The 57,671-nt window shown below is 72.2% G+C and carries 43 protein-coding genes and 1 pseudogene (2 of these 44 only partly in view); 26 read left to right on the top strand and 18 right to left on the bottom strand.

What is annotated here, in order from left to right; translation table 11 throughout:
* From ACIQVL_RS27295 to ACIQVL_RS27265, 7 genes are all read left to right on the top strand, one after another.
* Positions 1-2,523: the 3' portion of a serine hydrolase gene (locus ACIQVL_RS27295; protein ID WP_403476593.1), read on the top strand. Its footprint begins 333 nt before the window's first position; 2,523 of the gene's 2,856 nt are visible here — the last part of the coding sequence; its start codon lies off the left edge, out of view; its stop codon occupies positions 2,521-2,523.
* 197 nt (positions 2,524-2,720) lie between these two features.
* Positions 2,721-4,565, top strand: a complete 1,845-nt coding sequence (locus ACIQVL_RS27290) for an MFS transporter (protein WP_403427048.1) — start codon at positions 2,721-2,723, stop codon at positions 4,563-4,565.
* Between the two features lie 215 nt (positions 4,566-4,780).
* Positions 4,781-6,115: a sugar phosphate nucleotidyltransferase gene (locus ACIQVL_RS27285; RefSeq protein ID WP_403476592.1), complete on the top strand. Its 1,335-nt coding sequence runs from the start codon at positions 4,781-4,783 to the stop codon at positions 6,113-6,115.
* 108 nt (positions 6,116-6,223) lie between these two features.
* On the top strand, positions 6,224-6,934 hold the full coding sequence (locus ACIQVL_RS27280; RefSeq protein ID WP_403427043.1) for an SDR family oxidoreductase: 711 nt from the start codon (positions 6,224-6,226) through the stop codon (positions 6,932-6,934).
* The gene (gene glgX / locus ACIQVL_RS27275; RefSeq protein ID WP_403476591.1) at positions 6,931-9,153 is read left to right on the top strand and encodes a glycogen debranching protein GlgX; all 2,223 of its coding nucleotides are present in this window, start codon (positions 6,931-6,933) and stop codon (positions 9,151-9,153) included. The genes ACIQVL_RS27280 and glgX overlap by 4 nt, the downstream gene beginning before the upstream one ends.
* A complete protein-coding gene (locus ACIQVL_RS27270) occupies positions 9,150-11,309 on the top strand; it encodes an AGE family epimerase/isomerase (RefSeq protein WP_403427040.1) in 2,160 nt (719 codons plus the stop codon). Before glgX ends, ACIQVL_RS27270 begins: the two co-directional genes overlap by 4 nt.
* Positions 11,302-12,522 carry an IS701 family transposase gene (locus tag ACIQVL_RS27265; RefSeq protein WP_403427038.1) on the top strand — a complete coding sequence of 407 codons (1,221 nt, stop codon included), beginning with the start codon at positions 11,302-11,304 and terminating at the stop codon, positions 12,520-12,522. The genes ACIQVL_RS27270 and ACIQVL_RS27265 overlap by 8 nt, the downstream gene beginning before the upstream one ends.
* Positions 12,523-12,733: 211 nt before the next feature.
* On the opposite strand, the gene ACIQVL_RS27260 is transcribed toward ACIQVL_RS27265, so the two are convergent.
* Positions 12,734-14,428, bottom strand: a complete 1,695-nt coding sequence (locus tag ACIQVL_RS27260) for an ABC transporter family substrate-binding protein (RefSeq protein WP_403476590.1) — start codon at positions 14,426-14,428, stop codon at positions 12,734-12,736.
* Between the two features lie 130 nt (positions 14,429-14,558).
* Here ACIQVL_RS27260 and ACIQVL_RS27255 point away from each other — a divergent pair, with 130 nt between their 5' ends.
* From ACIQVL_RS27255 to ACIQVL_RS27240, 4 genes are all read left to right on the top strand, one after another.
* Entirely contained in the window at positions 14,559-15,542 is a 984-nt protein-coding gene (locus tag ACIQVL_RS27255; RefSeq protein WP_403427034.1) for an ABC transporter permease, read from the top strand.
* Positions 15,539-16,429 carry an ABC transporter permease gene (locus ACIQVL_RS27250; RefSeq protein WP_403476589.1) on the top strand — a complete coding sequence of 297 codons (891 nt, stop codon included), beginning with the start codon at positions 15,539-15,541 and terminating at the stop codon, positions 16,427-16,429. Before ACIQVL_RS27255 ends, ACIQVL_RS27250 begins: the two co-directional genes overlap by 4 nt.
* A complete protein-coding gene (locus ACIQVL_RS27245; RefSeq protein ID WP_403476588.1) occupies positions 16,429-18,624 on the top strand; it encodes a dipeptide ABC transporter ATP-binding protein in 2,196 nt (731 codons plus the stop codon). The genes ACIQVL_RS27250 and ACIQVL_RS27245 overlap by 1 nt, the downstream gene beginning before the upstream one ends.
* Before the next feature lie 476 nt (positions 18,625-19,100).
* The gene (locus ACIQVL_RS27240) at positions 19,101-20,459 is read left to right on the top strand and encodes a helix-turn-helix domain-containing protein (protein WP_403427029.1); all 1,359 of its coding nucleotides are present in this window, start codon (positions 19,101-19,103) and stop codon (positions 20,457-20,459) included.
* Between the two features lie 637 nt (positions 20,460-21,096).
* On the opposite strand, the gene ACIQVL_RS27235 is transcribed toward ACIQVL_RS27240, so the two are convergent.
* From ACIQVL_RS27235 to ACIQVL_RS27215, 5 genes are read right to left on the bottom strand one after another with little or no spacing between them, the layout of a single operon-like run.
* On the bottom strand, positions 21,097-22,563 hold the full coding sequence (locus ACIQVL_RS27235; RefSeq protein ID WP_403427027.1) for a hypothetical protein: 1,467 nt from the start codon (positions 22,561-22,563) through the stop codon (positions 21,097-21,099).
* Entirely contained in the window at positions 22,560-24,557 is a 1,998-nt protein-coding gene (locus ACIQVL_RS27230) for a maltotransferase domain-containing protein (protein ID WP_403427025.1), read from the bottom strand. The genes ACIQVL_RS27235 and ACIQVL_RS27230 overlap by 4 nt, the downstream gene beginning before the upstream one ends.
* Positions 24,558-24,587: 30 nt before the next feature.
* Complete coding sequence (locus tag ACIQVL_RS27225) at positions 24,588-25,208, bottom strand: DJ-1/PfpI family protein (protein ID WP_403427022.1); 621 nt, start codon at positions 25,206-25,208, stop codon at positions 24,588-24,590.
* 5 nt (positions 25,209-25,213) lie between these two features.
* Positions 25,214-26,890, bottom strand: coding sequence for a thiamine pyrophosphate-binding protein (locus ACIQVL_RS27220; protein WP_403427020.1), 1,677 nt, complete (start codon positions 26,888-26,890; stop codon positions 25,214-25,216).
* Between the two features lie 35 nt (positions 26,891-26,925).
* Positions 26,926-27,762, bottom strand: coding sequence for a type 1 glutamine amidotransferase domain-containing protein (locus ACIQVL_RS27215; protein WP_361296529.1), 837 nt, complete (start codon positions 27,760-27,762; stop codon positions 26,926-26,928).
* A 333-nt stretch (positions 27,763-28,095) separates the two neighbouring features.
* On the opposite strand from ACIQVL_RS27215, the gene ACIQVL_RS27210 reads away from it, so the two are divergent.
* From ACIQVL_RS27210 to ACIQVL_RS27185, 6 genes are read left to right on the top strand one after another with little or no spacing between them, the layout of a single operon-like run.
* The gene (locus tag ACIQVL_RS27210; RefSeq protein ID WP_403476587.1) at positions 28,096-28,509 is read left to right on the top strand and encodes a hypothetical protein; all 414 of its coding nucleotides are present in this window, start codon (positions 28,096-28,098) and stop codon (positions 28,507-28,509) included.
* A gap of 24 nt (positions 28,510-28,533) precedes the next feature.
* Entirely contained in the window at positions 28,534-30,183 is a 1,650-nt protein-coding gene (locus ACIQVL_RS27205; protein ID WP_403476586.1) for a GMC family oxidoreductase, read from the top strand.
* On the top strand, positions 30,170-30,982 hold the full coding sequence (locus ACIQVL_RS27200; protein ID WP_403427014.1) for an ester cyclase: 813 nt from the start codon (positions 30,170-30,172) through the stop codon (positions 30,980-30,982). Before ACIQVL_RS27205 ends, ACIQVL_RS27200 begins: the two co-directional genes overlap by 14 nt.
* Positions 30,983-31,022: 40 nt before the next feature.
* Positions 31,023-31,394: a nuclear transport factor 2 family protein gene (locus tag ACIQVL_RS27195; protein WP_362599838.1), complete on the top strand. Its 372-nt coding sequence runs from the start codon at positions 31,023-31,025 to the stop codon at positions 31,392-31,394.
* Between the two features lie 5 nt (positions 31,395-31,399).
* Positions 31,400-31,849, top strand: a complete 450-nt coding sequence (locus tag ACIQVL_RS27190) for a VOC family protein (protein ID WP_403427012.1) — start codon at positions 31,400-31,402, stop codon at positions 31,847-31,849.
* A gap of 17 nt (positions 31,850-31,866) precedes the next feature.
* Positions 31,867-32,700 carry an SDR family NAD(P)-dependent oxidoreductase gene (locus ACIQVL_RS27185; protein WP_403476585.1) on the top strand — a complete coding sequence of 278 codons (834 nt, stop codon included), beginning with the start codon at positions 31,867-31,869 and terminating at the stop codon, positions 32,698-32,700.
* A 136-nt stretch (positions 32,701-32,836) separates the two neighbouring features.
* Here ACIQVL_RS27185 and ACIQVL_RS27180 read toward each other — a convergent pair whose 3' ends face one another.
* From ACIQVL_RS27180 to ACIQVL_RS27165, 4 genes are all read right to left on the bottom strand, one after another.
* Positions 32,837-34,480 carry an FAD-binding protein gene (locus ACIQVL_RS27180; protein ID WP_403476584.1) on the bottom strand — a complete coding sequence of 548 codons (1,644 nt, stop codon included), beginning with the start codon at positions 34,478-34,480 and terminating at the stop codon, positions 32,837-32,839.
* Positions 34,481-34,568: 88 nt separating this feature from the next.
* Positions 34,569-34,943 carry a nuclear transport factor 2 family protein gene (locus ACIQVL_RS27175; protein ID WP_089102071.1) on the bottom strand — a complete coding sequence of 125 codons (375 nt, stop codon included), beginning with the start codon at positions 34,941-34,943 and terminating at the stop codon, positions 34,569-34,571.
* Positions 34,944-35,077: 134 nt separating this feature from the next.
* Positions 35,078-36,274, bottom strand: coding sequence for an MFS transporter (locus ACIQVL_RS27170; protein WP_403427006.1), 1,197 nt, complete (start codon positions 36,272-36,274; stop codon positions 35,078-35,080).
* 191 nt (positions 36,275-36,465) lie between these two features.
* Positions 36,466-37,638 carry a low temperature requirement protein A gene (locus ACIQVL_RS27165; protein WP_403427004.1) on the bottom strand — a complete coding sequence of 391 codons (1,173 nt, stop codon included), beginning with the start codon at positions 37,636-37,638 and terminating at the stop codon, positions 36,466-36,468.
* Between the two features lie 194 nt (positions 37,639-37,832).
* Between ACIQVL_RS27165 and ACIQVL_RS27160 the strand changes: the two genes are divergently transcribed.
* Complete coding sequence (locus ACIQVL_RS27160) at positions 37,833-38,690, top strand: hypothetical protein (RefSeq protein WP_403427002.1); 858 nt, start codon at positions 37,833-37,835, stop codon at positions 38,688-38,690.
* Between the two features lie 4 nt (positions 38,691-38,694).
* Here ACIQVL_RS27160 and ACIQVL_RS27155 read toward each other — a convergent pair whose 3' ends face one another.
* Positions 38,695-41,145, bottom strand: a complete 2,451-nt coding sequence (locus tag ACIQVL_RS27155) for a SpoIIE family protein phosphatase (RefSeq protein ID WP_403476583.1) — start codon at positions 41,143-41,145, stop codon at positions 38,695-38,697.
* A 325-nt stretch (positions 41,146-41,470) separates the two neighbouring features.
* Between ACIQVL_RS27155 and ACIQVL_RS27150 the strand changes: the two genes are divergently transcribed.
* Positions 41,471-42,712, top strand: coding sequence for a PucR family transcriptional regulator (locus ACIQVL_RS27150; RefSeq protein ID WP_403476582.1), 1,242 nt, complete (start codon positions 41,471-41,473; stop codon positions 42,710-42,712).
* A gap of 51 nt (positions 42,713-42,763) precedes the next feature.
* On the opposite strand, the gene ACIQVL_RS27145 is transcribed toward ACIQVL_RS27150, so the two are convergent.
* Positions 42,764-44,731, bottom strand: a complete 1,968-nt coding sequence (locus ACIQVL_RS27145; protein WP_403426997.1) for a SpoIIE family protein phosphatase — start codon at positions 44,729-44,731, stop codon at positions 42,764-42,766.
* 393 nt (positions 44,732-45,124) lie between these two features.
* Between ACIQVL_RS27145 and ACIQVL_RS27140 the strand changes: the two genes are divergently transcribed.
* Positions 45,125-45,913, top strand: a complete 789-nt coding sequence (locus tag ACIQVL_RS27140) for an SDR family oxidoreductase (protein WP_403476581.1) — start codon at positions 45,125-45,127, stop codon at positions 45,911-45,913.
* Positions 45,914-46,131: 218 nt separating this feature from the next.
* Positions 46,132-47,706 carry a sodium:solute symporter family protein gene (locus tag ACIQVL_RS27135; RefSeq protein ID WP_403426993.1) on the top strand — a complete coding sequence of 525 codons (1,575 nt, stop codon included), beginning with the start codon at positions 46,132-46,134 and terminating at the stop codon, positions 47,704-47,706.
* 28 nt (positions 47,707-47,734) lie between these two features.
* Here ACIQVL_RS27135 and ACIQVL_RS27130 read toward each other — a convergent pair whose 3' ends face one another.
* Complete coding sequence (locus tag ACIQVL_RS27130) at positions 47,735-48,298, bottom strand: hypothetical protein (RefSeq protein WP_403476580.1); 564 nt, start codon at positions 48,296-48,298, stop codon at positions 47,735-47,737.
* 451 nt (positions 48,299-48,749) lie between these two features.
* On the opposite strand from ACIQVL_RS27130, the gene ACIQVL_RS27125 reads away from it, so the two are divergent.
* A complete protein-coding gene (locus tag ACIQVL_RS27125) occupies positions 48,750-49,538 on the top strand; it encodes a hypothetical protein (protein ID WP_403476579.1) in 789 nt (262 codons plus the stop codon).
* Between the two features lie 33 nt (positions 49,539-49,571).
* Here the strand turns inward: ACIQVL_RS27125 and ACIQVL_RS27120 are convergent, their stop codons facing one another.
* Positions 49,572-50,684, bottom strand: a complete 1,113-nt coding sequence (locus ACIQVL_RS27120; RefSeq protein WP_403426980.1) for an ADP-ribosylglycohydrolase family protein — start codon at positions 50,682-50,684, stop codon at positions 49,572-49,574.
* Positions 50,685-50,866: 182 nt separating this feature from the next.
* Positions 50,867-53,104: an MMPL family transporter gene (locus tag ACIQVL_RS27115; RefSeq protein WP_403476578.1), complete on the bottom strand. Its 2,238-nt coding sequence runs from the start codon at positions 53,102-53,104 to the stop codon at positions 50,867-50,869.
* A gap of 113 nt (positions 53,105-53,217) precedes the next feature.
* Here ACIQVL_RS27115 and ACIQVL_RS27110 point away from each other — a divergent pair, with 113 nt between their 5' ends.
* Entirely contained in the window at positions 53,218-53,820 is a 603-nt protein-coding gene (locus ACIQVL_RS27110) for a TetR/AcrR family transcriptional regulator (protein WP_403426977.1), read from the top strand.
* A gap of 35 nt (positions 53,821-53,855) precedes the next feature.
* On the opposite strand, the gene ACIQVL_RS27105 is transcribed toward ACIQVL_RS27110, so the two are convergent.
* Complete coding sequence (locus ACIQVL_RS27105) at positions 53,856-54,464, bottom strand: TetR/AcrR family transcriptional regulator (RefSeq protein ID WP_403426975.1); 609 nt, start codon at positions 54,462-54,464, stop codon at positions 53,856-53,858.
* 101 nt (positions 54,465-54,565) lie between these two features.
* On the opposite strand from ACIQVL_RS27105, the gene ACIQVL_RS27100 reads away from it, so the two are divergent.
* Positions 54,566-55,495, top strand: coding sequence for an oxidoreductase (locus ACIQVL_RS27100; RefSeq protein WP_403476577.1), 930 nt, complete (start codon positions 54,566-54,568; stop codon positions 55,493-55,495).
* 19 nt (positions 55,496-55,514) lie between these two features.
* Here the strand turns inward: ACIQVL_RS27100 and ACIQVL_RS27095 are convergent, their stop codons facing one another.
* The gene (locus ACIQVL_RS27095; RefSeq protein WP_403427253.1) at positions 55,515-55,922 is read right to left on the bottom strand and encodes a winged helix-turn-helix transcriptional regulator; all 408 of its coding nucleotides are present in this window, start codon (positions 55,920-55,922) and stop codon (positions 55,515-55,517) included.
* A 120-nt stretch (positions 55,923-56,042) separates the two neighbouring features.
* Between ACIQVL_RS27095 and ACIQVL_RS27090 the strand changes: the two genes are divergently transcribed.
* The gene (locus ACIQVL_RS27090) at positions 56,043-56,894 is read left to right on the top strand and encodes an alpha/beta fold hydrolase (protein WP_403476576.1); all 852 of its coding nucleotides are present in this window, start codon (positions 56,043-56,045) and stop codon (positions 56,892-56,894) included.
* A gap of 24 nt (positions 56,895-56,918) precedes the next feature.
* Here the strand turns inward: ACIQVL_RS27090 and ACIQVL_RS27085 are convergent.
* Positions 56,919-57,332: pseudogene (locus ACIQVL_RS27085) on the bottom strand (ATP-binding protein); the annotation flags it as partial.
* Between the two features lie 113 nt (positions 57,333-57,445).
* Here ACIQVL_RS27085 and ACIQVL_RS27080 point away from each other — a divergent pair.
* Positions 57,446-57,671, top strand: the 5' portion of a protein-coding gene (locus tag ACIQVL_RS27080; protein WP_403476575.1) for a helix-turn-helix domain-containing protein. It continues 590 nt past the right edge of the window; 226 of the gene's 816 nt are visible here — the first part of the coding sequence; its start codon is at positions 57,446-57,448; its stop codon lies off the right edge, out of view.

The raw sequence follows: 57,671 nt of genomic DNA, 5'->3' as shown, positions 1-57,671 counted from the left end.
CCGGCAAAGGACGCCGAGGCCGCGGAGGACGCGACGGCCCCTGAGGCGGCCACGGAGGCCGAGGAGGACCCTGAGGCCGCCGCGGACACCGAGCGGGCGCAGAGGGCGCAGGAGCCCCCGGAGAACGCCGACAGGACCACTACGGCGCCCGAGGCAACGACCCAGGACACCCCGGCGGAGCCCGAGGACGCCGTCGGGCCCCAAGACGCCGGGCCCGAGGGCAAGTCGGCGGCCACCGAGGACACCGGGACCCCCGAGGACACCGCCCCCGAGGACAAGCCGAAGACGACGGCCGAACCCGAGGACGCCAAGCCCGCCGGTCGGCCGGAGGCAACCGCCGAACCCGAGGACGCCAAGCCCGCCGACCAGGCGAAGGCAACCGGCGAACCCGCGGACGCCGCTCCCCAGGACGCGCCGACGACCACCGCCGAGCCCCAGGACGCGGAGCCCGAGGGCGAGTTGGCAACCGCCGGCGACCCCGAGGACACCGCCCCCGAGGACAAGCCGAAGACGACGGCCGCACCCGAGGACGCCAAGCCCGCCGACCGGCCGGAGGCAACCGCCGCACCCGAGGACGCCAAGCCCGCCGACCAGGCGAAGGCAACCGCCGAACCCGCGGACGCCGCTCCCCAGGACGCGCCGACGACCACCGCCGAGCCCCAGGACGCGGAGCCCGAGGGCGAGTTGGCAACCGCCGACGACCCCGAAGACACCGCCCCCGAGGACAAGCCGAAGACGACGGCCGCACCCGAGGACGCCAAGCCCGCCGACCGGCCGGAGGCAACCGCCGAACCCGAGGACGCCAAGCCCACCGACCAGGCGAAGGCAACCGCCGAACCCGCGGACGCCGACGGCGAGGAGGCGCCGCAGGGGCCGCCCGCGCCCGGCGGCGATGGCCGCACGGGTGGTGCGGGTGGGAAGACCGGTGGTGGCGAAGGCGAGGCCAAGGCCGAGGCCGCCGTCGATCAGCCCACCACCATGCTCAAGGCCCCCCGCCCCCCGCAGGTCGACCAGCCCACCACCACCCTCAAGTTGGGCGGCGGCACGGCCGACGCCGAGCGCACCAGTAGGTTCGTCGCCCTCAAGTCGGACATAAAGCAGGGCCCGAAGCCGGAGGCCAAACCGGAGGCCGAACCGGAGGCCGAACCGGAGGCCAGGCCCGAGCCGGCCTCCACCACCCGTACCACCGTCCTCCCCCAGGTCGGCCCCGAGCGCACCACCCAGCAGCCGCTTCCCCCGAAGCCCCCGCTGGACCTGCTCGCCGAGCTGACCAACACCCCGCCGCCGCCGGAGACCCCGGTCCGGACCCTCTTCCGCCGGGTCAAGATCTGGACGCCGCTCGCCATCGTCCTGCTGATCGTCTTTGCGGTCGTACAGACTCTGCGTCCGCTCCCGCAGCCCACCCTCGACCTCACCGCGAAGGACACGTACACCTTCGACGGCAGCAAGGCGGACATCCCCTGGCCGGCCGACGGCCAGGGCGCCCTCGACGTCCAGGGCATCGGCACGTTCGGCTCCTCCGGCGACCAGAAGCCGGTGCCGATCGCGAGTGTCGCCAAGGTGATGACCGCGTACATCGTGCTGCGCGACCACCCCCTGAAGAGCGGCGCCGCCGGGCCGAAGATAAAGATCGACCAGGCGGCCCAGGACCAGGCGAACGCCGGCCAGGAGTCGACCGTCGACGTGACGGCCGGCGACTCGATCACCCAGCGCGAGGCCCTGGAGTCCATCCTGATCGCCTCGGCCAACAACGTGGCCCGCCTGCTGGCCCGTTGGGACGCCGGCTCCGAGAAGTCGTTCGTGGCGAAGATGAACGCCACGGCGAAGCAGCTCGGCATGACGAACACGACGTACACCGACCCGTCGGGGCTCACGGACTCCACGGTGTCCACGGCCGTGGACCAGGTGAAGCTGGCGAAGGCCGCGATGGCGAGCGAGCCGTCCTTCCGCGAGGTCGCCGCGATGATGTCGTACAACGACTACAAGGGCGTCAACCACGGCAACTGGAACCAGCTGGTCGGCCAGAACGGCGTCGTCGGCATCAAGACCGGCACCACCACCTCCGCCCTCGGCAACCTGGTCTTCGCCGCGAAGAAGGACGTGAACGGCGAGACCCGCACGGTCATCGGCGCGGTGCTCCGGCAGCCGGCCAACGCCAGCAACGGCAACAGCATCCTCAAGGCCGCCCTCAACGCGGGCGACCAGCTGATCCGGGCGGCCCAGGGCGCGCTGAAGTCGGCGACCGTCTACAAGAAGGGCGACGTCGTCGGCTACGTGGACGACGGCCTCGGCGGCCGTACCCCGGTCGTGGCGACGGAGGACGTCACCGCCGTCGGCTGGTCGGGGCTGAAGGTGAAGCTGTCGTTCGCCGCCGACGACGTGCCGCACACCGCGAAGGCCGGCACCAAGGTCGGCACCCTCACCGTGGGTGACGGCTCCGGCTCCGCCGTCCAGATCCCGGTCGCCCTGGCGAAGGACCTTGCCGAGCCCGGGTTCACGAGCAAGCTGACCCGCATCGGCTGACCCATAACCGGCATTCCGTCACCGCACCCCGCCGATGGCGGCCCACCCCAGGGCCCCGCGGCGGGGTGCGTGCTAGCGTCACGAATCGGGGCAGGTCGCCGGTCGCCGGGACACGGCCGCGAACTGGACGGAAAGCGGCCGCCAACACCGTGGAACACGGCCGGGAACAGAAGACGGGACACGGGGAGTGCCTTCAGGTGGCCACAGCGGAGCCGACACGTGCCGACGACGCCGATCCGGGCCCGGTAGCCGGCCCGCGAATAGCCCTGCCGTCGGCAGCCGCGCACGACACGGAGCGTAAGGCCGGCAGTCGGCTGCTGCGGGCCGCCGAGCCGCTGCGCAGACGGCTGCTGAGCCACCCGGTGCTGTCGGTCACCGCCCTCGCCGGCATCCTGCACGTGATCTGGCTGTTCACGTTCGCGAACAGCGGTGGGGATCTCGCGGCCCAGGACGCGTGGGCCGAGTTCGTCGGCCGGCACCCGGACTCGGCGTACAACCTCGCCTGGTACGGCGGCATGCACCCGGTGTCGTACAGCGTGGTCTCGCCGTACCTGATGTCGCTGATCGGCGTCCGTACGACGATGATGCTCGCCGGCACGGTCTCGGCCGGGCTGCTGACCCTGCTGCTCATCCGCAGCCGCGCGGTGAAGAACCCGCTGTGGGCGGCGCTCGCCGGGGTGTTCGCGCTGATCTGCAACGCGCTGTCCGGGCGGGTCACCTTCGGGCTCGGCACGGTGTTCGCGCTGGCCTCGGTGGGGGCGGTGTTCTGCTGGCCGTACCGCTGGCGGCACAGACGGTGGGCGAAGGCGCTCGTCGCCGCGCCGTTCGCCGCGCTCGCCACCATGGCCTCGCCCGTGGCCGGGCTCTTCGTCGGCCTGGTCGCGGTCGCGCTGTTCCTGCAGAAGCGGCGGCCGGGCGCGTGGGCGCTGGGCCTGGCGCCCGCGGTCGTGGTGGCGGTCTCCGCCTGGCTGTTCCCGTTCTCCGGCACCCAGCCGATGGGCTTCGGCTCGGTGATCATGCCGCTGGCGTACGGGCTGCTCTGCTTCTTCCTGGTGCCGAAGGAGTGGCGGACGGTCCGGCTGACGGCGGCCGTGTACAGCCTCGGCGTGGTGCTGGTGTGGCTGGTCAGCTCGCAGATCGGCTCCAACATCTCGCGGCTGCCGATGCTGTTCGCGGGCGCGACGCTGATCGCGGCCCTGCCGTTCACGGTCCCCCGCTCGCGCAAGTACTACACGGTCGTCCTCGCCTTCCTCGGCGCCTGCGGCTGGATCGGCTTCAAGTCGGTCGACGACATCCTCCACACGACCCCGGCCGCGTCCTGGGCCCGCGAACTCGCCCCGCTCGTCCACCAGCTCCAGCAGGTCGGCGCCGAGAAGGGCCGCGTCGAGGTGGTCCCGGCCCGCTCGCACCGCGAGGCCTCCGCGCTCGCGCCGTACGTCAACCTGGCCCGCGGCTGGAACCGCCAGGCCGACATGGAGCGCAACCCGCTCTTCTACGACGACACCCTCAACTCGGCGAACTACCACGAGTGGCTGCAGCGCTGGGCCGTGCACTTCGTCGTGCTGCCGAAGGACGAGCCGGACGGCGACGGCGGGGAACGGGAACGGGCCCTGGTGCGGCGCGGGATGCCGTACCTGAAGCAGATCTGGGGCGACGCCAACTGGCAGCTGTTCCGGGTGACGGACCCGGCGCCGCTCGCCGAGCCCGACGCGGTGGTGGACAGCGCGGAGCAGGGCGAGCTGACCATCGAGGTCGGCAAGGCCGGGCGGATCCTGATCCGGATCCCGTACTCGCCCTGGCTGAGCATCGTCGACGCGGACGGCAAGAGCCTCAAGGCGCCCCAGGAGACCGAGGCGTCCAAGCACCGGGCCGACGGCGAACCGAAGACGTACACCAACGTCAACGGCTGCCTGACGGAGACGCCGGAGGACGCCAAGGGGGACCGGTGGACGATGCTGCTGGCCCCGCGGGCCGGGACGTACCGGCTGGCGTCGCCGTACCAGCTGCCGCGGGGCACGCCCTGCCCCGACGAGCTGAAGTGACGCACGCTGGATGACAGATGGATGAGGGTGGATTGACTCTTCGGGTCAATCCACCCTCGCTCTTTATATCCCCAGCTCGATGCGGTGATCCGGGCCGCCGTCAAGACTTCTCATGACTCCCGTTCGGGCATTTTCTTTACTTTTTACTTGACTCTCAATGACGGGCTCAGTTGACTGAATGGCGTTGATTCGTCAGCCGAGGAGGCAGCGCAGTCATGGGGGACGAGACGTTAGGGATAATCCTGGCGGGAGGCCGGGGCGAACGCGCCAAGCCGCTCACCCTCGCCTCCTCGGACTACATCCGCAGCAAGGCGCTCATCCCGTTCGCCGGCCGGCCCGTCGTCGAGTGGCTGGTCGAGAACTGCCGGGACCAGGGCATCCGCCGCTTCCACGTGGTCGCCCAGGGCGCCGAGAACCACAGCCAGATCAAGCTCGTGCTGGGCCGCGGCGAGCGGTTCGGCGTCGAGATCCACTACTCCCGGGCCCGGCTCGACCGCTACAACGTCGGCTCGGGCGCCGCCACCCTGCACAACCTCGAACGCTGGGACCTGACCGGCCGCGCCCTGGTCATGCCGGTCGACTCCGTCTTCGAGTTCTCGCTCCCCCGGCTGACCGACGCGCACGCCGCCGCCGACGCCGTCGTGACCGTCGCCTCCGTCGCCCGCACCGCCGAGGAGATCGCCGGCAAGTACGGCGTGATGCAGACCTCCGCGGACGGCACCGTCTCGGGCTTCCTGGAGAAGCCCGACCTCGACCGCATCCACCGCCTCTTCCCCGAGACATCGTTGCCAGGCAACGCCTTCACCCTGCCCACCAACGCCGGCATGTACCTCGTCGACTGCGGCCGCCTGCGGCTGGCGGCCCGCACCCCCGAGATGATCCGGCTCGCCCAGCAGCGCCTCGACTGGGGCGGCGACCTGCTGCCCTGGCTGGTCCGGCGGGGCCTGCCGGTGGCGGCCGCGCGCATCGAGCGGCTCGGCGACCTGGGCAGCATCCCGGACTACCTGGCCACCCTCGGCGACGTGCTGCGCGGCCGCTACCGGTGGATGAGCCGGGCCATGGGCGCGCCGGTGAGCACCGACCCGCCCTACTGGATCCACGAGTCGAGCCTGCGCACCAAGGACAGCGTGCAGGGCACGACCCTCGCCCAGAAGATCTCCGAGGGCAGCGTGGTGCTCGGCCCCGCCGTGCGCATCGGGCGGAACGCCGAGATCGGCCCCGGGGTGAAGCTGCGGTACACGGACGTCGGCGACGACGTCGACATCGACGAAGGGGCCCGGCTCAGCCGGTCGGCGATCGGCGACGGCGCCGTCGTCGGACCGCACGCCCGCATCACCGACTCGTACGTCGGGCCCATGGCGCAGGTGCACTCCGTCCGCGACAACCCCGTCCGGCTCGTCCACTCGGCGATCGGCGAGGCCGCCGACCTGCGTCCCGGCACCCGGCTCTCGGGGGTGAGCGTCTACCCGCGGCTGCGGGTCCCCGCCGTCACCGGGCTGCCCTCCGGCACCCATCTGACCAGCTCCGACGACATCCTGCGCTGGATCTGACCCGATCCGGCCGGACCCGAACGGACCAATCACGCACCCCGACGCATCCACCTGCTCCTTCCCGCACCCCAATCGTCCGGCTCGTCTACAGCCTGGGGAGTTTTCTCGATGGACAGCCCGATCGCAGTCATAGGAGGGACCGGCCGGGTCGGCCGGCTCGTCACCCGCCGGTTGCTGGCCCGGGGCGAGACCGTCCGGGTCATCGGCCGCAGCACCCAGCGCGCCCGCCGGCACATGCCCGCGCAGGCGCAGTACTTCACGGCCGACGTCCGCGACCCCGGCACGCTCCGCACCCCGCTGCACGGGTGCGCCGCGGTCGTCTACGCGGTGGAGCCGGGCACCGACGCCGCCGGCCCGGACAGCCCGGAGTCGACCCTGCACGGCGGGGTCCGGCACGTCCTCGACGTGCTGGGCGCGGCCCCGGCCGACCGGCACTTCGTGCTCGTCAGCCAGCGGCACGTCACCCGTCGCGACCACCCCATGAACGCCTACGGCCGGATGCTGGACTGGCGGCTGGCCGGCGAGGACGCGGTCCGCTCCTCGGGCCTGCCCTACACCGTGATCCGGCCGGGCTGGCTGACCGACGAGCCCGGCCACGGCACGCTCCACCTGGAGCAGGGCGACGTCGGCGACGGGTACGTGGCCCGCGAGCACGTCGCCGAGGCCTGCGTCCGGGCGATCGACTCGCCCACTGCGCACGGCGTGACGTTCGAGATGCGCAGCGAGGCGGGCCCGGCCTCCGGTCCGGTGCCCTGGGACGAGCTCTTCACCGGGCTGCGCGCCGACGCCCCGGCCGGCACGAGGGCGGTGTTCGCATGAGCGCCCCGACCGAGGCCCAGGACCAGCCGGTCGCCACCACGACGACCGCCACGACCACGGATGCCACGAGCGCGTACATGACCCTGCCTGCCGACCAGGCCCCCGACACCCTCGACGTGGAACAGCCCGGGGTCACCCCGGGCCACCCGCAGCCACTGGGCAGCACCGTCGACGCCGAAGGGGTCAACTTCTCCGTCTTCTCCGAACACGCCACCCGCGTCGACCTGCTGCTGTTCGACCACTGCGACAGCCCGCAGCCCTACCGGACCGTCCGGCTGCACCCCGAGCGGCACCGCAGCTTCCACTTCTGGCACTGCCATGTGCAGGGGCTGGGCGCCGGCCAGGTCTACGCGTACCGCATGGACGGACCGCGCGACCCGGCCGCCGGAGGCAGCCGCTTCGACCACCGCAAGGTGCTGGTCGACCCCTACGCCCGCGCCAACGTCAACAGCCGCTGGGAGCGGACCCGCGCGATCGGCCCCGGGGACAACGTCGAGCACTCCATGCGCAGCCTGGTGGTCGACCTGGACGACTACGACTGGGAGGGCGACACCCCGCTGCGCACCCCGATGGCGGACACCGTCGTCTACGAGATGCACGTCCGCGGCTTCACCGCCTCGCCGACCTCCGGCGCGGAGCGCCCTGGGACCTTCTCGGCCGTCATCGACAAGATCCCGCACCTGAAGGAACTCGGCGTGACCGCGGTGGAGCTGCTGCCGGTCTTCGACTTCGACGAGACCCAGGTGCTGCGCACCGGACCGGACGGGACGGCGCTGCGCAACTACTGGGGCTACGACCCGTACGGGTTCTTCGCCCCGCACACCGGCTACTGCTCCAGCCCCCATCTCGCCACCCACATCACCGAGTTCCGCGACATGGTGAAGGCGTTCCACAAGGCGGGCATCGAGGTCATCCTCGACGTGGTCTTCAACCACACCAGCGAGGGCAACGAGTTCGGGCCGACGATCAGCTTCCGGGGCGCGGCGAACGAGGCGTACTACCACCTGTGGCCGCAGGACCGCTCCCACTACATGGACTTCACCGGGTGCGGCAACGCGATCAACGCCAACCACCCGATCGTCACCAAGTTCATCGTGGAGTCCCTGGAGTACTGGGTCTCCGAGCACCACGTCGACGGCTTCCGCTTCGACCTCGCCTCGGAGCTGTCCCGCGGCCCGATGGGCTACGAGATGGCGGTGCCGCCCGCGCTGTGGGCGATCGAGCTGTCGCAGATCCTGGCCGAGACGAAGATCATCGCGGAGCCCTGGGACGGCGGCGGGCTCTACCAGGTGGGCCGCTTCCCCGGGAAGCGCTGGGCGCAGTGGAACGGCCCGTTCCGGGACGACGTACGGCGGTTCGTGCGCGGTGACGCGGGCATCGCCGGCGAGGTCGCCTCCCGGCTCGGCGGCTCGGCCGACCTGTTCGCGCCGCAGGAGGAGCTGCCCACCAACAGCATCAACTTCGTGACCTGCCACGACGGCTTCACCCTCAACGACCTGGTCAGCTACAACACCAAGCACAACCACGCCAACGGTGAGGCCGACGCCGACGGGACCAACGAGAACTACAGCTGGAACTGCGGCGCCGAGGGCCCCGCGGACGACCCCGAGGTCGAGGGGCTGCGGGTGCGGCAGGTCAAGAACCTGCTGTCGCTCCTCATGCTCAGCCGGGGCGTGCCGATGCTGCTGGCCGGGGACGAGTTCCGCAACAGCCAGGCCGGCAACAACAACGGCTACTGCCAGGACGGGCCGCTCTCCTGGCTCGACTGGGACCAGGCCGACAAGGAGCGGGAGACCACCGGGTTCACCCGCGACGTCATCGGGCTGCGCAAGCGCTACCGCACCTTCCGGGAGCCGCAGTTCTTCTCCGAGCGGCTCAACCCCCGGCTCCTGCCGGACATCACCTGGCACGGCACGCGCCTCAACCAGCCGGGCTGGGAGAACCCCGACGCCCACGTGCTGGCGTGCACGTACGGCGGTTTCGACGGCGACCCGGACCTGCACCTGATCCTCAACATGTACCACCTGGGCCTCGAGTTCGAGCTGCCCGACATCCCCGGCCACCACTGGCACCGCGTCCTGGACACGGCCCGGCCAGCCCCGTACGAGATCCTCCCGCCCGGAGCGGAGGAGCCGGTCGACGGTCCCACCTATCACGCTCAGGGCCGCAGCGTCGTGCTGCTGGCGGCCCTGCCCGACGAGAAGGGCACGCGACGATGAGCGCACTCTCCCAACGACGTATCACCTCCGACACCCTGGCGGGCTACGTCACCCACTACAGCCCCACGAGGCGCATGTTCGGCCTGCGCAGCCCGGACGGGCGGGAGTTCACGGTCCACCTGACCCACAACGCCGTCTCCCGCATCGTCCGCAACCTCGGCGACTCCTACCACGACACCACGGCCCAGACCGTCGACATGCTGGCCGAGGGCCGGTTCCTGTTCGCGTACGGGATCCTCTACGAGTGGGAGGGCGGCGCCCGCTTCGACGCGAAGGAGATCACCTTCCCGGAGGAGAGCCGCGGCCAGTACGTCTTCGAGCACCCGAACTGGTGGGTGCAGCAGGCCGCCGCGATCGCCGACTTCTACCTGCGCGGCCAGTTCCCGGACGGGAACTACGACTGGCGGAACTTCCGCACCCACCTCACCCTCAGCGGCACCCACTTACCGGACTTCCACGGGCAGGACGTGCGCCAGGAGACCGACACCATCTCCCGGCTGGTCTACGGGCTGGCCACGGCGTACCTGCTGACCGGCGAGGACCGCTTCCTGGAGGCGGCGCAGTCCGGCACCGAGTACCTGCGCGAGCACATGCGGGTGGACGACCAGGCGGACGGGATCACCTACTGGTACCACGGCATCGACATCACGCCGAGCGGCCACCGGCCGGTCTTCGCCTCGGAGTTCGGGGACGACTACGACGCGATCCCGATGTACGAGCAGATCTATGCGCTGGCCGGCCCCACCCAGACCTTCCGGATCACCGGCGACCCGAAGATCCTGAACGACATCGACCGCACGGTGGCCCTGTTCCAGAAGTACTTCCGGGACCCGGTCGAGGGCGGGTTCTTCTCGCACCTGGACCCGATCTCCCTGGACCCGGGCGACGACTCGCTGGGCCGCAACCGGTCCCGCAAGAACTGGAACTCGGTCGGCGACCACGCCCCGGCCTACCTGATCAACGCCTACCTGGCGACCGGCCGCCCGGACTTCGCCGCGCTCCTGGAGGAGACCGCGGACACGATCGTCAGGCGGTTCCCGGACGAGCCCAACTCCCCGTTCGTGCAGGAACGGTTCCACGCCGACTGGAGCCCGGACCGCACCTGGGGCTGGCAGCAGGACCGCGCGGTGGTCGGCCACAACCTGAAGATCACCTGGAACCTGACCCGCATCAAGGCCCTGCACGACAAGCCCGAGTACGGCACCACGGCGGAGCGGATCGCCGAGCTGATGCCCTCGGTGGGCAGCGACGGCCTGCGCAGCGGCTGGTACGACGTGGTGGAGCGGCAGCCCGACCCGGACAGCGGCATCCACCGCATGGTCTGGCACGACCGCAAGGCCTGGTGGCAGCAGGAGCAGGCGATCCTCGCCTACCTGATCCTGGCCGGCACCACCGACGACCCCGAGCACCTGCGGCTGGCCCGGGAGGCGGCGTCGTTCTACAACGCCTACTTCCTCGACTACGAGGACGGCGGCGTCTACTTCAACGTCCTCGCCAACGGCATCCCGTACCTGCTGGGCACCGAGCGGCTCAAGGGCAGCCACGCGATGGCCGGCTACCACGCGCTGGAGCTGTGCTACCTGTCGGCGACCTACACCGGTCTGCTGCTCGGCAACGACCCGGTGACCCTGCACTTCCGGCCGCGCCCCGACGACCTCCCGGAGCGGGTGCTGCGGGTGGCGCCGGACCTGCTGCCGGCCGGCTCGGCGGAGCTGACCCGGGTGTGGGTGGACGGGCAGCCGTACCAGAACTTCGACGCCAAGGACCTGACCGTGCGGCTGCCCGAGGGCACCGAGCCGGTGCGGGTGCGGGTGGAGCTGGAACCCGCGCAGATGCGGCTGCGGATGCGCAGCGAGTTCGACGGCGGCACCGCGCACATCAGCTGCCGCGGCGTGATCGACGCCGCCGAACTGGGCAAGTTCCGCCGGATCCTCGGCGAGGTCATGGCGGCCACCCCCGGGCGGGTGGAGTTCCACCTGTGCGAGACCAGCGAGATGTGCCGGTCCGCCATCAACGAGCTGCTGTTCCAGCGCACCAAGGCGGGGCTCGACGTCGACTTCGTGATCGTGGGCTGCGCCCTGCCGGAGGTCGCCGACGCGCTGCTCGCCACGGACGCCTTCCTGCTGGAGGGTGGTGACGACTGCAACCATGAGTGATCTCGCGACCCTCGCACTCCCGTTACCGTCCGTGCGGACCCCGGGTGCCCCGCCCGGTGCCCGCGACCTGCCGGCCTACTGCGGCGAGCTGTTCGGCCAGTTCACCCGGGCCGACCAGCGGCGCTGGGGGGAGGTCTACCTGCGCGGCCTGCTGGCCGTGCCCGGCCGCAAGACGCCGGCCCGGATCACCGAAGAGGTGCTGGGGCGGCGGGCGGTGCAGCAGATCCAGCAGTTCGTGAACCAGAGTCCGTGGGCGTCCGCGCCGGTGCGCGGGCGGCTGGCCGGGCGGATGGTCCGGTCCTTCCGGGCCGAGGCCTGGTCGGTCGACGAGGTCGTCTTCGCCAAGAACGGCGACCGTTCGGTGGGCGTGGCCCGCCAGTACGCGGCCTCCCAGGAACGCACCGTCAACTGCCAGCTGGCGCTGGCGACCTCGCTGGTGGGGCACGCCGGCGGGGTCCCGGTGAACTGGCGCCTTGTGCTGCCGACCCGCTGGGACCGCGACGAGGGGCTGCGCGGCCAGGCCCACCTGCCGGAGCACGAGCGCTGCCGTCCGCGGTGGAGCTACGTCCTTGAGGCGCTCGACGAGATGCTCGACGAGTGGTCCCTGGAACCGCTGCCGGTGCTGGCCGACTGGCGCGGCGACGGGGACCCCGACCCCCTGCTGCGGGGTCTTGAGGCCCGCGGTCTCGGCTATGTGGTCCAGGCATCGCCGCACACCCCGGTCCTCCTGCCCCGCGGCCGGGCCGGCGGCACCGGCGGTGCCCTGGCCGACCTCGCCGCGCACGCCGTCCGGCACACCGAGCGGACGTCGGTGACCTGGCACGACCCGGTGACCGAACGCATGTGGCACTCGGAGTTCCTGACCGTTCCGGTGCTGCTGCGGGCCGAGCGCTCTCCGGAGGGCTGCCCGAGCGGTTCGCCCCGGGCGCGGATGCTGCTCGCGGACTGGCCCTACGGCCGGCCGCAGCCGCGGGCCTACTGGCTGACCAACCTGCCGGTCCGGCGGCTCGCGGAGATCGTGCTGCTGGCCCGGCTGCGCAGGTTCGCCGGTGAGGCGCTGGGCCGGATGCACGACGAGTTCGGCCTCGGCGACTTCGAGGGCCGCTCCTTCCGGGGCTGGCACCACCACGTGACGCTGGCCTCGGCCGCGCTCGGCTTCGACATGGTGCGCCAGCAGGCCGACGAGAGAGCCCTGAGCACACCGCATGCCTGAACAGCGCCACCGGCACAGCCAAGACGGCCCCGTGCGGACACGTCCGCACGGGGCCGCCGCGCGCCCGTCTCCACCAGTGACCACCGCGCGCCCGCTTCCGCCCGGGGCCGCCGCACACGCGCATCCGCCTCCGGCCGCCCCGGAGTCTCCTGCGTCGGCCGGCCCGCCCCGGGCGGTGGCGCGTGCGCTCGCGCTGCCGGCCGGGCCTTGTTCACTTCTGCCAGCCGACCTTCGCGAAGTCGATGTCGCCGAGGCCGGGGACGCCGTAGTTGGCGAGGCCCTTGCGGACGGCGAGGATCTGGGGGCGCTGGTAGAGCTCGATGTCGTGGCCGAGCCGCCAGATCTGCGCGTCCGCCTCGTTGTAGAGGCTCTGCGCGGCCCGTTCGTCGAGGGTGCCGGCGGCTTTGTCGAGGAGTTCGTCCACCTGCGCGGAGCCGACTCGGCCGTAGTTCTCGAAGACCTGCCCGCCGGCCGGGCGCCGGTAGACGGCGTAGGCGGAGCTCGGGTACGTCAGCCCGGTGAACCGGAAGATGGCGAGGTCGAAGTTGCCCTTGTCGAGGTACTGCGGGCCGTAGGCGGTGGCGGGCACCTTCTCGATGTCGACGCGGACCCCGGCCCGCGCCAGCATCTGCTGGACGAGCTGGGCGAGGTCCTCGCCGAGCCGGTTGGTGCCCTCGCTCAGCACCAGGCGCAGGGTGAGGCTGCGGCCGTCCTTCGTCCTGGGCTTCCCGGCGCCCTGGCTGTGCCAGCCCGCACGGTCGAGGGCGCGCTCGGCGGCCGCCAGGTCGAAGCGGCCGTAGCGGCCGGAGTCGTCGGCGTAGCCGGGCTGGTTGGTCATGAAGAAGTGGTTGCCGAGCAACGGCACCTTCACCGGCAGCCCCGAGGCCGCGACCTGGGCCAGCGCCGGGCGGTCGACGGCCTGCTGGAGGGCGTTGCGCACCGCCCGGTCGGCGAGCGGCCCGCTCGCGCCGTTCAGCGTGACGTGCACCTCGTCCCAGGCGGACCCGATCCGGATGTCGCTGTCCTTCGCCTTCGCCAGCTGGGCGTAGGCCTCGCTGGTGGCGGCGTTGACGACGTCTACCTCGCCGTTGAGGAAGGCCTGCAGGGCGGCGTCGGGGTCGAGGACGCGGAAGACGATCCGGTCGAGCCGGGGCCGGGTGCCCCACCAGGCGGGGTCCGGGACCAGGGTGAGGGTCTGTGCGGTGCGGTCGACGGAGGCGAGCCTGAAGGGGCCCGCGGTGACCGGGAGCCGCCCCTGCCAGTCGGAGTCGAAGTGCTGCGGGCTGTCGTAGGCGACGGCCGGGAAGAGCGGCGTGAAGAGCCTGCGCCAGTCGGCGTACGGCTGCTTGAAGGTGACCTCGACCTCGTGCGCGCCGGCGCCCTGGCGGACGTCGGCGATCCGGTCGTAGCCGCTCGGGTCGGCGACCAGGTACCGGTCGGCGCCGCCGCCGACCGCGTGCCACTGGGCGGCGAAGTCCCGCCAGCTCAGGGCCCTGCCGTCGGACCAGCGGGCCTTCGGGTCGAGCCGGTAGGTGACGACCTGGCGTCCGCCGGCGGTGGAGACGGTGGCGGAGGTCAGGTAGTCCCGGACGATCCGGGGGACGCCCTCGGCGTCACGGGTGAAGAGCCGCGGCTCCGTCATCGTGTCGATCGTCCACACGTCGTCCAGGGCGCCGTCGACGTGGTTGAAGTTGAACTGCGTGATCATCTGGGTGATCGGCACGGTCAGGGTCCCACCGGAGCGGAGGTCCCCGGACGGCAGGGCGTTGATGTCGTAGGTGCCGTAGGTCGGCAGCGCCCGGTCCCGGGAGCCGTCCGGCGCGCCGGACGAGGTGCACCCGCTCGCCGTGAGGACGATGAGCGCCCAGACGGCCGGCCACGCGGGCCATCCCCGTAATCGCTCCACCTGTCAGCCTCTCCGGCGCCACGGAGCCGTCAACTGCCCCCATTGCCATGGGAATTGTGACGCCGGAGCTTAACATCACGATGTTTCCCTCAAATGAAGAGAAGGCAGACTCCCCTCCGTCAGGAGCGCCATGTTCTTCCTGATCGCCAGGCGTTCGGCCCGCTGCGTCGTCCTGTTCCTCGTCTCCCTGGCCCTCTCCTACGCACTCGCCTCGACCGCGCTCGATCCCCGCGCGTACTTCGAGGACCGCACGCCGGCCCCGCCGGCCCGGGTCGTCGACCGCGAGCTGTCCCGGCTCGGCATGGACGACCGCGCCCCGCTGCCGGAGCGCTTCGCGCACTGGGCGGACCGCGCCGCCCACGGCGACCTGGGCCGCACCATCGACGGCGACTCGGTGAACGCCGAGTTCGGCCGCCGGATCGGCGTGTCGGTACGGCTGCTGCTGGTGGGCACGGTGGCCGGTACGGCCGTCGGCACGCTGGCCGGGGTGTGGGCGGCGGTCCGGCGCGGCGGGCTCGGCGACCGGGCGCTGGCCGGGTTCTCCTTCGCGGTGCTGTGCGTGCCCACCTTCGTGCTGGCGCTGCTGCTGAAGACCGGGGCGCTCGCGGTCAACCGGGCGGCGGGCGGCACCGTCGTCAGGTACACCGGCGAGCACACCCCCGGACTGCAGGGCGACTGGACCGTCCACCTGCGGGACACCGCGGCCCACCTGGTGCTCCCGGCGCTCTGCGTGGCGCTCGCCGCGATCGCCCTGTACAGCCGCTACCAGCGGGCCGCCACCCTGGACGTGCTCGGCGCGGACCACCTGCGCACCGCCCGCGCCAAGGGGCTCACCCCGGGCCGGGCGCTGCTGCGGCACGGGTTGCGGATCTCGCTGGTGCCGATGACGGTCTTCTTCTCCTTCGGCGTCCTCACCCTGGTCACCGGGGCGGTGTTCACCGAGCGGGTCTTCGGCTGGCCCGGCATGGGCAGCTGGCTGATCGACTCGGTGGAGAAGGGCGACGTGAACTCGGTGGTGGCGGTCGACGGCTTCGCCGCGGCCGTCGTGCTGCTGGCGGGGCTGGTCGCGGACGTCCTGCACGCGCTGCTCGATCCCCGGGTGCGGCAGCCGTGAGAACGGGGCGGCGCGGGCGCGCGGTGCTCGGCCGGCTGGCCCGGCACCCGGGGGCGCTGTGCGGGCTCGCGCTGCTGCTGGCCCTGGTGGCGCTCGCGGTCGGGGGGCCGTACGTGTGCCGGTGGTCCTTCACGGACGTCGACTACGGCGCGCTGCGGCAGCCGCCGGGCGCGCGGCACTGGATGGGCACCAACCGGATCGGGCAGGACGTGTTCGCCCAGGCCGCGCACGGGCTGCGCAAGTCGCTGCTGATCGGGGCGCTGGTGGCCGCGGTGGCCACCGGTCTCGCGGCGGCGGTGGGGACCTGCGCGGGCTACTTCGGCGGCTGGACCGACCGGTTGCTGATGCTCGTGGCGGACCTGCTGCTCGTGCTCCCCGGCTTCCTCGTCCTCGTGGTGCTCGCGCCCCGCCTGCGGCGGTGGGGCTGGCTCGCGCTGGCCGGGCTGCTCGCCCTGCTGGGCTGGATGGTCACCGCGCGGGCGGTGCGCGGCATGACGCGCTCCCTGAAGGAACGGCAGTTCGTGGTGGTGGCGGGGCTGATGGGGGTCGGGCCGGTGCGGGTCATCTGGCGGCACGTGCTGCCGCACCTGGCCTCGTTCCTGATCACCGACGCGACGGTCACGGTAGCCGGGGCGGTGGTCAGCGAGGCCGGGCTGTCCTACTTCGGATTCGGCGTCCAGCCGCCCGACGTCTCCCTCGGCACGCTGATCGCGGACGCCTCCGACGTGGCCCTGGTGTATCCCTGGATGTTCTTCTTCCCGGCCGGCCTGCTCGTCGCCTTCGTCCTGGCGGTCAGCCTCCTCGGCAACGCGCTGCGCGACGCCCTGGACCCCACGACGGTCCGGCCCGCCGGACCGCCGCGCGGTGCCGTGTCGGGGCTCGCCTGATGAGCGCGGCCCCGGCGGCAGTCGGACCGACGGGCCCGGTCCTGGCGGTGCGCGGCCTGACGGTCGCCTTCGGCGGCGGACGGCGGCGGCCGCCGGTGTCCGTGGTGCGCGGGGTGGACCTCCTGCTGCGCCACGGCGAAGTCCTCGGCCTGGTCGGCGAGTCCGGCGCGGGCAAGTCGCTGACCGCCCTGTCCCTGCTCGGCCTGGCCCCGCCCGGCGCCCGGGTGGGCGGTTCGGTACGGCTGCTGGGCGAGGAGCTGCTGGGACGGCCGGAACGGGAGCTGGCCGGTCTCCGGGGCCGCCGGATCGCCATGGTCTTCCAGGACCCGCTGCACGCCTTCACCCCCGTCCTGCGGGTCGGCGACCAGATCGCGGAGGCCCTGCGCATCCACGAACGCCCGCGCCCGCGCCGCGAGACGGCGTTGCGGCGGGCGGTGGAGCTCCTGGACTTCGTGGGGGTGCCGCAGCCGTCCCGGGCCGCCCGCGCCCTCCCCCACCAGCTCTCCGGCGGGATGCTGCAACGCGCCATGATCGCGATGGCGGTGGCGAACCGGCCCGCGGTCCTCGTCGCGGACGAGCCGACCAGCGCGCTGGACGTGACCGTGCAGGCCCAGGTCCTCGAGGCGCTCGCGGCCGCCCGGCGGGAGACGGGGGCGGCGCTGCTCCTGGTCACCCACGACCTCGGCGTGGTCGCGGGCGCCGCGGACCGGGTCGCGGTCCTGTACGCGGGGCGGGTGGTGGAGACGGGCCCGGCGGAGGCGGTGCTGCGCCGCCCCCGGATGCCGTACACCCTCGGCCTCGTCGGCTCCGTGCCCCGCCTCGACGCCCGCGTCCCGCCCACCCCGGTCCCGGGCACCGCCCCCGCCCCGGGCAGCACCGGAGCGGGCTGCCCCTTCGCCCCGCGATGCCCGCTGGCAGAGCCGGAGTGCCGCACGGCCGAACCCCCGCTCACCGGGGTCGACAGCGCGTCCCACGCCGACACCTCGGCACCCGACGCCCACACGGCGGCCTGCCGGAGGATCCCGGAGGTACGACACCGGAGCGCGGCGGAGCTGTTCGGACGGGCGGAGCGGTCCGGGCGGGCGGAGTCGTCCCGGCAGGCGGAGTCGTCCGGGCGGGCGACGGGAACGCCGGACGGGGGCGGGCCGGCGACCGCCGCCGAGGGCGCGACCGCCGACGTCGTGCTCTCGGTGCGCGGGCTCGGCCGGTCGTACCCGGCGCCGGGGTTCCGGCACCGCCGTGCTCCCGCCGTGCGGGCCGTCGAGTGGGTCGATCTGGAGGTGCGGCGCGGGCAGACGCTGGCGCTGGTCGGGGAGTCCGGGGCCGGGAAGAGCACGACGCTGCGGGAGATCGCCGCGCTGGCGGCCCCGCAGGCCGGGCGGGTGGAGGTGCTCGGGCAGGACACCGCGCTGCTCTCCCGGCGGGCGGCGCGCGAGCTGCGGACGGCGGTGCAGCTGGTGCCGCAGGATCCGATGTCGAGCCTCGATCCGCGGATGCCGGTGGGTGACATCGTCGCCGAGCCGCTGCACGCTGCACGGGTACCGCGGGCCGTCGTCGCGGCGCGGGTGCCGCGGCTGCTGTCCCAGGTGGGGCTGCGCCCGGCGGACGCGGACGGCTACCCGCACCAGTTCTCCGGGGGCCAGCGGCAGCGCGTCGCGGTGGCGCGGGCGCTGGCGGTCTCCCCCGCGCTGCTGCTGCTCGACGAACCGGTGTCCGCGCTGGACGTGTCGGTGCAGGCCGGGATCCTGGACCTGCTGCTGCGGCTGAAACGGGAGCTGGGCCCGGCATACCTGCTGGTCTCGCACGACCTCGCGGTGGTCCGGCAGCTCGCCGACCGGGTGTCGGTCATGTACGCGGGCCGCACGGTGGAGACGGGCGGCGTGGCCGAGGTGTTCGGGCGGCCGCGCCATCCCTACACCCGGGCCCTGCTCTCGGCCGTCCCGCTGCCGGATCCGGTCGCCGAGCGCGCCCGGCGCCGGATCGTGCTGCCCGCCGATCCGGGGCCGGGGCCGCGTGCCGCCACCGGGTGCGGTTTCCGGGCCCGGTGCCCCGTCCAGGCCGCGCTCTCCGCAGCCGAGCGGCGGCGCTGCGCGGAGGAGACACCGCGCGGGCGGGCGGCCGGACCGGCGGCCGGCCACACCGTCTCCTGTCATTTCCCGCACGACACGGGACCGGGTCCGGTCCGGCGGCCGTAGGGCGACCGCCGGACCGGACCCGGTCCCGTGCGACGTACGGGTGCGATCAGCAGCAACCACCACTCCCGCCGCTGGACGCGGCCATCCCCTCGTGCTGCGGACGGTTACCCGGGCCGGAATCGCTCAGCCACAGTCCCCCCGACACAAGACCACTGATCAGGACGACGATTGCAAAGAGCGCGATTATTTTATTGCTCACGAAAATCCCCTCCCCTGAACAATAGAAGGTTGCGTCTTGACAATTACAGTCAATCTTATATAACCAGAGCAGTCAAGGAGTTCCTTGCAAAATTAATCATAATCAAACGGAATATCGCGCACCGCACAAGTCGACTTCTCAGGCGATCAGCGAACTGCGCAGCAGAATGCGGTAGAGGACCACTAAAAGATCACCGGAAGCCCATTGGGTCGATATCAACTTACTGGTAACATCGATCTGTCATCCCGACAGTCAAGTACTGCACCGAGGAGTTGGCATGGATCCACTCGGCAGCGCGACGGCCGCAGGACTGGGCGAGCGCATCAGGGTGTTGCGCGGCAAACGTGGACTCAAGCAGCAGGACCTCGCGTCCGGGGAGATTTCGGCGAGCTACATCTCCCTGATCGAGTCGGGGAAGCGCGGCGCGCCGTCGGACTCGGTGCTCGCCGCGCTCGCCGAGCGCCTGGGGTGCTCCGTGGAGTACCTGCGCAGCGGACGCGACGACCACGAGCTGGAGGAGACCCGGCTGCGGCTGGCCTTCGGCGAGATGGCCCTGCGCAACGGCAGCAACGGCGAGGCCCTCCAGACCCTGAGCGACCTCCTGGCGAAGCCGTCCCTGCTGGACCCGTCGATGACCCGGCGCGCCCGCATCGCGCAGGCCTCCGCCCTGGAGAAGCTCGACCGGATCGAGGCCGCCATCACGATCCTGGAGGACCTCCAGCGCGACCCCGAACTGCCGCCCGGCTCCGCCGACTGGTGCACGGTGTCGGTCGCCCTGTGCCGCTGCTACCGCAACGCCGGCGACATCACGACCAGCATCGAGATCGCCGAGCGGGCCATGTCCCGCCTCGACGCCCTCGGCCTGGACGTCACGGTCGACCACGTCCAGCTCGGCGCCACGCTCATGGCGTCGTACCACATGCGCGGTGACCTCACCCGGGCCCAGCTGCTCGGCGTCCGGCTCCTCGACGCGGCCGAGAAGCAGGGGGCACGGGCGGCGCGGGGTGCCGTCTTCTGGAACGCGGGGCTCGTGGCCCGCTCCCGCGGCCAGCTGAACGAGGCGCTGGCCCTGGTGGAGCGGGCGCTGGCGCTGATGTCCGAGGACGACAACATCCGCCATGTCGCCATGCTCAAGATGAACTGCGGCTCGCTGCTCCTCCAGGTCGACCAGCCCGAACCGGCCCGCGCCAAGCAACTCCTGGAGGAGGCCCAGCAGTTGCTGGCGGAGGTCGGCAACGCCCCCGAGCTGGCCCAGTGCGAGATCGGGCTGGCCGACGCGGACGCGATGCTCGGCAACTGGGACGAGGCCGCGGCCCACGCGGAGCGGGCCCTCGGCCTCACCGGCCCGGAGTCCCGCATCCAGGCGGTCGGGGCGCGCGCCACGCTCGCCGAGATCCACCTGCTGCGCGGCGACTACGAGCAGGCGGGCCAGTGCCTGCAGGCCGCCACCCGGCAGCTGCGCCAGTTCCCGCCGTCCCACCAGACCGCGCTCAACTGGCGCTACGTGGGCGACCTGTGGCGCCGCCAGGGCAACAGCACGGCCGCCCTGCAGGCGTACGACCAGGCGCTGTCGTCGGCCGGTCTGGCCCCGAACCGCGACCCGAGCGCCTCCTTCACCGAGCAGGGCCGTTCCTGACCCGCGCCGCCCCGTTCCGCGCACCACCTGAATTCCCCTTCCGGAACCGCCGTGAAATACCCGCACGGCAAAGAGAAATGAAAGCCCGTCGGACACCGATTTCCCGGTACCGGTTCCGGTCCTTTCACCGCCGGATTCGACGCCGGTTCGACGCTGGTTCGACACCGGTTCGAGGCCGGGTCGACGCCGGTCCGCCCCCCCGAGCCGCACGTCCGGTCCGGCCCCGGACCGGACGCCCGGTCGGACGCCAGGCCGGACAACCGGTCACGCACCCGGACCGGACACCGGGCCGCACGCCCGGTCGGTGGCCGGGCCCGATGCCCGGTCGGGCATCCGCGCCGGCACCAGGCCGGACAACCGGTCGCGCACCCGGACCGGACACCGGACCGCACGCCCGGTCGGTAGCCGGGCCCGATGCCCGGTCGGGCATCCGCGCCGGCACCGGGCCGGACAACCGGTCGCGCACCCGGACCGGACACCGGGCCGCACGCCCGGTCGGTGGCCGGGCCTGATGCCCGGTCGGGCATCCGCGCCGGCACCGGGCCGGACGCCGGGTCAGGCACGCGGGCCGGACGCCGGGCCGGTACCGGACCGGGAGCCGGGGCCGGTGCGACGGCCCGCGGGTGGCCGGCCGCCGTCAGTGTGGAGCGGCGGCCAGCCGGTGGATCGCGGCGAGCGGGACCGGCAGCCGGTCGGGGCGCAGCCGGGACTCGTACACCGCCTCGTAGACGGCCTTGTCCGCCTCGAAGGCCCGCAGGAGCACGGGGTGGCAGTCCGGGTCCTCGTGCCCGGCGGCCGCGTACCCGGCGACGAACGCCCGCCGGTTGCGCACCGCCCATGCGGAGGCGCGCCGGCGCCGGCGCAGCCGGGCGGCCGGCGAGGTCTCCGCCGGGTCGTCGTCCTCGACGGCGGCGAGCCCGGTGCGGGCCGCGTAGTCGAAGGAGCGCAGCATGCCGGCGACGTCCTTCAGGACCGGCTGCGGGCGGGCGCGTTCCGCGGCGGGCTGGGCCGGCTCGCCCTCGAAGTCCACGATCCGCCAGCCGTCGTGGGCCCGCAGTGCCTGCCCGAGGTGCAGGTCGCCGTGGGTGCGCTGGACGTAGAGCGGGCAGCCGCGCCCGGCGACCCGGGCGCAGTCGTCGAAGAGGGCGCCGAGCCGGGCGGTGTACCGGGCGAGGGCCGGGACCTCCTCGGCGGCCTCCTTGAGGCGCATGGTCATCCGGGCGGTCTCCTCCGCCACGTCCTCGACGGTCAGCCGGGTCCGCCCGAAGGCCGCGCCGAGCGCGCCGTGCACGTCGGCGACGGCCCGGCCCAGGGCGGTCGCGTCCGCGGTGAAGCCGCCGCCGGCCGGGCCGCCGCGCGCGGTGCCGGCCACCGAGCCGGTGGCCTGCCGTACCGCCTCCGCCCAGCCCTCCCGGGCGTCCGGCAGGAACTCCTCGACGAGGCCGAGCACCAGGCCCTCCGCGCCGGGGGCGTCGCTGTGCACCGCCCCGTAGAGGTGGGGGGTGCGGGGGCAGTCCTGGCCGGTGAGCGCCCGCAGTGCCTCGACCTCGGTGTGCGGTCCCGGCTCCGGGCGGCGGAAGATCTTCAGCAGCACCCGGTCGCCGTAGGCCACGGAGGTGTTGCTCTGCTCCACCTGGAGCGGCCGGGGCACCAGGCCGACGGGCAGCGGGTAGCGGGAGCTGCGCTCCAGGCGCGGCCCGTGCTCGGCGCCGCCGCCCGCCAGGGTGCGCAGCAGCAGGGCGAGCACGGTGCCGTCGGCCAGCGCGTCGTAGACCCGCCAGCCCTGCCAGGGGCCGGCCGGCACGGTGGCGATCGCGGCGGGCGCCAGCCGGTCCGGCAGCTCCGGGCGCAGGCCCAGCAGGAGCTGGACGCGCAGCGGTCCGGCGGCGCCGTCCGCCGCGACCACGGCGTGCAGCAGCAGCGGGGGTTCGTCGCCGATCACCGAGGCCGCCTCGGCGGTCAGCGGGGCCCCGGCGTAGCGGCTGTCGAACCAGCGGCGGCCCGCCATCCACGGCCCGAGCGCGGGCAGCAGCGGCCGCAGGATCTCCGGCCTCGCCGCCGTACCGGCCGCCGTGCTCGCCGCCGTCCTCGTCTCCGTCCTCATGACGCCTCCTCGGTCGTCAGTACGTGCGCGACCTGGTGGGCCGGGTCGAGGCGCACGTAGGTGGACTCGCCCCAGGCGTAGGCGGCTCCGGTGAGTTCGTCGCGGAGCTTGAGCGTGCCGTCGACGGGCAGCCCGAGGGCCGCGAGGTCGCAGGTCACGGTGGCCTCCTGGGCCCGGTGCGGATCCAGGTTGACGACGACCAGCACCACGTCGGTGCCGCCCTCGGGCAGCCGCACGTGCTTCGAGTAGGCGAGGACCTGGTCGTTGTCGGTGTGCTGGAGCCGCAGGTTGCGCAGTTCCTGGAGGGCCGGACGGGTCCGGCGGAGCCGGTTGAGCAGGGTGATCAGCGGGGCGAGGGTGCGCCCCTCGGCCTCGGCGCGGGCCCAGTCCCGGGGCCGCAGCTGGTACTTCTCCGAGCCGAGGTAGTCCTCGGTGCCCTCGGTGAGCGGGGTGTTCTCGCACAGCTCGTACCCGGCGTACACCCCCCAGCTGGGCGCGGCGGTCGCCGCCAGCACGGCGCGGGCCTCGAAGGCGGGCCGGCCGCCGTGCTGGAGGTAGGCGTGCAGGATGTCCGGGGTGTTCACGAACAGGTTCGGGCGCAGGAAGTCGGCGCTGTCCCGGGCGAGTTCGGGCAGGTACTCGGTCAGCTCCTGCTTGGTGTTCTTCCAGGTGAAGTAGGTGTACGACTGCTGGAAGCCGGCCTGGGCCAGGGCGTGCACCATGGCCCGCCGGGTGAACGCCTCGGCCAGGAACAGCACGTCCGGGTCGGTCGCGTTGACCTCGGCGATCAGCCGCTCCCAGAAGTGCACCGGCTTGGTGTGCGGGTTGTCGACGCGGAAGATCCGTACGCCCTGGTCCGTCCAGTGCCGCAGGACGCGCAGCGCCTCCGCGTACAGGCCCTCGAAGTCGGTGTCGAAGTCGAGGGGGTGGATGTCCTCGTAGGTCTTGGGCGGGTTCTCGGCGTAGGCGACCGAGCCGTCCGCCCGGTGGTGGAACCACTCGGGGTGCCCGGTCACCCAGGGGTGGTCCGGGGAGCACTGCAGGGCGAAGTCGATCGCCACCTCCAGGCCGAGGCCCCGGGCGGTGGTGACGAAGTACCGGAAGTCGTCCAGGGTGCCGAGGTCGGGGTGGACGGCGTCGTGGCCGCCCTGCCAGGAGCCGATGGCCCAGGGCGAGCCGACGTCGTCGGGGCCCGCGACGAGCGTGTTGTCCCGGCCCTTGCGGTGGGTGGCGCCGATGGGGTGGACGGGCGGCAGGTACACCACGTCGAAGCCCATCGCGGCGACGGCGGGCAGCCGTTCGGCGGCGGTCCGCAGGGTGCCGCTCACGGTCCGCCCGTCCGCCGTCACGACCGCGCCCTCCGAGCGCGGGAACAGCTCGTACCAGGACCCCACCAGGGCCCGCCGCCGCTCCACGCGCAGCGGCAACGGCCGGGAGGCGGTGACCAGTTCGCGCACCGCGTAGCGGCCGAGGGCGGCCGTCACCCGGGGGTTGGTGACGGCCGCCAGCCGGGCCGAGGCCGGACCCAGGGTGTCGCGGAGCGCGGCGACCGCGGCCCGGACCTCCTCGCGCCGGCCCCAGTCGGTGATGTCGTTGTCGCCGTGTGCCGCCCGCTCGTGCAGCAGCACGCCCTCGCGCAGGGTGAGTTCGGTGTCGACACCGGCCTCGACCTTCAGCGCGGCGTCCCGGCGCCAGGTGGCCAGCGGGTCGGCCCAGGCCTCCACCCGGAAGGTCCACAGGCCCTCGGCGTCGGGGACCACGGTGGCGCTCCAGCGGTCGGCGTCCGCGTCGACGAGGGTCATCGGCACCCGCCGGGCGGGGGCTCCCTCCGGGCCGCGCAGGATCACGTCGGCGGCGATCACGCCGTGGCCCTCGCGGAAGACGGTGGCCGTGATGTCGAGGTGCTCGCCGGTCACGGCCTTGGCGGGCAGTTCCCCGTCCCGCACCCGGGGGCGGACGTCGAGGACGGGGATACGCCCGGTCACCGGTGTCATGAGATCGCTCCTCTCCCCGTTCGCGTCCCGTCAGCCCTGCCCGGCCCGGGCTGCCTGGGCGGCCGGGGCGGACTCGGCGGGCTGACGGTCGGCGAGCAGGTCGATGATGGTGCGGGCGAAGACGTGGCAGTGGTTGCCGGTGCGGCCGGTGACCAGGTCGTCGTGGATCACGACGTCCTCGTCGACGTACTCGCCGCCCATGTTGCGCAGGTCGCCCAGCAGGTTGTTGTGCACGACCGCGCGCCGGCCGCGCATCAGGTTCGGGACGGGCGCGGCGAGCCACATGCCGTGGCAGATGATGCCCTTGACGATCGCCGGGTCGGCGAACGCGCGGCGCAGGAACTGCGACGCGGGCGGCAGCCGGTCGGGGTCGTCGGTGTAGCGGAGGCGGTCGGAGACCATCCCGGAGGGGACGATCACCGCCGAGTACTCCTTGAGCGCGAACTCGTCGACGTCCTCGAAGGACTCGGTGACCTCGAAGGGCATGCGGTGCTCGTGCCCCTGGAAGGTCATGGCCTCGTTGCCCCAGAGCCGGGTCAGGAAGTGGACCTCGGCGCCCTCCTCGGGGAAGCGGTAGCGGTAGTAGAGGATCTCGGGCTCGTAGAAGTCGCTCTCCATCAGGACGGCGATCTTGTGTCCGTTCAGTCGCACGGGGGTCACCCCTTTCCCTTGGCCGTCACCAGGTCGACGAGGAACGGCCCGTGGTGGTCGAGGGCCTGGGCCACGGCGCCCTCGGCCTGGCCGGGCTTCTCCACCCGTACGGCGGCCACGCCGAGGGAGCGGGCGAGGCCGACGAAGTCGATGGGCGGGTGGGAGAGGTCGAACATGCCGGGCTGTTCGTGGGCCGGTATGCCGGTCTCCCGCCAGTACTCCTCGATGTTGTCCTCCAGCAGCCGGTAGCTGCCGTTGTTGCAGATCACGAACTTGGTGGGCAGGCCGTAACGGGCGGCCGTCCACAGGGCCTGGAAGGTGTACATGGAGCCGCCGTCGCCGGTGAAGCCGACCACCGTGCGGTCGGGGTGGGCGAGCTGGGCGCCGAGCGCGCCGGGCAGGCCGACGCCGAGGGAGCCGCCCCGGGTCTGCATCCACTGGCCCGGCACGGTGGGCGGCAGGTGGCGGAAGAGCACCGGGGACGCGGTCAGCGCCTCGTCGAACAGCAGGGCGTCCGGCGGGAGTTGGCGCGCCAGTTCGCGGGCGAAGGCGGCGGTGGGCACGGACTGCGCCTCGCCGTCGGCCAGGTCCTTCTCCCGGGCGCCGGCCAGGGCGTCGGCCCGTTCGGCGGCCCGCACCCGCAGCCGTTCGGCCGCCTCGGCCCGCCGTGTGCCGCCCAGCTCCCCGTGCAGCGCGTCGGCGAGCAGCCCGAGGGTGGCCTTCGGGTCGGCCACGATGCCGAGGTCGACCGGGAAGTTCTTCGCGATGGCGTCGGTGTCGAGGTCCACGTGGACCACCGGGGTGCCCTCGGCGAAGACGTCGTACAGGGCCGGGAACACCTCGGGCAGCGCATAGGTGCCGACGATCAGGACGCCGTCGGCGGCGCCGGTGATCCGCCGGCTCTGCTCGCCGAACATGTGCCCCAGCTGACCCGCGTACGCCGGGTGCTGCACGGAGAGGTTGACCTCCGCCCAGTCGGCGCCGTACACGTCGGCGCCCCACACCTCGGCGAGGCGGGCCAGTTCGGGCTGGGCGCCCGCGAAGTGCACGCCGTCGCCGGCCACGATCAGCGGGCGGCGGGCCCCGGCGAGCAGCGCGGCGGCCTGGGCGACGGTGTCCGGGGCGGGCAGGCTGCGGGTGTCCGGGTAACTGACCGGAACGACCCCCTCCCGGGTGCCGGCGTCCATCACGTCGGCCGGCAGCACCACCAGGACCGGCCCGTACGGCGGGGTTCCGGCCACCTTGAAGGCGCGGCGCAGCACCCGCAGCGTGGAGTCGGGGTCGAGCACCCGGGTCGCCCACTTGGTGACCGGCTCGGCCATGCCGACCAGGTCGGCCGCCATCTGGGCGTCCAGTCCGGCGTACCGCAGCCCGGCCTCGCCGACCAGGGTGACGATCGGGGCGTGACCGCGCATGGCCTGGTAGAGCATGCCGATGCCGTTGCCGAGGCCGACCCCGGAGTGCAGTTGCAGGACCGCCGGGGTGCGGGTGGCGCGGGCGTGGCCGTCCGCCATGCCGACGGCCGTGGCCTCCTGCAGGGCCAGGATGTACCGGATCGAGGGGAAGGAGCGCAGTTCGTCGAGGAACCCCTGCTCGACCGTGCCGGGGTTGCCGAACATGTACCGGACGCCTTCGGCCTCCAGTTGCTCCAGGAGCGCGACGCGCGCGGGCCTGCTGTCCATGCTGGTCACCTCTCGCGGGACGGGATGTCAGGACGTCAGGAGGTCCTGAACCCCCACTGGCGCAGGCCCTGTTCGAGGACCTCGACGGTCTTCTGGCCGGTCAGGTAGGAGTCGGGGGTCGAACGGCCCGTGATGAACGGGTAGTCGACGATGACCGAGGTCTCCTTGCCGAAGTTGCCGTGGTAGGCCCCGCCGGGCGCGGTGGCGTCCCGCAGGATGTACTCCAGCGGGTACGGCGGCGGGCCCATCACGAAGTCGGTGCCGAGGAACCCGGTGCCGTCCTTGTAGTCGTACTCGATGCAGTGCCCGGTGACGTGCTTGCCGCGGATGATGGACGTCCTGGTCTCCTGGTCGCGGGCGAAGGCCAGGCAGGCGACGCCGTAGCACTCGGCGGCGATCGGCCGGTCCAGTTCGCGGAAGGCGAGGATCAGGTCGTGCACCCGCCAGTTGTTGGCGAGGTCGACGATGGGTCCGCTGCCGCCGACGATCAGCAGCGCGTCGTAGCGGTCGGCGATCTGCCGGCGGATCTGCTCCAGGCGGCTGTGGTAGGCCTCCCAGTCGCGCAGGAAGTACGGCCGGGAGCGGTAGGGCCGGTCGGGCAGCCAGGACGCGAGGTCGAGGGGGTTGTCGAGCCGGTCCGACTCCTCGACGGCGCGCACCTTCGCCGCCATCTCGGGCGTGGTGACGGACCGGCCGAGCGGCGGGTCGACGTACTCGGGGTCCATGCTCGGCGGCAGCGCGTTGGGCCGCTTGCCGGTGGGGGTGGCGAAGGTGACGTGGTAGCCGGCCTGGTCGAAGGTCTCCAGGGGGCCGATCAGCTCCTCGCCCCAGTAGCCGTGTTCGGACAGGACGACGAGGATGCGCCTGCTCATGGGATTCCTCCCGGTTTCGGCGGGACGGTGCCAAGTGGCGGATTCCTGTCTACGGCGGGGCACTTCGTCCGGACCATCGCCGCCGCCCGTGCTCACGGCACATGCCCAAGTGGCCGAATGCACTACGGCATGTTGTGGCCAACGCCTGCGGGCCGGTCGCTACCGGGCGGTACGGCCGCCTCGGCAGACGAGTTGCCCGAGCCGGAGCTGCGACTTCGCACAGTGCGGCCGGAGTTCCGGCGCCCGCCGCGCGGGACGTCCCGGCTGTGGGGTCATCGGACGCGTATCGCTCCCGGTTTCCCGGGGGCGGGACCCCGATGAGCGGAGACATCCATGTCCACCGAACAGACCGGCTCCGACCGGGAGATCGAGGAGTTCGTGCAGCGCTGGTTCGGCCTGCTCAACGTGCACGCCCCGGTCACGGAGCTGCTGCCCTACGTCTCCGACGAGGGCCTGGAGATGGCCTTCCCGGAGCGCACCCTGCACAGCCGCGCGGACTTCGTCGACTGGTACGCGGCCGTCGGTGAGGCCTACAGCGAGCAGGACCACACCGTGGAGAAGCTGGTCCACCAGGAGACCGGGGCCCGGATCGGCATCGACCTGACCGTCGTCTGGACGGCGAAGTCCACCGCCGACGGCTCCGTGTCCTCGTTCCGGATCAACCAGCAGTGGCAGCTCGAACGCCCCGCGCCCGGTGCCGCCCCGGTGATCGTCGACTACCAGGTCGGCGAGCCGGCCGCCCTCTGACCCCGTCACCGTTTGGAGGCTGTCATGCCGTCGAATCCGACTCCCCCGGTGCCGCAGGGCGCCGACTACGTGGTGGTCGGCGCGGGTTCCGCCGGCTGTGCCGTCGCCGCCCGGCTCAGCGCGGACCCGTCCGTGACCGTGATCCTGCTGGAGGCCGGCGGCCCGGACGAACGTCCCGAGATCCACCACGCGGACGCCGCCGCGGTCCTCTCCCTGCTCACCGCCGACTGGCGCGGCGAGATCGACTGGGGCTACGTCACCGAGCCCGAGGCCGGCATGGACGGCCGCCGCATCCCGGTGGCCCGCGGCAAGGTCCTCGGCGGGTGCAGTTCCGTGAACGCCCTGATGTGGGTGCGCGGCAGCCGCCACGACTACGACCGCTGGGTCACCGAGGGCGCGACCGGCTGGTCCTACGACGACGTCCTGCCCTACTTCCGGCGCGCCGAGAGCTACTCCGGCGGCGGCTCCGCACTGCGCGGCGCCGACGGACCGGTCCGGGTACGGCAGCTGGACCGCCCGTCCCCGCTGGCCTCCGCCTTCGTGGCGGCGACCGCCGAACTCGGCCACGACGCCGCGAGCGACGGCGACTACAACGGCGCCCGGCAGGACGGCTTCGGCTTCCTGTACCAGACCAACCGCGACGACGCGGGCGGGCGGTGCAGCGCCGCCGACGCCTATCTGCGCCCGGCCCTGGACCGGCCCAACCTGACCGTGCTGACCGGCGCCCGCACCACCCGGCTGCTGCTCGACGCCGGACACGACGGGGCCCGGGTCACCGGCGTCGAGTACGTCCGCGACGGGGCACCGGCACAGATCCGCGCCGACCGCGAGGTCATCGTGTCCGCAGGGGCGTTCGAGTCGCCGAAGCTCCTGATGCTGTCCGGCATCGGCCCCGCCGGGCACCTCGGGGCGCACGGCATCCACTGCGTGCGGGACCTGCCGGGCGTGGGCGCCGGGCTCCAGGACCACCTCTTCACCCCGGTCTGCTACCAGTCCCTCCAGGAGCACCCGTCCGGCGCCCTGCTCTCCGAGGCCGGGCTGTTCACCCACACCCCGGCCGCCGACCCGGACGGCCCGCCCGACCTGCAGTTCACCTTCGGCCCGGTCAAGTTCCTGCCGCCGGACGCGCCCGCCGACCAGTGGGATGGCCCCGGTCTCACCTTCGCCCCGATCGCCGTGCTCCCGCACAGCCGCGGCCGGGTCCGGCTGCGCGACGCCGACCCGGAGTCCAACGCGGTGATCAGCGCCGGCTACCTCACCTCGGCGGCCGACCTGGACGTCCTGGTGTACGGGGTCGAGCTGGCCCGCGAGCTCGCCGCCACCCGGGCCTTCGACGCCTTCCGCGGCGACGAACTGGGCCCCGGCAAGGACGTCACGACCCCGGCCGAGCTGCGCGCCTACGTGGCCGCCAACGCCACCACCCTGTGGCACCCGGCCGGCACCTGCCGGATGGGCACGGGCCCGGACGCCGTCACCGACCCCGAGCTGCGCGTCCACGGCATCGAGGGCCTCCGGGTCGCCGACGCCTCCGTGATGCCGTCCATCGTGGCCGGCAACACCCACGCACCCAGCGTCATGATCGGCGAGCGCGCGGCGGCGTTCGCCCTCGGCACCGACCGGCCGCTTCCGACCGCCGCCCGACCGACCGAGGGGATGCACCATGTCCACCCGTGACCAGCAGGACATCCAGAAGCTCTACGCCCGCTTCCTCGACGCGCTGAACGCCGGCGACCTGCAGGGCGTCCGCGCCGTGCTCAGCCCGGACTTCACCGACCACCACCCCGGCTTCGACATCACCGGCATCGACACCTACCTGGACGCGGTGCGCGGCGCACACGAGGGGCTCGACCTCAAGGGCGAGCTGGAGGAGGCGGCGCCGCTCGGCGAGGACCGGCTCGTCACCCGGGTGAAGCTCACCGGCACCCACCTCGGCGACGTCCTGGGCTTCCCGGCCACCGGCCGCAAGGTCGAGTGGTCCACCACCGAGATCTGGCGGGCCGAGAACGGCCTGTTCGCCGAGCGCTGGGCCCAGGACGACCTGCTCGGCCTGCGTACCCAGCTGTCCTCCGACGACCTGAACTACACCGTGGTCCGGCAGGTCAGCGACGCCGTCAACGAGCGCCGCTACGACGACCTCGACGACCTGTTCGGGCCCACGTTCAGGGACAACAACCCGGCCTGGAGCGTCGAGAGCCTCGACGAACTCAAGGTGATCATCAAGGGCGCGCACGACGCGCTGGACATGCGCGTGCACCTCGACGCCCTGTACCCGGCCGCCCCCGACCGGGTGATCATGCACATCACCTTCCACGGCAAGCACATCGCGCCGTTCATGGGCCAGGAGGCGACCGGCAGGGACGTCTCCTGGACCAGCCTGGAGGTCTACCGCCTGGAGGACGGCAAGGTCGTCGAGCGCTGGGTCCAGGCCGACACCGCGGGCCTGATGCGCCAGCTCGGCGTGGACCTCCCCTGACCTCGCACCCCCTTCCGATCGCACTGGAGAGGACGGGCGCATGAGCACCCGAGAAGTGGTCGACACGTACTACCGGCTCGCCAACGAGGGCGACTGGGACGCCTGGAGCGACCTGTTCGCGATCGACCAGACCATGGACGAACAGCTGGCCGGGCACGTCGAGGGACGCGAGACGCTCCGGGAGATGATGAAGGGCTTCCCGCAGATGTACGCCTCCTTCGCCAACGTGCCCCGTCTCGTCGTCGTGGACGGCGAGCAGGCCGCGGTGGTCTCCGACATCACCGCCCGCACCCCGGACGGCATCGCGGTCGAGGCCGTGGTGTGCAACTACTTCCGGGTCCGCGGCGGGCTGATCACCTACATGACGAACGTCCACGACACCGTGCCGTTCGCCCCGGTCACCGGGAAGTGACGGCCGTGCCGACCGCCGCCCCGAACGGCCTGCGCTGGGCGCACGTGGGCCTCAACTGCCGTGACCAGAAGGCCACCGAGGAGTTCTACACCCGGCACTTCGGCTTCCGCCGGGCCCGGGTCGTGGAGGCCGACGGCACCCGTGTGGTCTTCCTGCGCAACGGCCCGGCCTGCCTGGAGCTGTTCGCGACCGACGCGGAGCCGCTGGTGACCGCCGCGAAGGACGGCCCGGACAGCCCCGGCACCGCCCGGCACCTCGCCTTCCAGGTCGACGACGTGGACGCGTTCCTCGCCGCCGGCCGGGGCGAGCTGGAGCCGACGCTCGGGCCGCTGACGTTCGACGAGTTCATCCCCGGCTGGAAGACGGTCTGGGTCTCCGACCCGGACGGCGTCGTGGTGGAGGTCAGCCAGGGATACACCGACCAGTCCACCGAAGAACTGGCCACGTACGCCTGACAGGAGAGTTCCCCACTATGAAGGCCGTTCCCGAGCAGACCATTCTCATCACCGGCGCGACCGACGGTCTCGGCCGTGCGGTCGCCCGTGAACTCGCCGCGCAGGGCGCGTCGCTGATCCTGCACGGCCGCAGTGCGTCCAAGGGCGCGGACCTGCTGGCCGAGCTGCGCGCGGCCGGCGCCACCGGCCGGCTCAGCTACGAACTGGCCGACTTCTCCTCCCTGGAGGACATCGGCAAGCTCGCCGAGCGGATCCTCACCACGTACGACCGGCTGGACGTACTGGTGAACAACGCGGGCATCGGCGTCGAACTGGCCCGCCAGGAGAGCCAGGACGGCCTGGAACTCACCTTCCAGGTCGACTACCTGGCCGCCTACATCCTCAGCTGCCGGCTCGCCCCGCTGCTGGTGGCCTCGGCCCCGGCCCGCATCATCAACGTCAGCTCCGCGGGCCAGGCGCCGATCGACTTCCGGGACGTGATGCTGGAGCGCAACTGGGACGGCGTACAGGCCTACTGCCAGGCCAAGCTCGCCCAGATCTCGCTCACCTTCGACCTGGCCGACCGGCTGGCGGGCACCGGGGTCACGGCCAACGCGCTGCACCCGGCGTCGTACATGCCGACCAAGATGGTGGTGAACCTGTTCACCCCGCAGAGCACGGTCGCGGACGGCATGCGCAACACCCTGCGGCTGATCACCGACCCGCAGCTGGACGACGTCTCCGGCGTCTACTTCAACCGCTCCACCCGGTCCCGGGCGGGCGCCCAGGCGTACGACGAGGATGCCCGCGCGCAGCTGCGCAGGCTCAGCGAGTCGTTGACCGGCGTGGCGTTCCCGGTCAGCTTCGGCTGACCCCGGCCCGTACGGCACGAGCCCCCGCTTCGCGGGGGCTCGTTCATGTTCCGGTGAGTTCGTCGACTGCGGCGCCGTCGTGGCTGGTCGCGCAGTTCCTCCCCCAGCCTTCGACCGGGGGGACCCCCAGCGCCCCTTACGGGGCGACGGACAACCGGTGGTGGAAGACGTTACGCGGGTCCCAGGCCGCCTTCACGGCCTGCAGCCGGGCCAGGTTGTCCTTGAAGTAGAGGCTCTGCCAGGACACCCCCGAGGTGTTCCAGGCCGGGTCGGCGAGGTCGGTGTCCGGGTAGTTGATGTACGACCCGTCGTTGGTGTCGTCCGGCACGGGCACCCCGCCGGTGGCCGCGTACAGGTCCCGGTAGAGGTTCCGCATCCAGGTGACGTGCCGGTCGTCGGAGGCGGCGTCGGGCCAGTACGTGGTGAAGTTCGCCTTCAGGACCGAGTCCCGCTGGGCCAGCGCGGTGGCCGAGGACGCGACGGTGTTGACCTTGCCGCCGTAGGAGTAGAGCAGGATCCCGGCGTGCCCGTCGTAACCGGCGTCGGAGAGGTGTCCGTAGAGCGTCGAGGCCTGCGCGGCGGACCAGCCCCTGCGCAGGTAGGCGCCCTTGGACTTGGTCCGGTTGTACAGGCCGGTGTCGTAGGGGTCCTTGAGCGTGGTCTTCAGCCACGGCCAGGAGGAGCGGACCTCGGCGTACGGCGCCCCGATGCCGCCGGCCACCGCCTGGACGTACGCGTCGAGCAGCGCGGCCGCGTCCGGAAGGGTGCCGTCGATCTGGGAGTTGAGCACCAGGCTGCCCTGCACCCGGTTGTAGAGGATGAGCACGCTGTGCAGGCTGTCGTAGGCGGACCCGGCGACGCTGTTGCGGGCGTGCCAGGCCCCGTGGTCCACGATGAGCGCGGTGAAGGCGGCCTCGGTCAGATCGCTCCACTTGACGGTGACCGTGGACTTCAGGAGCGTCTTCGGGGGCCTCGGCAGCAGTCCTGCGGGGTCGGTGCCGGTGGCGTCCGGGGAGCGGAACCAGTAGCGGGTGACGATGCCGTAGGTGCCGCCGCCCCCGCCGGTGTGCGCCCACCACAGCTCGCGGTGCGGGTCGTCCGGCTCCCGGGTGGCGACCACCGCGCGGGCGGTGCCGGACGCGTCGACGGTCACCACCTCCACGGCGTACAGGTGGTCCACGACCGCGCCGTGCTGCCGGCACATCGCGCCGTACCCGCCGCCGGTGACGTGCCCGCCGACCCCGACGGTCGGACAGGTGCCACCCGGCAGCGCCACCCCCCACTCCAGGTACAGCGTCCGGTAGACATGGCCGAGCGTGGCGCCGCCCTCGACGAGGAAGGCCCGGCGCGCCGGGTCGTAACGCACCGCGTCCATCTCGGACATGTCGACGAGTATCCGCACGTCCGGGTCGTCGACGAGCCCGTCCAGGCAGTGCCCGCCGCCGCGCACCCCGATCCGTCTGCCGTCCCGCACGGCCTCCTGGACGACGGCCACCACCTGCTCGGTGCTGTGCACGAGCCGCACGGAGTCGGGAGCGGCGGTGAATCTCGCGTTGTAGCCGCGCGAGGTGAGGTCGAGATAGCGCGCGTCGGAGGTGCCGACGGTGACCGCGGCGGGGCTGCCGACCGCGTCCCCCGCGGCATGGGCGGGAGCCGGCACGAGGGCCGCGCCGGCCCCGGCGGCGGCCGCGGTGCCGAGAAGTCCGCGCCGGGTGAGCCCCGCGGCCGTCGGCCGCTGCTCTGACTGCTGCTGTCGTGTCTGTCGTGGCTGTCGTGTCACTGGTGTCTCCTGATTCGTTGGGAAACGGCCACCGCCCGGGAGGCGGGGAGCCTCCCGGGCGGCAAGGGGGAGCCGGCGGACAGGGCGGTCAGACGACCTCGTGTCCGCTGACGGTGGTCTCGGGGATCTCGTCGCGGACGTCCCAGTGCTCGACGATCAGTCCCTCGTCGATCCGGAAGACCTCCACGACGACCATGCCGCGGTCGTCCGGGTCGCCGCGGAACCGGGTGTGCAGGAAGACCAGGTCTCCGGACCCGGCCGCACGGCGGATCTCGAACCGGGCCCGCGGGTACTGCTTGTGGAACCCGTCGACGAACTCCACCAGCGGGGCCCGCCCGTCGGGCAGGTTCGGGTTGTGCTGGATCAGGTCCTCGGCCAGGTACTTGTCGGCCAGCTCGGTCCGCCCCTGGTTCCAGACGGTCTCGATGTACTCCCGAACGAAGTTCACCTGGTGGCTGCTCATGGGTTCTCCTTCACTGATTGGAACTGGCTTTGGTGCAGCGCCCCGTAAGGGGCGCTGGGGGTCCCCCCGGCCGAAGGCTGGGGGAGGAACTGCGCGACCAGCCACAACGGCGCCGCAGACGACCGGCTGAGCGCTCAGCTGGTGTGCACAGGGGTCACGGCCCGGTCGGCGGTTGCCGCAGCGGCGACCTGCCGAACCGAGGACAGATGGGCAAGCCCCGCCAGCACAAGGACACCGAGGGCCGCCCAGGGAATCGGCCCGGCCCCCAGATCCGGCAGGAGGCTGCTGCCGATGAAGCTGCCGAGGCTCATCCCCAGGTACAGCGCCGCGGCGTTCATCGCGAGGATCAGCCCCGGCTGCAACGGCACCAGCTCCACCAGCCGGGCCTGCTGCGGCGCCTGGTACATCTGGCTGAAGAACGCCCAGAACGCGAAGAACACCACCCCGGGCGTGGAGTGCGGCGCGACCAGCAGCAGCGCGAAGCCCAGCGCCAGCCCGAGCACCGCGACGCTCACCGTGCGCCCGCCGCCCAGCCGCTCGGCGATCCGCGGCGCACAGGCGTTGCCCGCGACCCCGATGACGCCGAAGGCGAGCAGGGTGAGCGAGATCAGCCCGGAGGACGCGCCGAAGCGGTCCTTCAGGTAGGCGCCCGCGATGCCGTAGACGGTGAACTGGGCGGCCATGAACAGCAGGGTCGTGGTGACCGTCGCCGCGGTGGCGGGCGTGCGCATCACCTCGCGGTACGCGCCGACCGTCGGCGGTTCGCCGGCCGGGATCTCCGGGACGAAGACCAGGACCGCCACGAAGGAGAGCGCCGACAGCGCGGCCACCCCGAGCAGCGCCGGGCGCCAGCCCAGCGAGCCGCCGAGGAACGAGGCCAGCGGCACGCCGAGCACCGCGGCGGCCGTCATGCCGCCGAACACCGTGGCGAGGGCGCGCTGCCGGCGCTCGGGCGGCACGATCAGCGCGCCGGCCGCCGAGGCGCCGGGCCCGAAGACCGCGGCGCCCATCGCGCCGAGCACCCGGGTGACGGTGAGGAAGCCGTAGTTGGGCGCGAGGGCGCCGAGGGCCGCGCCGACGGTGAGCAGGCCGATGCCCACGAGCAGCACCCGCTTGCGGTTCCACCGGCGCAGCAGGATGGGGGCGGTGGGTGCGCAGACCGCGAAGGTCAGCGCGAAGACGGTGACCAGGATGCCCACCGTGGCCGGCTGGACGTGCAGGTCGTCGCCGATCGGGCCGTTCAGGCCGACGACCGCCAGCGAGATCGTCCCGAGGCTGAAGTAGCCAAGTGACAGGGAGAGCAGGCCGGGTAAGGCGCTGCGGGACGGCATCAAGCCACCTCCTCTTCCTCTTCGTCATCGGTGCCGGAAAGGCGGGAGCCGGAAAGTTCCATACGGCGAACCTAGGAACGCTCCGCGTCCCGCCGAGGCCGCTCCGGAAGGCCCTGCGGCACTCCCCCAGATCCGTCGGCCTACTACGTCAGGTCGTCGCCGGCCGTCGCCCGACCGCCGTCAGGCGGCTGTCACGCTGTCCCGAAGGCCCGGTTGCGCAGGATCAGCGGCACCTGCCGCCCGGAGCTGATCAGCCAGTGCTCGACCGCGTTGACCAGCAGGAGCAGCACGGTGGTGACGGCGAGGGTGGCCACGCCCGGGAGCCGCCAGAACGGCAGGGCGAGGGCGAGCAGGGCGAGGCCGCAGTAGAACCGGGTGGCGGACGCGGCGCCGAACATGCGGCGCCGGGTGTAGCAGAACGCCAGCATGAAGAGGGCGGCGCCGGACGGCAGCAGGGCGGCGCCCAGCCCGTCCGGGGTGTGCAGGGGGTGGCGGACGGTGCGGGTGGCGCCGACGGAGACCAGCAACAGGCCCACGACCAGGACGAGATGGCCGTAGCTGAGCACGTCGCGGACGACGATCGACGGGGTCGGGTGGGTACGCAGGGCGTGCGCGACGGCCGAGGCCACCAGGTGGAAGTAGAGCCACCACAGGGCGCAGCCGACGAGGAAGGCGAGGACGAGGGCGGTCAGTTCGGCCGGGGCGAACGTGCCGGTGGCGGCGCCGGCGCCGACGGCGAAGACGTTCTCCCCGAGGGCGATCATCACGAACAGGCCGAACCGCTCGGGCAGATGGTTGACGCCGAACGCCAACTGGCGCAGGTGGCCGCTGAGTACGACGGGTGCGGCGATCTCCGCGACGACGGCGCAGGCCCAGCAGACCTCGCGCCAGGGCGCCGGCACGGTTGCGCAGGCGAACAGGACCAGGGCGAAGGCGAGTCCGGCCCGGTAGGGGTGGATGGTGTAGAGGGCGCACTCCTTGCGGATCGCCTCCCCGATCAGCAGGCGCAGGGCGAGGTAGCTTCCGGAGTACAGCAGGGCCGCCTCCCGGTCCGCCAGGGCGAGCGGGGCGGCCACCGCCATGCCGTAGACGGCGAGCGCGGTCAGCAGCAGGAACACCCGCTGGAGGTTGGTCTCCAGCACGGCGTTCATCGCCATGACCACGTCCACCCAGGCCCACCAGAGCGGGACCAGTACGAGCAGGCACTCGCCCAGCACCGGCCAGCTCGGGTGCGCGGCCACCGGGTGGGCGACCTGGCTCACGCCGAACGCGAGGACCAGGTCGAAGAAGAGTTCCGCCCAGGTGGTACGGTCACGCGCCGGAACGGCAGGAACGGTCGTCGTCGCTGCGGTTGCGTCGGTCATTTCTGTATGGGGGCACGCCCCCCGTCTGCCGCCACCACGGAGTGGAAGGCCGGTGCGTACTGCGGGAAGTCGCGGCGCCGGATGTCCCAACTCGGCCGCCGGGCCCTGCACCCGGCGCGCCCCGCCGTCGCCCTCCGGACCAAATCGGGTCGCCCCTCTCCCGATCTGACGTCCCGTCAGCTACACCTGACGGTATGACAGACGACGCGACGCACGCAGCCGACACCCGCAGCGACCTGTACGCGGAACTGGCCGCCGTCGGCCCTTACGGAGCCGGCCTCGGGCACGCGCTCATCACCATGGTCGAGCCGCACCCCGGCCACGAGCGCGCGTACAACCGCTGGTACGAGGACGACCACTTCATCGCCGGCGCGATGGCCATGCCGTGGATGTACGCGGGCCGCCGCTGGGTCGCCACCCGGGACCTCCAGCTCCTGCGCTATCCGGAGAAGTCGGCCGTCGCGCAGCCGGTGACGGCCGGGTGCTACATGTCCGTCTACTGGATCACCGCAGGCCGCTACGCCGACCACATGCGGTGGACGGTCGGCATCAACAAGCGCCTCAACCGCGACCACCGGGTCTTCCAGGACCGTACGCACGTCTTCACCGCCTTCCAGGACCACGCCGGGACCGTCTACCGCGACGGCGACCAGGGCCCCCGGGACATCCACGCCCTCGACCACCCCTACGCCGGGCTCGTCGTCCAGGTCGTCGACGCCAGGTCCCCCGGTCAGCGTGCGGAACTGCTCGCCTGGCTGCGCGACGACCACCTGCCGAAGCGGCTGGCCGGCTCCCCGGCGGCCATGGTGACCGTCTTCGCTCCGACACCGCTGCCCCTGGACCGGATGACCTACGTCAAGCAGGTCGAGGGGGTCGGGACCCGGCTGACCCTGCTGTGGTTCCTCCAGCAGGACCCCCGCGAGGGCTGGCGGGAGCACTTCGCGGACCTGGACACGGCGGTGGCCGCTTCCGGCCTCGGTGACGTGCAGTTCGTCGCGCCGTTCGTCCCCACCGTCCCGGGCACCGACCGTTACGCGGACGAGCTGCGGTGAGCCCTCAGATCCCGGGGTCGAGTTCCTGTTCGGCCCACACGGTCTTGCCGCCGCCGGTCACGCACCTGGCTCCGTGGCGCCGGCAGAGCTGGCCGACGATGTAGAGGCCGCGGCCGCCTTCGTCACTGGTGCACGCGTGGCGCAGCCGGGGGAGGGTGTCGCTGGTGTCGGACACCTCGCAGGTCAGGACCTGGTGCCGGATCAGGCGCAGGCGGATCGGGCCGGTGGCGTGGCGGACGGCGTTGGTGACCAGTTCGCTGATGATCAGCTCGGTGGACGCCTCCAGACGTTCCAGTCCCCACCGGGCCAGTCGCCGGGTGACCAGAGTGCGGGCTCGGTGGACGACGGCCGGGTCGCTGGGCAGTTCCCAGCACGTGGTCTGTCCTGGGTCCAGTGCATGGGTCTGCGCGACGAGCAGGGTGACATCGTCGCCCGGCGACTGGGTCGGCATGGTCGTGATCACCGAGGAGCAGAGGTCTTCCAGGGACCGGCCAGGGCATGCCAGGGCGCCGCCCAGGTGCTTCATGCCGACGTCGATGTCGTGGTGGCGGCTCTCGATCAGGCCGTCGGTGTACAGGGCGAGCCTGCTGTTCTCGGGCAGTTCCAGCTCGACGGCTTCGAAAGGGACCCCCAGCCCGACGCCGAGCGGCGTTCCGGAGGGCAGGTCGGGGAAGGAGACCTTTCCGTCGGGGTCGATGACCGCGGGCGGGGGGTGCCCGGCCCGTGCCATGGTGCACGTGCGGGTGACGGGGTCGTAGACGGCGTACAGGCAGGTCGCACCGGTGAGGCGGGTCGGGTCCTGGGAGTCGGCGTCCTCCTCGGCCAGCCGCCGGACCGTGTCGTCGAGGTGGGTGAGGAGTTCGTCGGGGGGCAGGTCGAGATCCGCGAGCGTGTGCACCACGGTGCGGAGCCGGCCCATGGTCGCCGCGGCGTTGATGCCGTGCCCCACCACGTCGCCCACGACGAGCGCCGTCCGGGCGCCGGACAGGGGGATGACGTCGAACCAGTCGCCCCCGACGCCGTTGTCCGCGTCGGCCGGCAGATAGCGTGAGGCCGTCTCGACGGCCGTGCCCTCCGTCAGACGCTGCGGGAGCAGGTTGCGTTGCAGGGTGAGGGCCGCGCTGCGTTCACGTGCGTACCGGCAGGCGTTGTCGAGGGCGAGCGCCGTCCGGCTGACGAGTTCCTCGGCGAGGAGCAGGTCGTCCTCCTGGAACGGCGCGGGTTCCTCCGTGCGGATGAACACCGCCGTACCCAGGAAGGTGTGCCGGGTGCGGATCGGGACGACCAGCAGGGAGTGCATGCCGTTCTCGTGCACGGTCCGGGCCCGGTCGGGGTCCCGGTCGAACCAGGTGCCCGGAGAGCGGTCCAGGACCGGTTCCAGATGGGAACGGCCGGAGGAGAGGACCTTCGTGAAGGGCGAGTCGGGCGGTACGGCGACCAGTTCACCGCGGGCCCACGGCGACTCGGGGACCCCGTGGTGGATCGAGGCGATGCCCGCGCGCCGGAGAGTGCGCCGCCGGTCGTCCGGCGGGCCGATGCGGGCGAAGGGCGCTTCGCCGAACTGGATCGACTCGGCCAGGTCGACGTTGACGTAGTCGGCCAGCAGGGGTACGGCGAGGTCCGCCAGCTCCTGACCGATCTGCATCACGTCCAGGCTGTTCCCGATGCGCGTGCTGGCCTCGCTGAGGATGGCCAGGCGCTCGCGCGCCCGCTGGCTGCCGGTGACGTCCACACTCGTGCAGCACACGCCCGTGGCCCGGCCGTCGGCGCCCTGCAGGCAGAAGTACGAGGCCGCGATCGCATGCTCGCGGCGCGGATCCGCCGGCGGCCACGCACGGTACTCGTGGACCGTGGTGATGCCGCTGTCCAGGACCTCTCGCATCACCCCCTCCAGCCTTTCGGCCTCGATGCCGGGCAGCGCCTCCGGGAGACGGCGTCCCAGCCGCCGATCGCGGGGAATGCCGTCCTGCCGCTCCATCGCGTCGTTGGTCCAGACGCAGTGCAGGTCCCGGTCGTGAACCACGACGCCGATCGGGGTGCGGGTGAGAAGCGAGTCCCGGACCCATCCGGTGGTCGCCACCGGGGAGAGCGAGGCGATGTCGGTGCCGGAGATGAGCCAGTGGATCTCCCGGTCTCTCCCCCACAGCAGCGAGAACCGCAGGCTCGCCTTGAGGGTGTGGCCGTCGCGGTGCCGGACGGTCGCGGTGCCGGACCAGCCGCCCCGGGCCAGGCACTCCTCGGTCGAAGCCCACTCCAGGAGTGTCCGGCGGGTGACGGGCAGGATGGTGGAGACGGCCCGGCCGACCACTTCCGCGGCCGGGTGGCCGACAAGTCGCTGCGCCGTGCTCGTCCATCCGACCACCGTCCCCTCGACGTCGGTCATCGCGATGGCGGCGTCGGGCGTCTCCCGGGGGTCCAGTCGCTCGCAGAGGCCGCCTTGGAATATCTCGGTCACCGGATCTCTCCCTCACGTGGATGTCCAGGAATCGGGCCGGAGACGGCAGGGCGGTCGTTCTCGCACCGGCCGGCCCGGCGGTCGGGCGCCGCCCGCTCCTCGCCGCCCGAGAGGATCGGGGCCCTGCCGTCCTGATCGCGACAGTAAGGACGAGAGTAGGAGCGGGAAACGGGAGAGGCCCCACACGTAAATCACCATCTTCGGGCTGCGGTTTGTGACATAGAAACAAGTCGATCAGCGTCGTAGCCTTTGAGGCGTGGGCATGGAGGGTCCGGAACCTGCGCGAGAACTGTCCGTGAGTGCGGCAAACATAGAGTCACATCTCATGGAGATCTCGCACGACGTATGGGAACACCTGCTCATTGAAGTCCCGCAGGTCAGAGGGGATGACAATGTCGAGAGAATCCTGCTGGCGAGCGTCAAGGAAAATGTCGCCACCCTGCTGCACATCTTCGAGAACGACATCTCTCTGGAAAATCTTGAGGGGCTTTCCGCGGCCGACGAGTACGCGCGGAGACTGGCTCAGCGGGATATCTCCGTCAACGCACTGATCCGGGCCTACAGAATCGGGCACTGGCGTTTCCTGCAATGGTGCCTGGACGAACTCGCCCGCCGGGGCGCCGACGACGTCGTCTCCGCCGCCGCCAACCGGCACATGCTGAAGGTGAGCTTCGGTTACATCGACAGCATCACCGAGCACGTCATCGAGGTGCACCGCCGGGAGAGAGAGCGCTGGCTGCTGAGCCGGCACGCCGTGCGGGCCGCGCGCGTGCGGGCCGTCCTGGCCGAGGAAGAGGTGGACCTCGACGCGGCGGACACCGCTCTCGGCTACCGCCTGCGACAGCACCACCTCGGGCTGGTGGCCTGGCTGCCGGAGCTGACCGACGGCGGCGCCGGACTGGTCCGGCTCGACCGGCTCACCCACAGGATCGCCAAGGAACTCGGCTGTCCCGCCAGTCCGCTGTTCATACCCCGGGACGAAGCACTGGCCTGGGCCTGGCTGCCCTTCGGCGCACACGGCGAGGCCTCCTGGGAACGGCTGTCCGGTGCGGTCGAGAGCGGCGAGCCCGCCGCGCAGGTGTGCGCCGGAAGCGTGCAGAGCGGGGTCGAGGGGTTCCGCGGCACGAACAGGGAGGCGCTACGCGCACAGGAGCTCGCCACGGCGGCGAGTCCAGGCCGGCGGTTCACCGCGTACGCCCAGGTCGCTCCGGTCGCGTTGATGTGCAGGAACCTCCCGGATCTGCGCACCTGGGTGGGGCGGGTCCTCGGGCCGCTGGCCGTCGACGACGACCAGTGCGCACAGCTGCGGCAGACCCTGCACGACTTCCTTGCGACCGGAGGCAACTACACCGCTACGGCAAGCAACGAGATCCTGCACAAGAACACCGTGCACTACCGCATCCGCAAGGCCGAGAGGATCATGGGCCGCCCGGTCCGGGCCGGACATGCCGATCTCGAGGTCGCGCTGCTCGCCGTCGAGTACCTCGGCTCCACGGTCATGCAGCAGCCGTCCGCAGACGGCACGAAGGTGCGCCGGCCCGGTGGGAGTCCTCGGCATCACCGCTGAGGGCGTCGGGTTCGGCTGTCCCGCAGCGAGGTCGTACGCACGCGGCCGCCGTCATGCGCGCCGGACGACCAGCACGGCCACGTCGTCGAGGTGGTCCACCGCGACCGCGGCGTCGAGGATGCGGTCGGCGGTCTCCTCGGCGTTCAGCCCGTCGCGGAGGGCCGCGCCGGCCAGCGTTCCGGCTCGCTCCAGTCCGGCGTCCAGCGTGAGGCCCGGCCCTTCGACCACGCCGTCGGTGACCATCACCAGCACGCTGTCCCCGTCCAGGGTGAAGGTCTCCTCGCGGTACTCGGTGCCGGACACGACTCCCAGGACCGGCCCGCCCGCCAGCTCGTGGACGCTGTGACTGCCGTCCGTGCGCGCGCACAGCAACGGCACGTGGCCGGCGCTCGCGCCGGTGACCTGTCCGTCGCGTGGGTCGACGTGCAGGATGGTGCAGCTGGCGAATCGTGCGGGGGCCATCGTGACCAGCAGCTCGTTGGTGCGGGTCAGCACGGTTCCCGGATCCGGTTCCTGGGCGGCGATCGCGCGCATGGACAGGCGGACCTGTCCCATGAAGGCGGCGGCGTCCACGTCGTGCCCCTGAACGTCGCCGATCTCCAGGGCGACCGCGCCGTCGGGCATCACGAAGGCGTCGTACCAGTCTCCGCCGATGTCCAGCCCGTCCCGGCTCGGCCGGTAGCGGGCGGCAACCTGCAGCCCCGGGAGGTGCTCGGGCAGCGTGGGGAGCATGGTCTGCTGGAGCGCCGCGGCCAGCTCGACGCGTGTCTGCTGCAACCTGATGCGACGCAGTGCCTGGCCTGCCAGGTCGGCCAGCGTGCCCATGAGGGTCCGCTCCTCGATGGACGGCCGGTATCCGCTGCGGTACGTGATCTGCCACGCCCCGAGTGGCTGGTTGCCGGTCTCGCTGAGGGGGGTGACGGAGACGGTGTAGTCGGAGCCGAGCCGGGCGAGCCACGGCAGGGATGCCCCGCGCGGCCAGCGGCGGACGTAGTCCTCCTGGTCGGGGATGAACTGCGGTGTGCCGTTGCGGATCGCTTCGGGCAGCGGGCTCGGATGGTCCAGTGACATGCCGTGCAGGGCCTGCGCCTCCCCCATCGATATCCCGGCGTCGGAGGAGACGCGCAGACGGCCTTCGTCGACGACGGCGAGCAGGGCGCCGGTGGCACCGAACGTCGCGGCGAGCCGGGTCAGGACAACCTGCTGCAGTTCCTGCTCCGTGCCCGCGGTGATCAAGGCGGAGGAGAAGTCGGCGGTGTCTTTGGCGCGCTGTCGCTCGGCAGCCAGCGCGGCCTGCGCCTTCTTCTTGCGCTTCTCCTGCTTGGTGTCGTCGCGGACCACTCCGAAGACCCGCTCGGGGCCGCCGTATCCCAGCTGGATCCGACGGGTCTGAATGGCCAGTTGGTGCCGGCCGTCGTGCTCGGTGAGGTACCGAAACCTCACCCAGGGGGACTGGGCGGGGGGCGAGCGCAGGAGCTGCCGAAAGGCCTCCCGGTCGTCAGGGTGCACTGCCGATATCACTCGGGAAAGCGGCGCGGTGAGATCCGGGTAGAGCGCGACCAGGGCCGGTAGGCCACCGAGCCACTCCATCTGGTGCTCGTCGGGCGAGTACATCCACAGGCCCAGGTCGGCGGCCTCGGTGGCCAGCCGGAACGGGATCAGCAGACTCGTCACGTCGTTCCGCGCGTCCAGGGCGTGCACCCAGACCAGCTGCTCGTCAGTGGAGGGATCCGTCACCGGCCGAGCCTCGATCAAGGAGGCAACGGGTGCCCCGCCGCGCCCGGGGAACTCCAGTACCCGCATCGCGACCGTCCGCGTCCTGCCGGCGTGGGCCACGAGACTCTCGACCGGCATCCGCTGGCTTGCGGGCCACAGCTTGCCGAAGTCACGTCCCGGGCACTGCTCCGCCGGCCAGCCCAGCGCCGTGGCCATCGCAGCGTTGAGGCCGCGGACGGATCCGTCCGTCGCCAGAAGAGCCGCCGGGTCAGCACTGCGAAGAAGTTCGTCCGAGACGTCCATCTGCGGCTCCCAGGCACATGCCGAAACAGCCTTCTGCGCCATTTTCCCGCATTTTGTCGCAATACGCCGATAAGGAGCGCGCCCGTCCGTGCCGCGTGCCGACGGCAGGGAAATCCCACCGGAAGCGTCCGGCAGCCACCCGCGACGAGGAGTCGGCAGAGCCCGGTCGCGGTACAGCAGCGGAGTACGGCCACCCCCCGGCAGCGGCCCACGGCCGCCGGCGCCCCGCGGAGACTCCGACAGGACCGTCGCCGGGGCGGACACCGTACGGCCCCGCCACGAGCCCGGTGCAGGTCTCGCCGCGGCTGTCGGCGCCCCTGCGGTTCCCCTTTCCGGCGGTCGCCCATACCCTGACGCTCCGTCAGATAAAGCGCCAGGGTTCAGGAGGCCTCCATGTCGCTGCTCGCGGGCAAGACCGTCGTCGTCTCGGGAGTCGGCGCCGGGCTCGGGCACCAGGTCGCGGCGGCCGTCGTACGGGACGGCGGGAACGCCGTGCTGGGTGCGCGGACCGAGGCGAACCTCGCGAAGAGCGCGGCCGGGATCGATCCGGAGGGCAGCCGGACCGCTTACCTGCCCACCGACATCACCGACGAGGGCCAGTGCGCGGCGCTGGCCGCGCTGGCCCGGGAGCGGTTCGGCGGGGTCGACGCGGTGGTCCATGTCGCCGCCTGGGACTCCTACTTCGGCGGGGTCGAGGACGCCGACTTCGCGACCTGGGCCTCGGTGCTCGACGTGAACCTGCTGGGGACGCTGCGGATGACCCGGGCGTGTCTGCCGGGGATGAAGGCCGCGGGGGGCGGCTCGGTCGTCTTCATCGGCACCCAGTCCGCCGTCGCCGCGCCCTCACAGGTGCGGCAGGCCGCGTACGCCGCGTCCAAGGGGGCGCTGACCAGCGCGATGTACTCGCTGGCCCGGGAGCTGGGGCCGCACCGGATCCGGGTCAACACGGTGCTGCCGGGCTGGATGTGGGGGCCGCCGGTGCAGGCGTACGTCCAGGTCACCGCGCACACGGAAGGGGTGCCGGAGGACGAGGTACTGGGCCGGCTGACCGGACGGATGGCGCTGCCGGAGCTGGCGACGGACGGGGACGTGGCGGACGCCGCGGTGTTCCTGGCGTCCGACCGGGCGCGGGCCATCACGGGCCAGTCGCTGCTGGTCAACGCGGGTGAGCTGATGCGCTGAGGGGTAGCTCACGGTCCATCCAGTTGTTCATATCCATGAATCAAGGTCAGGAAGGCGAACGATTTTACTTTCCCTTGACCCTACGCCCGCTTGTCGTGTCCGCGCAACGGAACCCACGATGAGCGGGCACTTCGCGGCCTTCCCCGTCCCCGCTCCGCTTATGCGAAGTGCCAGCCAGCTGAGCGGAGTTCAGTAGGCGGACCCTGGAAGGGGGGCGCATGAACGGGCTCGACTGGGCCGTGCTCATCGGCTACTTCGGTGTGATGGTCGCGATCGGCGTCTGGTCGCACAAACGCGTGGACAACGTCAGTGACTTCTTCACCGCGGGCGGCAAGATGCCCTGGTGGCTGTCCGGCATCTCGCACCACATGTCGGGCTACAGCGCGGTGATGTTCACCGGGTACGCGGGCATCGCCTACACCTACGGCGTGACGTCGTTCGTCACCTGGTCCTTCCCGATCGCGCTCGGCATCGCGATCGGTTCGAAACTCTTCGCCCCGCGCATCAACCGCCTGCGCTCCCGCCTGCACGTGGCGTCCCCCCTCGAATACCTGAAGAGCCGGTACAACCTCTCCACCCAGCAGGCGCTGGCCTGGTCCGGCATGCTGCTGAAGATCGTGGACGTGGCCGCGAAGTGGGCGGCGATCGCCACCCTGCTGTCCGTGTTCACCGGGGTCTCCCTCAACCAGGGCATCTTCATCACCGGCGCGATCACGGCCGTCTACTGCACGATCGGCGGCCTGTGGGCGGACGCGCTCACCGAGCTCGGCCAGTTCGTCATCCAGCTCCTGGCCGGCATCTCGATGTTCGTGGCCGTCGTCCTGAAGCTGAACGACAAGGGCATCGGCTTCTTCGACGCCTGGGACCAGCCGGCCCTGCACGGCCACGGCAAGCCGCTCGTCGGCCCCTACGGCACGGTCTTCCTGCTCGCGTTCCTCTTCATCAAGCTCTTCGAGTACAACGGCGGCATGCTCAACCAGGCCCAGCGCTACATGGCGACGGGCAGCCCGAAGGAGGCCGAGCGCAGCGCCCGCCTGTCCGCCGCCCTCTGGCTGGTCTGGCCGGTCGTCCTGTTCTTCCCCATGTGGATGTCCCCGCTCCTGGTCCACGCCCAGAAGCCGGACGGCTCCGACTCCTACGGCCTGATGACCGAACAGCTCCTCCCGCACGGCCTGCTGGGCCTGGTCGTCGTCGGCTTCTTCTCCCACACGATGGCGATGTGCTCCTCCGACGCCAACGCGATCGCGGCCGTCTTCACCCGTGACGTGGCCCCGGTCCTCTCCCAGCGGGCGCGGGCGTGGAACGAGCGCTCGGGCCTGATCGCGGCCCGCGTCACCACGGTCGTCTTCCTCGGCCTGTCCATGGCGGTGGCCACCCAGGTCAACTCCCCCACGTTCAAGGACATCATCACCGTGGTCATCAAGTGGGTGGCCGGCCTGATGGGCCCGATCGCGATCCCGATGATGCTGGGCCTGCTCCGCCCCTTCCGCCGCTCCGGCCCCACGGCCGCGCTCACCAGCTGGGCGGCGGGCCTGCTCGCCTTCTGGCTGGTCAACTACCCGATCAACTGGAACGTCGACGGCGGCGTCCCGCTCCAGTACCAGGTCTCGGTCCCGCTGGCCGTCTCCCTGGTCCTCTACATCCTCATCGGCTACCTGAAGCCGGAGGACACCCCGGAACGCCTCGCGATCATCGAGACCGTGAACACGGACGGCGACAGCACAGCCGCGGCGGTCCCGGTCCCGGCACAGGCGGGCGGCGGCGACACCGTGGGGTCACCGGTCAAGGACTGACCGGCTCCGCCGGGACGGCGTCATCCCGTCACGTCGAGGTGTAGCAGCCCCCGCCTCGCGCCTCGGGAACGTCGTCCCGGAAACCGATCCAGGAGTTCTGGCCACGGGCGTGCAGGGTATCGACGGCCGAAGCCGACAGCGTCAGGCAGAAGTCGACGGTGAGCGGCTTCCTGTGGCTCTGACGATGCAGGGTCATCCGCCCCTGATAGGTGCCCGCACCGAAATTCCACCCGGTGGCCGCGAACAGCATCAACGGCTGTTGCGGTTTGTCCCGGCTGACCAGGAGCGGACTGGGGTCGGCCTTCCAGTCGTAGGTGAGGTTCTGCCGGGCGGGGTCGTACGCGTAGGCTCCGCTCTCGTCCCAGAAGAAGGCGGGTTTCCGGATTCCGGAGTTCGGCGGGGTCATTCGGAGGTCGACCCGGTTGATCAGCTCTGCCTGCGTGCTCTCGACCCTGGTGGACAGGGTCGGCTGGATGTAGAACCACACGTCCTCGCCCTGGGCTGTTCGGACGATGTGCGGGAGCGCCACGTCCGTATCGGGTTCCCGCTGGACGGCGATCAGGTTGTAGAGGGAGAGGGCGAGTGCCGTCACGGCGGCCAGGCTGCTGATCCACGCGTGGACGTGCTCGAAGCGACGGCGGCCGGCCCGCGGCACCGGCCTGTTCGAGCTCCCCGCGCCGGAATCCGGTTCCGGGGGCGGGCTCCCGTCAGGGTCCCCGCCCGAAGTCGCACCCGAAGCCGGATTGTCAGCCGAATGGGACGGCATGTCTCCCCTCTGCGGTCTGCCATTCCGGGGTACGACCCCGGATTCCGTCCAAGCTTCAGCCGGTAGGGGAGATTCCGGGGAGCCGGGTCCAGGGGCGCGTGGCAGCGCACAACAGCGCGCCTTCACACCCGATCCACCATCGTGATTAATCAGCCCATATCACTGGTGCGTCGTGGTGGTTCCGGTACGGAGATTCCATAGCGTGGCGTGCGCCACGCAGGGCCCGGCCCGGTGCCCGTCCTGCTCCTGCACGGACCACGAAAGGGAGACAGTGCGCGTGAAAGCCTGCTTCAAGGGGAAGCGGAGAGCGGTGCTCGGGGTCACGGCGCTGGTCGCGGTCGCCGCCTCGGCCGTCCCGGGCTCGGCGGCCGCCACGGACGGGGAACGGGGCAGCCCCGACCACTGGGGTGTCATCACCCGCAACACGATCGGCTCTCCGGTCGCCGCGCTGCGGACCGGCCCGTTCGGCTCGTTCGGCGTGACGGGCCCCGCCGCGAGGCCACCCTACGGACGCGGCAGCCTCGGCATCGAGGTGGCGGACAACTCCACCCTCCTCAAGCCGCCCGCTGAAGCCGTCCACTTCGGCAACGAGGTCGACTTCTACGGCGAGCCGGTACTGGAACTGCGCGAGGTCGGTTTCCACGTCTTCCAGCCCGGCGAGAACGTCGGCTACGGCGGCCCCGGCAACCTGCCGAACATCAAGTTCGAGATCGATCCGAACCTCGACAGGAACCCCACCACCTACTCCTCGATGGTGTGGAATCCGCCTCCCCTGACGACGAACCAGCTGAACCGGTGGAGCCCCTACCTGGACGCCACCACGACCGGCACCTGGTTCCTCACGGGCAGCGCCGGAACCACGACCGACTGCAATCTGAACCACCCGTGCACCTTCCAGAGCCTGTTGTCCGCGCTCAACGACGGTGGCGCCGAGCCGGTCATCTACACCGCCGGGGTGAGCAAGGGCCGCGACAACATGTGGATCGGGGCCGTCGACGGCCTGCGGATCAACCGCACCGTGTACGACTTCGAAGCCGACGGGGTCAGGATTCGTCGCGCCCCCTGAACGGCACACCCGGCACGCGGCACCCGGCAGGCGTCAACGCGGGTAGCGCGCCAGCCACCCCGGTGACGCGCCCACCGGACTGTGCAGGGCCGGTCCCTGGGTCATCTCCATCGCGAAGTCGTCAGCGAGTTCGAGGACGGTCTGGCGGCCCTCCACCTCGGCCACCCAGGCCGGCGGGAGGGCCGTCTCGCCGTGCAGGGCGCCGAGCAGCCCGCCGGTGAGGGCGCCCGCGACGGCAGAGGGTCCGGCCTGGTTGACGGCGAGGCACAGCCCGTGCCGTACGTCCTCGCCGACCAGGGCGCAGTACACGGCCGCGGCCAGCATCCCGTCCGCCGCCCCGTCCCCGGTCAGCTCCTCGACCCGGCCCGGGGAGGGCATCCCCTGCCGTACGGCGCCGAGCGCGTGCTGGAGCGCGTCGGACACGGGCTGGTGGCCGGGCCGGGCGGCGAGCAGGGCCAGCGCCCGCTGCACGGCGCCGTCCAGCGAGTCCCCCCGGGCCAGCGCGTGCACGATCACCGCGTACGCGCCGGCCGACAGACAGGCGGTCGGATGCCCGTGCGTCTGCGCCGCGCACTCCACGGCCAGCTGGACGACGAGCTGCGGCTCCCAGCCGACGAGCAGCCCGAACGGCGCCGACCGGGCGACGGCCTCCGGCCCCATGTCCTCGGGGTTCTTCGGCGACTCCAGCGTCCCCATCCGCTCGTCCCCGAGCCCGAGCAGCAGCGCGCGGGTCGGCTCCCGCCGCGCGTACAGCCACTCCTCCCGGGCCAGCCACCCGTCCTCCGGCCGCCGCTCGTCCGGCCCCCAGTCCCGCTGGGTGGCCGCCCACCGCAGATAGGCGCGGTGCAGGTCGGTGGGCGGATGCCAGGCCCCGGTGTCCCTCCTCACCTGGGCTCTTATCAGCCCGTCCACGGTGAAGAGGGTGAGCTGCGTGTGATGGGTCACGGTCCCGCGCCGCCCGTACCCGAACCCGAGATCGACCAGCCCCTCGGGCCCGTAGGCCGCCCGTATCTCCTCCAGCGTGAGCCCGTCCACGGGCCCGCCGAGCGCGTCCCCCACGGCCGTACCGAGGAGCGTCCCGCGCACCCTGCTCCGGAAGTCCTGCTGTTCGACCCGGCCCCAGACGGCACCCAACGTCGCACTCACCACCATGACCTCCCCACGGGCACCGTCCGTACATACGAGCGCTCAGCACTGTAATCGACCGGGAACGGTCCGTTCAGGGGGCAGTTAGGTATGCGAAGTGTGGGTTGTGTGCTCCGGGGTGGCCGGGTTTCGGCCAGGTCGGGGGGTGGGTGGGGGTTCGGCCCGGGAGGCGCCCCGGCCGGTCAGTTCTGGTCGGCCCGTACCGGTTCGGCGGCGACGGGAGCCGTCGGGCTGCCCGTGGTGCGCGGGGGCAGGGAGTCGCCCTCGATGTCCACGTTCGGCACGGTGCGGTCCAGCCACCTGGGCAGGGCCCAGGCGTGGCGGCCGAGCAGGCTCAGTACCGCGGGGACGATGGTGAGGCGGACCACGAAGGCGTCGACGAGGACGCCGACGGTCAGCGCGAAGCCGATCGTCTTGACGGTCGGGTCGTGGTTGAAGATGAAGCCGCCGAAGACGGCCGCCATGATGAGGGCCGCCGCGGAGACGACCCGGCCGCTGCGCTCGACGCCGTGCTCGACGGCGGCCCGTGCGTCCCGGTGGTGGTGGAAGTGCTCCCGCATCCGGCTGACCAGGAACACCTCGTAGTCCATCGCGAGGCCGAACAGGACACCGATCAGCAGGACCGGCACGAAGCAGGCGATCGGGGCCGCCGCCGCGACCTGGAACAGCCCGGTGAGGTGGCCGTCCTGGAAAACCCAGACGACCGCGCCGAGGCCGGCCGCGATGGACAGCAGGAAGCCGAGAACGGCCTTGAGGGGCACCAGGACCGAGCGGAAGGCCAGCATCAGCAGGAGCAGCGCGAGCACCACGATGATCGTGACGAACAGCGGCAGCGCCGCGGACAGCTTCGCCGACACGTCGATTCCGGCGGCGGTCGCACCGGCGACGTAGGCCGTGCCGCCCGCGTCGGCCACCGGGGTCACCGCACGGTCGCGCAACCGGTGCACCAGGTCGGTGGTCCGCTGGTCGTCGGGGCCGGTCTTCGGTACGACGCCGAGCACGGTGATCGCGCCGTCCTCGGTGGCCGTGGGCGGGGCCACATTCGCGATGTCCGGGTCCTTGCCGACGGTGTCGGCGACCCGCTCGACGACCGTCTCGCGCTGCGCGGCCGGTATGCGGGTGCCGTCGACGACGACCACGAGGGTCGCGTTGAAGCCAGGACCGAAGCCCTTGGTGAGGAGTTCGTAGCTCTTGTGCTGGGTGCTCGCGGTGGGCTGGGTCTCGTTGCTCGGCAGGCCGAGGCGCAGTCCGGTGGCGGGCAGGGCGAGGGCGAGCAGCCCGAGGACGCTCACGACCAGGACCGGGACCGGGAAGCGTGTCATGAGGCGGCCCCACGCCAGGCCCCAGGAACCGGGCCTGCGCTCGCGGCCGGGCGCCCGAGCCGGCGCGGAACTCGCCCCCGGCCGTGCGGCCTTGGGGCGCAGGCGTTCGCCGAGGAAACCCAGCAGGGCCGGTACGAGGGTGAGGGCCACCAGGACCGCGAGGAGCACCGTCCCCGCGGCGGCCAGGCCCATCACGGTGAGGAAGGGGATGCCGGTGGTGGCGAGCGCGGCGAGCGCGATGATGACCGTCAGGCCCGCGAAGGTCACCGCGCTGCCCGCCGTCCCGGTGGCGCGGGCGATCGAGTCGGGCACGTCCTGCTCGGGGTCGGCGAGCTGTTCGCGGTGGCGGGAGACGATGAACAGGGCGTAGTCGATGCCGACCGCCAGGCCGATCATCAGCGCGAGGACGGTCGCGGTGTTCGTCATCTCGATGAAGCGGGACAGGAACTGGACGGTCAGCACGCCGACCCCGACGCCGACGAGGGCCGTCACCAGGGGCAGCCCGGCCGCCACGAGTGAGCTGAGCGCGAGCGCGAGCACCACGAAGGCCACGACCACGCCGACGACCTCGGCGGGGCCGCCGACCTCGGCCGGCGGGGTGGACACGGTGCCGCCCAGCTCGACGTCGAGGCCGGCCTTCTTCGCCGGGTCCAGGGCGTCGTCGAGCCGGTCCTTGGCGGACTGGGGCACGCTGTCGGCAGGCTTGCCGAACAGTGCGTCGGCGTAGCCGATGGTGCCGTCCTTCGACACGGCGCCGGTCTTCGCGGGGTCGGAGACGTTGACGACCCCCGGTACGGCGGCGACCTCCTCGAGGGTCGCGGCGATGGCGCGCCGCTCCTTTCCGCCGGAGAGTTCCGCGCCCTTAGGGGCGGCGAACACGATCCGGGCCGTGCCGCCGGCGGCCTGCGGGAACTTCGCCTTCAGCAGGTCCTGGGCCTGCTGGGACTCGACGCCCGGCACCGAGAACTGCGTTGTCACCTTTCCGCCGAGGGCGGTGCCCAGGCCGGCGGCCACCGCGAGGAGCAGTACCCACACCGCGAGCACCCGGCCCCGGCGGCGCGCCGCCCAACGTCCCAGCGTGTACAAGCGTTTCGCCACGGCAGGTCTCTTTCGTCTCAAGGTCGGCAGCTGCCGGTCCAGCAGGATTTTTACAGCCTAATGCATTTTTACGGCCTGATGTAAAAATGCAGTCCGCCGCTATGCTGGACGGCATGGTGAGGGTTGCGACGGGGGACGGCCTGCGCGAACGCGGCAAGGCCAAGCGACGGGCCGCGATCACACGCGCGGCCTTCGAGCTCTTCGCCGCGCAGGGCTACGACGCCACGACGATCGCGGAGATCGCCGCGGCGGCCGAGGTGTCCCCGCGCACGGTGACGCTGTACTTCCGCTCCAAACAGGACATCGCCTTCGCGACCTTCGACGCCACGGTGCTGCACCTGACCGAGATGCTGCGCGGCCGCGCCCCCGGGGAGAGCGTCATGCACGCCCTGGAGGGCTGGCTGCGCGCGGAGATGGCCTGCCACGACGAGACCGACGAGCTCGAACAGCGCATGTTCGAGGCCAACCCGGAACTGCGGGCGGTGCGCATCGCGCGGATGGCGGCGGCCATCGAGGAGGGGGCCCGCATCATCGCCGAGGACACCGGCCAGGCCCCGGACGGGATCGCCCCCCGCCTCGCCGCCGCCGCGGCCGCGGCCGTGGTCACCGAGATCTTCCAGTACCCCGAGGGACCCGAGCGCGACCAGGCCGTCGGCGCGGCCATGGCCTTCCTCACCGCCGGCATCGAGGCCGTGGCCGCGAGCGCACGGCACTGACCGCTACTGCCCCCCGGGAGGATCCGCGCGCCCGGTCAGGTCAGCCCGTCGGGTGCGCAGCCGCGCAGGATGAACGCGATCACCTCGTCCAGCCCGCGCTCCGCGATCTCCGGAGCGAGCATGCCGGTCGCGGCCAGGTCGGCGAAACCGTGCAGCGTCGCGAAGACCGGGACACCGATCCACTCAAGGGGCCCCTCACGCACCTCGCCCTGACGCTGCCCCTCCCGCATCAGGTCCTCGATGAGCCCGGACCAGCGACCGGCGGCCTCCAGCAGAGCTGCGGACGCCTGTGGGTCGTGCTTGATCGAGCACATCAGGTCGAGCAGCGCGGCGTTGTCCAGGCTGAATCCCACATACGCGCGGACCACCGCCTCCAGCCTCGCGCGGCACGACTCCCCGGCGCCGGCCTGTGACGCCAGCATGGCCTCGGTCATCCGTTCGTAACCGCCCTGCGCGAGCGCGCACAGCAGCGCCGGCCGGTCCTTGAAGTGGCGGTTCGGCGCGTTGTGGCTGACGTCGAGGTCGCGGGCCAGTTCGCGCAGCGAGAGGGCGGCGACCCCCCTGTCCCGGAGCGTCTCTTCGGCGCGGGCCAGCAGGGCGGCACGCAGGTCTCCGTGGTGATAGGGGCGCGGGCGGGTCTGCATGGGGATCACTGTACCGGCCATGTTCGCGATGCCCACATTGTTGGCTGCGTCACCATTGTTGACGTTGACACCAATGTGGGCACCGCCCACAATCGGGGACCATGACTACTGCACCCAGTGCCGCACCCGGCCCGTGGAACACCACCGATATCCCCGACCAGAGCGGTCGCACCGCCGTCGTCACCGGCGGCAACAGCGGTATCGGCATCGCCACCGTGGAGGCGCTGGCCGCCGCGGGCGCCCATGTGGTGCTCGCGGTGCGGGACCCCGAACGCGGCGAGGCCGCCGCCATGGCCGTCGACGGCAGCGTGGAGGTACGCCGTCTCGACCTGGCCGACCTCGCCTCCGTACGCGAGTTCGCCGCCGGCTGGAAGGGCGACCTGGACCTCCTCGTCAACAACGCCGGCGTCATGAACACCCCGGAGTCCCACACCAAGGACGGCTTCGAGACGCAGTTCGGGACCAATCACCTCGGCCACTTCGCCCTGACCAACCTGCTGCTCCCGCACATCACCGACCGGGTGGTGACCGTGTCGTCCGAGGCGCACAAGAAGCCGGGCACCCCGCGCATCCACTTCGACAACCTCAACCACTCCGGCGAGTACGAGCCGAGGAAGGCGTACAGCCAGTCCAAGCTGGCCAACCTGCTGTTCACGCTGGAACTCCAGCGCCGCCTCGCCGCCGCGCACTCCCCTGTGCGCGCCCTGGCCGCGCACCCCGGCTGGGCCGTCACGAACATCCAGCGCCACGACGGCAGCGCGCTGAGCCGCGCCATCATGCGCGTCGTGGCCCAGGACAACAGGGCCGGCGCGCTGCCGAGCCTGTACGCCGCCGTCAGGGATCTCCCCGGCGCGAGCTTCGTCGGCCCGAGCGGCCGCGGTGAGGTGCGCGGCGCCCCGACCCTGGTCGGCCGTTCCGCGGCGGCCAGCGACCCGGTGACGGCCCGGCGTCTGTGGGCGGTCTCCGAGGAACTCACCGGAGTCACGTTCCCGCAGGTGACCGCGACCGCCCTGGGGCCGCAGGCAGTCTGATCACGACTCGATGCACGCCCTAGGCGGGAGGTGACCCGTCGGCGAGCCGGTTGTTGCGGTCGATCTCCCCCATGTGTGTCTCGGCCCAGACCCGCAGCGCGGAGAGCGGTCCTTCGAGGGACAGGCCGAGCCCGGTGAGCCGGTAGTGGACGGCGGGCGGCACGGTGGGCTCCACGCGCCGGGCGACCAGTCCGTCGCGGACCAGGCTCTGCAGGGTGACGGACAGCATCTTCTGCGAGATGCCCGGGATCCGGCGGCGCAGTTCCGCGAAGCGGATCTCGTCCGGCGCCTCCTCGGCCAGCACCTTCACCGCCATCGACGTCCACTTGGTGCCGATGCGGTCCAGCAACCGGCGCGTCGGGCAGTGCGGATCCATCAGGTCACCGCGCTCACCGGGCCGCTGGTCACGTCCGCCGGGCCTCGACATGGTCACCTGGGGCTCACCACCTGAAGGGAAAGTGCCGTCTTGGGCGGATCAGGCTAGTTCCCTAGCGTGACCATGCCATCATTCCTCACCACCCCTGCCACCCCTTCGGAGGGTCCCGCCATGCCTGAGCTGCGGCGCGTCCCGGTCAACGGTGTCGAACTGAACGTCGCCCTCGCCGGATCGGGCCCGGCCGTCCTGCTGCTGCACGGCTTCCCGCACACCTGGGAGCTCTGGACGGACGTCATGGCCGGTCTGGCCGGCCGCCACCGCGTCATCGCGCCGGACCTGCGCGGGTTCGGCGCGAGCAGCGGGACCGCCTCCGGGTACGACGCGGGCACCCTGGCCGAGGACGCCGCGGCGCTGCTCACCGCGCTCGACGTCTCCTCGGCCGCGGTGGTGGGCATCGACGCCGGTACCGCGCCGGCCTTCCTCCTCGCCCTGCGCCGCCCCGGTCTCGTCCGGCGCCTGGTCGTCATGGAGGGCCTGCTGGGCAGGCTGCCCGGCGCCGAGGACTTCCTCGCCGGCGGGCCGCCGTGGTGGTTCGGCTTCCACTCCGCCGGACCCGGCCTCGCCGAGACCGTGCTGGAGGGGCACGAGGCCGCCTACGTCGACTGGTTCCTGCACACCGGCACGCTCGGCGACGGAGTGCGCCCCGCCGTCCGCGACGCCTTCGTCCGCGCGTACACCGGCCGCCAGGCGCTGCGCCGCGCGTTCTCGTACTACCGGGCCCTGCCCGAGAGCGCGGCGCAGATCGAGCGGGCGGTCGCCACCGCCCGCCTGACGGTGCCGACGATGACGTTGGGCGCCCGGCCTGTCGGCACGGCGCTGGAACGCCAGCTCCGCCCGGTCACCGACGATCTCACCGGGCACGTCATCGAGGACTGCGGCCACATCGTCCCCCTGCACCGGCCGCACGCCCTGCTCGCACTGCTGCGCCCGTTCCTGGCCGCCGAGGACACCAGCGCGGCGTGACGGGCCCCCGCGCCCCGGTACCCCCAGCTCAGCCCAGACGACCTTGCAACCGGCCGGCGCCTCCTCCACACCCCAGCGGTCGGCGTACGCCGCCACGATCAGCAGTCCTCGCCCCGATTCCGCGCCGCCGGCCACCGGATCGTGGAGGCGCGGGACCCGGTCGCCCCGGGCGTCGGTCACCTCGACCCGGAGCGTGCGGTCGGCACGCAGCCGCAGCCCCAGCCGGAAGTCCCGCCCCGCCACGCGGCCGTGCAGCACCGCGTTCGACGCCAGCTCGGCCACCACCTGCGCCGCCGCCTCCGCGAACGGCACACACCAGTCGTCGAGTTGGCGCTCCGTGAGCAGCCTCGCCAGTCGAGCACCTCTTCGAGTGGCGGACAGCTGAACCGTGAAGTGGTGCGCCGGGACGGTGACTTGCGGGAGGGATTTCTGCGTCATGTCACCCAGCGTGGTCGCCCGTTCCTATCGTGAACAGCAACGAACCCGGCACAGAGCGTCACTGTCCGGCTGTCGGACGGGACCGTACGGGTCGTACGTCGGAAGGGGCGGGTGTGGAGGACGAGGAGGCCGAGGCCGTACTCAGGGCGGTCGGGCGGCAGATCAAGGCGTGGCGGGAGGCCGCCGGGCTGCGACAGGGCGAACTAGGCGCCGCCATCGGCTACAGCGAGGAGATGGTGTCGGCCGTGGAGCGGGGGCGGCGGATCCCCAAGCCGGACTTCCTGGAGAAGGCCGACGAGGTGGTCGGGGCGGGCGGGAAGCTCGCGTTCATGAAGGAGG

The organism is Streptomyces sp. NPDC090499 (genome assembly GCF_044769305.1).
GTDB lineage: Bacteria > Actinomycetota > Actinomycetes > Streptomycetales > Streptomycetaceae > Streptomyces.
The sequence above is the reverse complement of the archived record's forward strand: the minus strand, read 5'-3'. Positions and strand labels throughout refer to the sequence as shown.

Excerpts from the sequence above, each read along its gene's own strand:
- ACIQVL_RS27285 (WP_403476592.1), top strand. The coding sequence starts at position 4,781 with ATGGGGGACGAGACGTTAGGGATAATCCTGGCGGGAGGCCGGGGCGAA.
- ACIQVL_RS27280 (WP_403427043.1), top strand. The coding sequence starts at position 6,224 with ATGGACAGCCCGATCGCAGTCATAGGAGGGACCGGCCGGGTCGGCCGG.
- glgX (WP_403476591.1), top strand. The coding sequence starts at position 6,931 with ATGAGCGCCCCGACCGAGGCCCAGGACCAGCCGGTCGCCACCACGACG.
- ACIQVL_RS27270 (WP_403427040.1), top strand. The coding sequence starts at position 9,150 with ATGAGCGCACTCTCCCAACGACGTATCACCTCCGACACCCTGGCGGGC.
- ACIQVL_RS27265 (WP_403427038.1), top strand. The coding sequence starts at position 11,302 with ATGAGTGATCTCGCGACCCTCGCACTCCCGTTACCGTCCGTGCGGACC.
- ACIQVL_RS27255 (WP_403427034.1), top strand. The coding sequence starts at position 14,559 with ATGTTCTTCCTGATCGCCAGGCGTTCGGCCCGCTGCGTCGTCCTGTTC.
- ACIQVL_RS27245 (WP_403476588.1), top strand. The coding sequence starts at position 16,429 with ATGAGCGCGGCCCCGGCGGCAGTCGGACCGACGGGCCCGGTCCTGGCG.
- ACIQVL_RS27240 (WP_403427029.1), top strand. The coding sequence starts at position 19,101 with ATGGATCCACTCGGCAGCGCGACGGCCGCAGGACTGGGCGAGCGCATC.
- ACIQVL_RS27235 (WP_403427027.1), bottom strand. The coding sequence starts at position 22,563 with ATGAGGACGGAGACGAGGACGGCGGCGAGCACGGCGGCCGGTACGGCG.
- ACIQVL_RS27230 (WP_403427025.1), bottom strand. The coding sequence starts at position 24,557 with ATGACACCGGTGACCGGGCGTATCCCCGTCCTCGACGTCCGCCCCCGG.
- ACIQVL_RS27220 (WP_403427020.1), bottom strand. The coding sequence starts at position 26,890 with ATGGACAGCAGGCCCGCGCGCGTCGCGCTCCTGGAGCAACTGGAGGCC.
- ACIQVL_RS27215 (WP_361296529.1), bottom strand. The coding sequence starts at position 27,762 with ATGAGCAGGCGCATCCTCGTCGTCCTGTCCGAACACGGCTACTGGGGC.
- ACIQVL_RS27210 (WP_403476587.1), top strand. The coding sequence starts at position 28,096 with ATGTCCACCGAACAGACCGGCTCCGACCGGGAGATCGAGGAGTTCGTG.
- ACIQVL_RS27205 (WP_403476586.1), top strand. The coding sequence starts at position 28,534 with ATGCCGTCGAATCCGACTCCCCCGGTGCCGCAGGGCGCCGACTACGTG.
- ACIQVL_RS27200 (WP_403427014.1), top strand. The coding sequence starts at position 30,170 with ATGTCCACCCGTGACCAGCAGGACATCCAGAAGCTCTACGCCCGCTTC.
- ACIQVL_RS27195 (WP_362599838.1), top strand. The coding sequence starts at position 31,023 with ATGAGCACCCGAGAAGTGGTCGACACGTACTACCGGCTCGCCAACGAG.
- ACIQVL_RS27185 (WP_403476585.1), top strand. The coding sequence starts at position 31,867 with ATGAAGGCCGTTCCCGAGCAGACCATTCTCATCACCGGCGCGACCGAC.
- ACIQVL_RS27175 (WP_089102071.1), bottom strand. The coding sequence starts at position 34,943 with ATGAGCAGCCACCAGGTGAACTTCGTTCGGGAGTACATCGAGACCGTC.
- ACIQVL_RS27170 (WP_403427006.1), bottom strand. The coding sequence starts at position 36,274 with ATGCCGTCCCGCAGCGCCTTACCCGGCCTGCTCTCCCTGTCACTTGGC.
- ACIQVL_RS27165 (WP_403427004.1), bottom strand. The coding sequence starts at position 37,638 with ATGACCGACGCAACCGCAGCGACGACGACCGTTCCTGCCGTTCCGGCG.
- ACIQVL_RS27160 (WP_403427002.1), top strand. The coding sequence starts at position 37,833 with ATGACAGACGACGCGACGCACGCAGCCGACACCCGCAGCGACCTGTAC.
- ACIQVL_RS27150 (WP_403476582.1), top strand. The coding sequence starts at position 41,471 with ATGGAGATCTCGCACGACGTATGGGAACACCTGCTCATTGAAGTCCCG.
- ACIQVL_RS27145 (WP_403426997.1), bottom strand. The coding sequence starts at position 44,731 with ATGGACGTCTCGGACGAACTTCTTCGCAGTGCTGACCCGGCGGCTCTT.
- ACIQVL_RS27140 (WP_403476581.1), top strand. The coding sequence starts at position 45,125 with ATGTCGCTGCTCGCGGGCAAGACCGTCGTCGTCTCGGGAGTCGGCGCC.
- ACIQVL_RS27135 (WP_403426993.1), top strand. The coding sequence starts at position 46,132 with ATGAACGGGCTCGACTGGGCCGTGCTCATCGGCTACTTCGGTGTGATG.
- ACIQVL_RS27110 (WP_403426977.1), top strand. The coding sequence starts at position 53,218 with ATGGTGAGGGTTGCGACGGGGGACGGCCTGCGCGAACGCGGCAAGGCC.
- ACIQVL_RS27105 (WP_403426975.1), bottom strand. The coding sequence starts at position 54,464 with ATGCAGACCCGCCCGCGCCCCTATCACCACGGAGACCTGCGTGCCGCC.
- ACIQVL_RS27100 (WP_403476577.1), top strand. The coding sequence starts at position 54,566 with ATGACTACTGCACCCAGTGCCGCACCCGGCCCGTGGAACACCACCGAT.
- ACIQVL_RS27095 (WP_403427253.1), bottom strand. The coding sequence starts at position 55,922 with ATGTCGAGGCCCGGCGGACGTGACCAGCGGCCCGGTGAGCGCGGTGAC.
- ACIQVL_RS27090 (WP_403476576.1), top strand. The coding sequence starts at position 56,043 with ATGCCTGAGCTGCGGCGCGTCCCGGTCAACGGTGTCGAACTGAACGTC.